The organism is Xanthobacter sp. NM-25, from assembly GCF_022138605.1.
GTDB lineage: Bacteria > Pseudomonadota > Alphaproteobacteria > Rhizobiales > Xanthobacteraceae > Xanthobacter.
This window is the reverse complement of sequence record NZ_JACBFS010000009.1, coordinates 56,600-114,270: the sequence shown is the minus strand read 5'-3', so window position 1 is coordinate 114,270 and position 57,671 is coordinate 56,600. Positions and strand designations below refer to the sequence as shown.

45 protein-coding genes and 1 tRNA gene (2 of these 46 running past the window's edge) are annotated in these 57,671 nt (G+C 68.8%); 22 read left to right on the top strand and 24 right to left on the bottom strand.

The window, feature by feature from the left end; all coding sequences use genetic code 11:
* Together MEU52_RS20660 and MEU52_RS20655 are read right to left on the bottom strand one after the other, a co-directional pair.
* On the bottom strand, positions 1 to 2,738 hold the 5' portion of the coding sequence (locus tag MEU52_RS20660) for an efflux RND transporter permease subunit (protein ID WP_238123680.1). It extends 352 nt beyond the left edge of the window; the window shows 2,738 of its 3,090 coding nt (coding positions 1-2,738); the start codon lies at positions 2,736 to 2,738; its stop codon lies beyond the left edge, outside the window.
* The gene (locus tag MEU52_RS20655) at positions 2,735 to 3,859 is read right to left on the bottom strand and encodes an efflux RND transporter periplasmic adaptor subunit (RefSeq protein ID WP_238123679.1); all 1,125 of its coding nucleotides are present in this window, start codon (positions 3,857 to 3,859) and stop codon (positions 2,735 to 2,737) included. The genes MEU52_RS20660 and MEU52_RS20655 overlap by 4 nt, the downstream gene beginning before the upstream one ends.
* 438 nt (positions 3,860 to 4,297) lie before the next feature.
* Here MEU52_RS20655 and MEU52_RS20650 point away from each other — a divergent pair, with 438 nt between their 5' ends.
* A complete protein-coding gene (locus MEU52_RS20650; RefSeq protein ID WP_238123678.1) occupies positions 4,298 to 6,595 on the top strand; it encodes a tetratricopeptide repeat protein in 2,298 nt (765 codons plus the stop codon).
* Between the two features lie 53 nt (positions 6,596 to 6,648).
* On the opposite strand, the gene MEU52_RS20645 is transcribed toward MEU52_RS20650, so the two are convergent.
* Entirely contained in the window at positions 6,649 to 8,121 is a 1,473-nt protein-coding gene (locus tag MEU52_RS20645) for a DUF1254 domain-containing protein (RefSeq protein ID WP_238123677.1), read from the bottom strand.
* Positions 8,122 to 8,370: 249 nt separating this feature from the next.
* Here MEU52_RS20645 and MEU52_RS20640 point away from each other — a divergent pair, with 249 nt between their 5' ends.
* From MEU52_RS20640 to MEU52_RS20605, 8 genes are all read left to right on the top strand, one after another.
* On the top strand, positions 8,371 to 9,474 hold the full coding sequence (locus MEU52_RS20640; RefSeq protein WP_238123676.1) for an AraC family transcriptional regulator: 1,104 nt from the start codon (positions 8,371 to 8,373) through the stop codon (positions 9,472 to 9,474).
* A 283-nt stretch (positions 9,475 to 9,757) separates the two neighbouring features.
* Positions 9,758 to 11,179, top strand: coding sequence for an FAD-binding oxidoreductase (locus MEU52_RS20635; protein ID WP_238123675.1), 1,422 nt, complete (start codon positions 9,758 to 9,760; stop codon positions 11,177 to 11,179).
* A 53-nt stretch (positions 11,180 to 11,232) separates the two neighbouring features.
* Complete coding sequence (locus tag MEU52_RS20630) at positions 11,233 to 12,318, top strand: ABC transporter substrate-binding protein (RefSeq protein ID WP_238123674.1); 1,086 nt, start codon at positions 11,233 to 11,235, stop codon at positions 12,316 to 12,318.
* 30 nt (positions 12,319 to 12,348) lie between these two features.
* Entirely contained in the window at positions 12,349 to 13,440 is a 1,092-nt protein-coding gene (locus tag MEU52_RS20625) for an ABC transporter ATP-binding protein (protein WP_238123673.1), read from the top strand.
* A 3-nt stretch (positions 13,441 to 13,443) separates the two neighbouring features.
* Complete coding sequence (locus MEU52_RS20620) at positions 13,444 to 15,237, top strand: ABC transporter permease subunit (protein WP_238123672.1); 1,794 nt, start codon at positions 13,444 to 13,446, stop codon at positions 15,235 to 15,237.
* Between the two features lie 28 nt (positions 15,238 to 15,265).
* Entirely contained in the window at positions 15,266 to 16,171 is a 906-nt protein-coding gene (gene dapA / locus MEU52_RS20615) for a 4-hydroxy-tetrahydrodipicolinate synthase (RefSeq protein WP_238123671.1), read from the top strand.
* A gap of 55 nt (positions 16,172 to 16,226) precedes the next feature.
* A complete protein-coding gene (locus tag MEU52_RS20610) occupies positions 16,227 to 17,066 on the top strand; it encodes an IclR family transcriptional regulator (RefSeq protein WP_238123670.1) in 840 nt (279 codons plus the stop codon).
* 181 nt (positions 17,067 to 17,247) lie between these two features.
* On the top strand, positions 17,248 to 18,111 hold the full coding sequence (locus MEU52_RS20605) for an aldo/keto reductase family protein (protein WP_238123669.1): 864 nt from the start codon (positions 17,248 to 17,250) through the stop codon (positions 18,109 to 18,111).
* Between the two features lie 12 nt (positions 18,112 to 18,123).
* On the opposite strand, the gene MEU52_RS20600 is transcribed toward MEU52_RS20605, so the two are convergent.
* Positions 18,124 to 19,473 (bottom strand): sugar porter family MFS transporter, encoded by a 1,350-nt coding sequence (locus MEU52_RS20600; RefSeq protein WP_238123668.1) that lies wholly within the window; start codon positions 19,471 to 19,473, stop codon positions 18,124 to 18,126.
* A gap of 168 nt (positions 19,474 to 19,641) precedes the next feature.
* On the opposite strand from MEU52_RS20600, the gene MEU52_RS20595 reads away from it, so the two are divergent.
* From MEU52_RS20595 to MEU52_RS20580, 4 genes are read left to right on the top strand one after another with little or no spacing between them, the layout of a single operon-like run.
* Positions 19,642 to 20,958: a DegT/DnrJ/EryC1/StrS family aminotransferase gene (locus MEU52_RS20595; protein ID WP_238123699.1), complete on the top strand. Its 1,317-nt coding sequence runs from the start codon at positions 19,642 to 19,644 to the stop codon at positions 20,956 to 20,958.
* Positions 20,959 to 21,010: 52 nt separating this feature from the next.
* Positions 21,011 to 22,378 (top strand): sugar porter family MFS transporter, encoded by a 1,368-nt coding sequence (locus MEU52_RS20590; RefSeq protein WP_238123667.1) that lies wholly within the window; start codon positions 21,011 to 21,013, stop codon positions 22,376 to 22,378.
* Positions 22,379 to 22,389: 11 nt separating this feature from the next.
* Complete coding sequence (locus tag MEU52_RS20585; RefSeq protein ID WP_238123666.1) at positions 22,390 to 22,734, top strand: hypothetical protein; 345 nt, start codon at positions 22,390 to 22,392, stop codon at positions 22,732 to 22,734.
* Positions 22,727 to 24,349 carry a GMC oxidoreductase gene (locus MEU52_RS20580; protein ID WP_238123665.1) on the top strand — a complete coding sequence of 541 codons (1,623 nt, stop codon included), beginning with the start codon at positions 22,727 to 22,729 and terminating at the stop codon, positions 24,347 to 24,349. The genes MEU52_RS20585 and MEU52_RS20580 overlap by 8 nt, the downstream gene beginning before the upstream one ends.
* 183 nt (positions 24,350 to 24,532) lie before the next feature.
* Here the strand turns inward: MEU52_RS20580 and MEU52_RS21880 are convergent, their stop codons facing one another.
* Entirely contained in the window at positions 24,533 to 25,180 is a 648-nt protein-coding gene (locus MEU52_RS21880) for a TetR family transcriptional regulator (RefSeq protein ID WP_273546398.1), read from the bottom strand.
* Positions 25,181 to 25,492: 312 nt separating this feature from the next.
* Between MEU52_RS21880 and MEU52_RS20570 the strand changes: the two genes are divergently transcribed.
* The 4 genes from MEU52_RS20570 to MEU52_RS20560 all read left to right on the top strand — a co-directional run bounded on the left by MEU52_RS20570 (position 25,493) and on the right by MEU52_RS20560 (position 31,262).
* Positions 25,493 to 26,539: an efflux RND transporter periplasmic adaptor subunit gene (locus MEU52_RS20570; protein WP_337927672.1), complete on the top strand. Its 1,047-nt coding sequence runs from the start codon at positions 25,493 to 25,495 to the stop codon at positions 26,537 to 26,539.
* A gap of 5 nt (positions 26,540 to 26,544) precedes the next feature.
* The gene (locus tag MEU52_RS20565; RefSeq protein ID WP_238123663.1) at positions 26,545 to 29,700 is read left to right on the top strand and encodes an efflux RND transporter permease subunit; all 3,156 of its coding nucleotides are present in this window, start codon (positions 26,545 to 26,547) and stop codon (positions 29,698 to 29,700) included.
* Positions 29,701 to 29,918: 218 nt separating this feature from the next.
* Positions 29,919 to 30,044, top strand: a complete 126-nt coding sequence (locus MEU52_RS21875) for a hypothetical protein (RefSeq protein ID WP_273546397.1) — start codon at positions 29,919 to 29,921, stop codon at positions 30,042 to 30,044.
* Between the two features lie 81 nt (positions 30,045 to 30,125).
* Entirely contained in the window at positions 30,126 to 31,262 is a 1,137-nt protein-coding gene (locus MEU52_RS20560; protein WP_238123662.1) for an alpha/beta hydrolase, read from the top strand.
* Between the two features lie 117 nt (positions 31,263 to 31,379).
* On the opposite strand, the gene MEU52_RS20555 is transcribed toward MEU52_RS20560, so the two are convergent.
* From MEU52_RS20555 to MEU52_RS20540, 4 genes are all read right to left on the bottom strand, one after another.
* Positions 31,380 to 33,092, bottom strand: coding sequence for a thiamine pyrophosphate-binding protein (locus tag MEU52_RS20555; RefSeq protein WP_238123661.1), 1,713 nt, complete (start codon positions 33,090 to 33,092; stop codon positions 31,380 to 31,382).
* Positions 33,093 to 33,192: 100 nt separating this feature from the next.
* Positions 33,193 to 34,755, bottom strand: a complete 1,563-nt coding sequence (locus MEU52_RS20550; RefSeq protein WP_238123660.1) for a class I adenylate-forming enzyme family protein — start codon at positions 34,753 to 34,755, stop codon at positions 33,193 to 33,195.
* 35 nt (positions 34,756 to 34,790) lie between these two features.
* Entirely contained in the window at positions 34,791 to 36,650 is a 1,860-nt protein-coding gene (locus MEU52_RS20545; protein WP_273546402.1) for a TRAP transporter large permease, read from the bottom strand.
* Between the two features lie 25 nt (positions 36,651 to 36,675).
* A complete protein-coding gene (locus MEU52_RS20540) occupies positions 36,676 to 37,704 on the bottom strand; it encodes a TRAP transporter substrate-binding protein (RefSeq protein WP_238123658.1) in 1,029 nt (342 codons plus the stop codon).
* A 143-nt stretch (positions 37,705 to 37,847) separates the two neighbouring features.
* Between MEU52_RS20540 and MEU52_RS20535 the strand changes: the two genes are divergently transcribed.
* The gene (locus MEU52_RS20535) at positions 37,848 to 38,576 is read left to right on the top strand and encodes a GntR family transcriptional regulator (protein ID WP_238123657.1); all 729 of its coding nucleotides are present in this window, start codon (positions 37,848 to 37,850) and stop codon (positions 38,574 to 38,576) included.
* A 388-nt stretch (positions 38,577 to 38,964) separates the two neighbouring features.
* Here MEU52_RS20535 and MEU52_RS20530 read toward each other — a convergent pair.
* The 7 genes from MEU52_RS20530 to MEU52_RS20500 all read right to left on the bottom strand — a co-directional run bounded on the left by MEU52_RS20530 (position 38,965) and on the right by MEU52_RS20500 (position 43,986).
* A tRNA-Glu gene (locus MEU52_RS20530) sits at positions 38,965 to 39,040 on the bottom strand.
* An 83-nt stretch (positions 39,041 to 39,123) separates the two neighbouring features.
* Positions 39,124 to 39,810: a YggS family pyridoxal phosphate-dependent enzyme gene (locus MEU52_RS20525; protein ID WP_238123656.1), complete on the bottom strand. Its 687-nt coding sequence runs from the start codon at positions 39,808 to 39,810 to the stop codon at positions 39,124 to 39,126.
* Entirely contained in the window at positions 39,807 to 40,673 is an 867-nt protein-coding gene (locus MEU52_RS20520) for a C40 family peptidase (protein WP_238123655.1), read from the bottom strand. Before MEU52_RS20520 ends, MEU52_RS20525 begins: the two co-directional genes overlap by 4 nt.
* A gap of 4 nt (positions 40,674 to 40,677) precedes the next feature.
* The gene (locus tag MEU52_RS20515) at positions 40,678 to 42,048 is read right to left on the bottom strand and encodes a leucyl aminopeptidase family protein (RefSeq protein WP_443267907.1); all 1,371 of its coding nucleotides are present in this window, start codon (positions 42,046 to 42,048) and stop codon (positions 40,678 to 40,680) included.
* An 88-nt stretch (positions 42,049 to 42,136) separates the two neighbouring features.
* The gene (locus MEU52_RS20510; protein ID WP_238123653.1) at positions 42,137 to 42,640 is read right to left on the bottom strand and encodes an A24 family peptidase; all 504 of its coding nucleotides are present in this window, start codon (positions 42,638 to 42,640) and stop codon (positions 42,137 to 42,139) included.
* A gap of 29 nt (positions 42,641 to 42,669) precedes the next feature.
* A complete protein-coding gene (locus tag MEU52_RS20505) occupies positions 42,670 to 42,834 on the bottom strand; it encodes a Flp family type IVb pilin (protein ID WP_238123652.1) in 165 nt (54 codons plus the stop codon).
* A 225-nt stretch (positions 42,835 to 43,059) separates the two neighbouring features.
* Complete coding sequence (locus tag MEU52_RS20500; RefSeq protein WP_238123651.1) at positions 43,060 to 43,986, bottom strand: LysR family transcriptional regulator; 927 nt, start codon at positions 43,984 to 43,986, stop codon at positions 43,060 to 43,062.
* Between the two features lie 135 nt (positions 43,987 to 44,121).
* On the opposite strand from MEU52_RS20500, the gene MEU52_RS20495 reads away from it, so the two are divergent.
* Both MEU52_RS20495 and MEU52_RS20490 read left to right on the top strand, forming a co-directional pair.
* On the top strand, positions 44,122 to 45,306 hold the full coding sequence (locus MEU52_RS20495) for an MFS transporter (RefSeq protein ID WP_238123650.1): 1,185 nt from the start codon (positions 44,122 to 44,124) through the stop codon (positions 45,304 to 45,306).
* 109 nt (positions 45,307 to 45,415) lie between these two features.
* Positions 45,416 to 46,201, top strand: a complete 786-nt coding sequence (locus tag MEU52_RS20490) for an SDR family NAD(P)-dependent oxidoreductase (RefSeq protein WP_238123649.1) — start codon at positions 45,416 to 45,418, stop codon at positions 46,199 to 46,201.
* A gap of 65 nt (positions 46,202 to 46,266) precedes the next feature.
* Here the strand turns inward: MEU52_RS20490 and MEU52_RS20485 are convergent, their stop codons facing one another.
* The 8 genes from MEU52_RS20485 to MEU52_RS20450 all read right to left on the bottom strand — a co-directional run bounded on the left by MEU52_RS20485 (position 46,267) and on the right by MEU52_RS20450 (position 54,516).
* Positions 46,267 to 47,766 (bottom strand): phosphomannomutase/phosphoglucomutase, encoded by a 1,500-nt coding sequence (locus MEU52_RS20485; RefSeq protein WP_238123648.1) that lies wholly within the window; start codon positions 47,764 to 47,766, stop codon positions 46,267 to 46,269.
* A gap of 244 nt (positions 47,767 to 48,010) precedes the next feature.
* A complete protein-coding gene (gene pheT, locus MEU52_RS20480) occupies positions 48,011 to 50,425 on the bottom strand; it encodes a phenylalanine--tRNA ligase subunit beta (protein ID WP_238123647.1) in 2,415 nt (804 codons plus the stop codon).
* Positions 50,422 to 50,970, bottom strand: coding sequence for an endonuclease domain-containing protein (locus MEU52_RS20475; RefSeq protein ID WP_238123646.1), 549 nt, complete (start codon positions 50,968 to 50,970; stop codon positions 50,422 to 50,424). The genes pheT and MEU52_RS20475 overlap by 4 nt, the downstream gene beginning before the upstream one ends.
* Before the next feature lie 144 nt (positions 50,971 to 51,114).
* The gene (pheS, locus tag MEU52_RS20470) at positions 51,115 to 52,224 is read right to left on the bottom strand and encodes a phenylalanine--tRNA ligase subunit alpha (protein WP_443267866.1); all 1,110 of its coding nucleotides are present in this window, start codon (positions 52,222 to 52,224) and stop codon (positions 51,115 to 51,117) included.
* 244 nt (positions 52,225 to 52,468) lie between these two features.
* The gene (rplT, locus tag MEU52_RS20465; RefSeq protein ID WP_238123645.1) at positions 52,469 to 52,831 is read right to left on the bottom strand and encodes a 50S ribosomal protein L20; all 363 of its coding nucleotides are present in this window, start codon (positions 52,829 to 52,831) and stop codon (positions 52,469 to 52,471) included.
* 29 nt (positions 52,832 to 52,860) lie between these two features.
* The gene (gene rpmI, locus MEU52_RS20460) at positions 52,861 to 53,061 is read right to left on the bottom strand and encodes a 50S ribosomal protein L35 (RefSeq protein ID WP_237346208.1); all 201 of its coding nucleotides are present in this window, start codon (positions 53,059 to 53,061) and stop codon (positions 52,861 to 52,863) included.
* 172 nt (positions 53,062 to 53,233) lie between these two features.
* A complete protein-coding gene (locus MEU52_RS20455) occupies positions 53,234 to 53,437 on the bottom strand; it encodes a hypothetical protein (protein ID WP_238123644.1) in 204 nt (67 codons plus the stop codon).
* Positions 53,438 to 53,496: 59 nt separating this feature from the next.
* On the bottom strand, positions 53,497 to 54,516 hold the full coding sequence (locus tag MEU52_RS20450) for a TRAP transporter substrate-binding protein (protein ID WP_238123643.1): 1,020 nt from the start codon (positions 54,514 to 54,516) through the stop codon (positions 53,497 to 53,499).
* Between the two features lie 264 nt (positions 54,517 to 54,780).
* On the opposite strand from MEU52_RS20450, the gene glpD reads away from it, so the two are divergent.
* On the top strand, positions 54,781 to 56,295 hold the full coding sequence (gene glpD / locus MEU52_RS20445; protein WP_238123642.1) for a glycerol-3-phosphate dehydrogenase: 1,515 nt from the start codon (positions 54,781 to 54,783) through the stop codon (positions 56,293 to 56,295).
* A 34-nt stretch (positions 56,296 to 56,329) separates the two neighbouring features.
* Positions 56,330 to 57,671 carry the 5' portion of a glycerol kinase GlpK gene (glpK, locus tag MEU52_RS20440; protein ID WP_238123641.1) on the top strand. Its footprint extends 176 nt past the window's final position, so the window shows 1,342 of its 1,518 coding nt (coding positions 1-1,342); it begins with the start codon at positions 56,330 to 56,332; the stop codon falls past the right edge of the window.

Genomic DNA, 57,671 nt, shown 5'->3' with positions numbered 1-57,671 from the left:
GCCACGAAGCCCAGCGGCCGGCCGGAGGCGAGCAGCGCCGCCACCACGCCAATGAGGCCCAGCGGCGCCACCGACAGCACGATGATGAGCCGCTGGAAGCTCTTCAGCTCGAACATGAGCACCGTGAACATCAACAGCAGCATCACCGGCACCACCGCCACCACCGAGGCGAGGGAGGCGGCGCTTTCCTCCACCGTGCCGCCCACCGCGATGTCGTAGCCGGCGGGCAGGGTCTTGCGCAGCGCCTCGATCTTGGGCTGCAGCGCTTCCACCACGCTCTCCGGCAGCACGCCGCGCGTCACGTCGGCCTGCACGGTGAGCGTGGGCACCCGGTCGCGCCGCCAGATGGCGGGATAGTCCTGGCCATATTCGAAGGTGGCGATCTGGCTCAGCGGCACGGTACGGCCGCTGGGCAGAGGCACCTGCAGGGTGGCGAGGCTGTCGAGGGAGACACGCTCCTCGTCAGTGGCGCGGGCCACCACATTGACGAGATAGATGTCGTCCCGTACCTGGGTCACCGGCGCGCCGCTGAGCACCGTGTTGAGCACCCCGGCGAGCTGGGCGGTGGAGAGGCCGAGCAGCCGCGCCTCGTCCTGGTTCACGACGATGCGCACCTGGCGGGCGGGCTCGATCCAATTGTAGTTGATCTGCTCCGCCTTGGGGTTGGAGGCCACCACCGCCGCCAGATCGAAGGCGATGGCGCGGACCTTCTCAATGTTCGGCCCGGACACCCGATACTGCACTGGCCAGCCCACCGGTGGGCCGAGCTCCAGCGGCGCGATGCGCGAGACGAGCTGCGGGAAGTCTTCCGCCAGCACCTTCTCCAGCTTCGCGCGCAGCCGGTCGCGCCCGGCCACATCCTTCGCCACGATCACCGTCTGGGCGAAGAAGTCGTTGGGCAGCTGCACGTCGAGGGGCAGATAGAAGCGGATGGCGCCACGGCCCACATAGGTGCTCCAGCGGTCCACGTCGGGATCGCCCTGCAGCACCTTGTCGAACGCTTCCGCCACCGCCTCGCTGGCGTAGATGGAGGCGTTTTGCGGCGAGGCGAGGTCCACCAGCAGCTCGGGCCGGTCGGACGACGGGAAGAACTGGCGCGGGATCAGCGGCAGCGCCAGCACCGACAGCACGAACAGGCCGAGGGTCACGGCGATGGTGGCCCAGCGCATCTTGAGGCAGCCGATGAGCAAACGGCGGTAGAGCCCCATCACTCCCTTCGGCGGCGCATCGGGATCGGGCACCTGGTTCCTGGGCGGCGCCTTCAGGATCAGCGTCTGCAGCAGCGGCGCGAATAGCACCGCCACGATCCACGACACCAGCAGGGCGATGGCCACCACCGCGAACAAAGTGAAGGTGTATTCGCCGGCCGAGGAGGCGGCGAAGCCCACCGGCACGAAGCCGGCCACCGTCACCAGGGTGCCGGCCAGCATGGCCGCCGCATAGGCCTTGAAGGCGTAGGAGGCGGCGGTGACCTTGTCATCCCCGGCGGCGAGCCGCGTCAGCGTCGCGTCGGTGGTGGTCATGGCGTCGTCCACCATGAGCGCCAAGGCGATGATGAGGGCGCCCAGCGAAATGCGCTGCATGTCGATGTTGGTGATCTGCATCAGCGCGAACACGATGGCGAGGGTGAGCGGGATGGCCAGCGCCACGATGGCGCCCGCCCGCACGCCCAGAGCGATGAACGACACCACCAGGATGATGGCCACCGCCTGCCACAGGCTTTCCATGAACTCGGCGATGGCGTTGTTCACCGTCACCGCCTGGTCGGCCACCAGATGCGCTTCGATGCCCACCGGCAGGTTGGCGACGATGCGGTTCATGGCGGCATCGATATTCTTGCCCATGGCCAGGATGTCGCCGCCGTCCCGCATGGCGATGGCGAGGCCGATGGCCGGCTGGCCGTTGACGCGGAACATGGGCTGGGGCGGATCGGCAAAGCCGCGGCGGATGGTGGCGATGTCCGCGAGGCGGATGAGCCGGCCGTTCACCACGAAATTGACGTTGGCGATGTCCTGTTCCGAGGAGAAGGCGCCGGAGACCCGCACCGCCAGGTTCTCCGAACCGGTGCGGATCTCGCCCGAGGGCTGCACGATGTTTTGCCGCTGCAGGGCCGCCAGCACCGCCGCCCGGTCGATGCCGAGGCTGGCGAGCTCGCGCATGGAGAACTCGATGAAGATGCGCTCGTCCTGGGCGCCGAGGATCTCGATCTTCGAGACGTCCGGCACATGCAGCAGCTCGGAGCGGGCGTCTTCCACATAGTCGCGCAGCTCGCGCTGGGTGAAGCCGTCCGAGGTGAAGCCGTAGATGATGCCGAAGGTGTCGCCGAACTCGTCATTGAAGAACGGTCCGACGATGCCCTGGGGCAGGGTGTGGCGGATGTCACCCACGCTCTTGCGCACGTGATACCAGATGTCCGGCACCTCGGCGCCGGTGGCCGAGCCTTTCAATTGCACGAAGATGGTGGTGGTGCCGGGGCGGGTGTAGCTCTGCAGATGGTCGAGCTTCGGCACTTCCTGCAGCTTGCGCTCCAGCCGCTCGGTGACCTGCTTGAAGGTCTCTTCGAGGGTCGCGCCCGGCCAGTTGGCCTGCACCACCATGGTCTTGATGACGAAGGTCGGGTCTTCCGCCCGGCCCAGGTTCTTGAACGCCATCACCCCGGCCACCACGGAGATGGCCATGAGGTAGATGATGATGGAGCGGTGCTTGAGCGCCCAGGCGGAGAGGTTGAAGCCGTTCACGACTGAGGCTCCAGCAGGCGCACCTGCTGCCCCGGATGCAGGGCCTGGACGCCCGCCGTCACCACGATCTCATCGGCCTTCAGGCCGTCGCCCACCGCCACGGCGGCGGGGCTGAAGCGCAGCACTTCCACATTGCGCAGCGCCACCGTCTTGGTCTTGGAATCCACCACCCACACCGCCGGCTTGTCGTTGAGGCGGGTGAGGGCGCTCGCCGGAATCTCGATGACCGGGGCATTGTCCACCGCCACCCGGCCGATCACCGTGGTGCCGAGGCGCAGCGCCTCCGGCGGGTTGATGAGGCCCACCCGGACCCGGAAGGTGCGGGTGACCGGATCGGCCTGGGGCGCCACCTCGCGCACCCGGCCCTGCGCGGTCACGGCGGGATCGCCGGCCAGGGTCACCTCCACCAGCGGATCGCTCGGCAAGGTGGAGAGCAGAGCCGCGGGCACCTCGAACACGGCGTCGCGGCCATCGCGGCGCGCCACCTCGACGATGGGCTGGCCGGGCTGCACCACCTCGCCGGGCTCGGCCCGGCGCTGGGTGACGACGCCGGCGGAATCCGCCTTCAGCTCGGTGAAGCCGAGCCGGTCTTCGGCCATGCGCACCCGGGCTTCCGCGTCGTCGAGCTGGGCGCGGGCATTGAGGAACGCCTGCTCGGCCTGCTCATACTGGGCGCGCGGGGTGAAGCCGCGGGCCAGCAGCTGGCGCTGGCGCTCATACTGGTTGCGCGTCTGGGTGACGTTGGCGGTGGCCGCCGAGACCGCCGCCTGGGCCGAGCGCAGAGCGTTCTGCTCATCCTGCGGATCGAGCCGCGCCAGCACCTGGCCGGGCTGAACCTGGTCGCCGACATTCACCAGCCGCTCGATGACGCGTCCACCGATGCGGAAGCCATAGGAGGCCTCGTTCTGCGCCTCCACCTGGCCGGTGAGGGAGACGGTGTCGCCGGCGGGCCGGGCCGCCGCGATCACGGTGCGCACCGGGCGCGGCTCGGGGGCTTGCGCCTCCTGCTTCTCGCCGCAGGCCGCCAGCAGCAGCGGCGCGCCCAGGAGCAGGATCGGGAGGGCGAGCCGGCGCCTGCGGGAGGCCGGCGTGGTCTTCAGCAGAAGCGACTCGACGGCCACGGTGGCACCCCTTTTCAGACAAAACATCAGTTTCCTATAGCCGAGGTGCTGCGGTGCCACTAGCGCCGGCCACCGCCGACTTTGGTCCCCTATGAAACCGCGCGGACGGAGGCGATGGGCCGCCGCGGGGGAGGGCTGCATACCGCCAGCGCTTGAGTTTCCACCGCATGGCCTTTCGGTGGAGGTATCAAGGTCGCGCACACTTCCTGGTTGGTGGGGCAGGGCGGCTCGGCCGCAGGCCATCACATTCGTGTGGAGTGTTGCTGCATGGGCGCACCTTTCGCCGGCAAAGCCGCGGCGGTGATGTCTCAAGACAGGACAGAGGGGCGGGGATCGGCTATCGCATCGAGGGTCCGGTGGTGTGAGTTGTGCCGGTCCGGGTTGTGCCACTCGGCCGATCCAGGTTCGGGCGGGCCGTCGGCGGCACGGGAGTGGAATTTGAGCGATCTGCGGAGCATGGCCGTCGCGCTGGCGGTCGGTCTGGTGTCGGCCCTCGCCATCGCCGGCATCGGCGCCCGGCGGGTGGATGCCGAGCCGACCCCGCCGCTGGTGGGCAGTGAGGCCTGCGCCGATTGCCATGGGGCGCAGACCGAGGCGTGGCGCAACTCCCAGCATGCGGTGGCCATGCAGCACGCCACCGCGAAGACGGTGCTCGGCGACTTCAATGGGGTCGATGTCGACTATTTCGGCACCCGCTCGCGCTTCTTCCGAGACGGCGACAAGTTCATGGTGACCACCCAGGGGCCGGATGGCGCCGACACCACCTATGAGGTGAAGTACACCTTTGGTGTCCATCCGCTGCAGCAATATCTGGTGGAGTTCGCCGACGGCCGGGTGCAGGCCCTGCCGTTCGCCTGGGACAGCCGGCCGAAGGCGGCGGGTGGCCAGCGCTGGTTCCATCTCTATCCCAAGGAGCCGATCCGCGCCGGCGATCCCCTGCACTGGACCCGGCCGAGCCAGAACTGGAACTTCATGTGCGCGGAGTGCCACTCCACCGGGGTGCGCAAGAATTACGACGCTGCCACCGATCGCTTCAATACCACCTTCTCGGAGATCTCGGTCGGCTGCGAGTCCTGTCACGGCGCCGGGGGCGGGCATGTCGCCTGGGCCCGCGGCGGGGCGGATCCCGCCCAGCCGCGCATGGGTTTCGCCAGTCTCCCCGCGCGCCGCCCCACGCCCGACTGGACCCCTGATCCCGCCACCGGCAGCCCGGCCCATGGCACCAGCCGGCCCAGTGGCGACGAGGTGGAGACCTGCGCCCGCTGCCATGGCCGCCGCGGCATCCTCTCCGAGGACTGGGCCCCGGGCCATCCGCTCACCGACACCCATCTGCCGGCGCTGCTCTCGGGGGATCTGTTCGAGGATGACGGGCAGATGCGCGACGAGGTCTTCAACGACCACAGCTTCAAGCAGAGCCTGATGTATGCCAAGGGCGTGGTGTGCAGCGATTGCCACGATCCCCACAGCGGCGCGCTCAAGGCGGAGGGGGCGGCCGTGTGCGGGCAGTGCCACGCGCCGGAGCGTTTCGCCAGCCAGAGTCATACCGGCCACGTGCCGGGGCCGCAGGCGCCGGACTGCATCTCCTGCCACATGCCGGCGCGCACCTATATGGTGGTGGACCAGCGCCACGATCATTCGTTCCGCGTGCCGCGGCCCGACCAGTCGGTGGCGTTCGGCACGCCCAACGCCTGCACGGACTGCCACAGGGACAAGCCGGCGCAATGGGCGGCCGATGCGGTGGCCCGCTGGCACGGGCCCGACCGCAGGGGCTTCCAGACCTGGACCGAGGCGTTCCACCGGGCCCGCGCCGGCGAGCCGGCGGCGCGGGCGCTGCTGCTCCAGCTCGCCGACGATCCCGCCACGCCGGGCATCGTGCGGGCGACCGCCCTGTCGGAGGCGCAGCAGTTTCCCGCCCAGGCCACCGCGGCCGCCGTGGAGAAGGGGCTGGGCGATGCCGATCCCATGGTGCGGGTGGTGGCGCTGCGCGGCCTGGCCGGCCAGCCGGCGGCCCGGCGCCTGGACCTGGCCGGTCCGCTGCTGGCGGACCCGGTGGCGGCGGTGCGCATGGAGGCGGCGGTGGTGCTGGCCGATCAGGCGGTGGCCGATCTGCCGCCGGAGCTGCGCGGCCGGCTCGCCACCGCGCTGGCGGAATATGAGGCGGCCCAGCGGCTCAACGCCGATCGGCCGGACGCCCGGGCCAACCTGGCGCGGGTGCTGGCGGCGCGGGGTGATGTGGCGGCCGCCGAGGCGGAGCTGCAGGCGGGGCTGCGCCTTGCCCCCGATGCCACCGGGCTTACGGTCAACCTGGCCGATCTCTACCGGGCCCAGGGGCGCGAGGGGGAGGTGGAGCGCACCTTGCGCGCGGCGCTCGTCGCCAGCCCGCGCTCGGGGGCCCTGCATCATGCGCTCGGTCTCTCTCTGGTGCGGCAGAAGCGCTACGAGGCGGCACTGAGCGAACTGCGGCAGGCCATGGAGCTGGCGCCGGAGGATCCGCGCTTCGCTTACGTCTATGCCGTGGCCCTCACGTCCACCGGCCAGGGTGAGGAAGCGCGGGCGGTGATCGATCAGGCCTTGCGCCGCCACCCCTATGATGGGGGCCTGCTGACGCTGGCGCTGCAGGGGGCGATCCGCGGCGGCCAGGTGGCGCAGGTGGCGGACCTCGCCACCCGCCTGTCGCAGGTGCAGCCGGACGATGCCAATCTCGCCCGGCTGGTGGAGCGTCTCAAGGGGCGCTGACCGCGTCCGCCGGCGGCGGTTCGCGGCCAGCGGGCCGTGCCGCGAACCGCGCGTCAGGCCTTCACCACCGGCGGCGGCGCCCAGGTGCCGTCGAGTACGGAGGGCGGGGTGCGGTTGGGCCAGTAGAGGCGCATGGTCAGGGCGAAGGGCGCGGCCGGCGCCGGCAGCCAGTTCTGCTCCTTGTCCTTGCCCGGGGATTCGTGCTGGACATAGAGCGTCAGCGAGCCGTCGTCGTTGTAGACGAAGTCATTGCGGGTGCTGACCGTGAGCTTGTTCAGCGCATTGGGGTAGAACCACAGCCCGTTGTCGATCTGATACATGGTGATCGACCAGAACGCCTTGGGATTGACGGGCGGCATCTCGCCCTTCTTGAAGGTCACGGTGTAGCGGTTCCGGCCGTCGAGCTTGGCGCCGGTGCCATCCACATAGGTGGTGGGATAGACCGAGACCTGCGGCTGCTGGGCCGGCCAGCCGTTGGAGGCCCAGGCGGCGCGGGTCAGATAATCGGTGCCGTAGATGGCGCCGGTGCTGGTGACCCGCCAGCCGTTCACATCCTTGCCGAGGGTGGCCCAGGTCTCGTTCAGCTTGTCGGTGACGCGCTGCGGCACGTCCTGGAGCGCCGCGCGGATGGCGGGATCGAGGGCTGACAGCTTGAAGCGCTGGCCGGGCACGATGCCGATCCGGGCCATCTTGTCGAGCATCGGTGCATCGGCGGCGGGCGGCACGGCCACGGTGCCCATCAGCCGCGTCAGCCAGTCGAAATAACCCTCGACGCCGAGGGCCAGGATGACCTTCTGCGGCGCCTCGTCCATCTTGATGCCCACATCCGCCACGGGCGGGGCGACGAAGCTGAAGTCCTTGCCGTAGGACGACAGGGGCACGACCTTGTACTGGTCCTGCAGCGTGTGGACGATGGCCAGGTCCTCGGGGGTGTCGAGGGCGTAGGTGCGACCCAGCACGCCCAGGTAACGGGTGGGATAGGCGATGTGGGTCATGCCCTTGGGCACCTCGCCGCTCCAGCCGGGGCCGGTGAACAGATAGGTGGCGGCGGCGGTGCCGGTGGTGTTGGTGCCCACCGAGTGCTTCACCACCATCCACAGGTCGACCAGCTCGAAGTTGAAGAAGCGATCCTTGATCTCCGGATGGCTGAAGACCATCGGCTCCTTCAGGTCGAGCCACGCCATGGAATACAGCGTGTCCGCATTGGTGGCCGAGACGCCGCGATAGGTGGCCGGCGGGTAGCCTCGCACATTGAAGAACGAGCCCAGCGGCGCGCTCATCAGGCCGGGCTTGGCCACATTGCTCATCTGCAGCCGGGTGATGTCGGTGGTGACCAGGGAATAGCCATAGATATAGGCATCGATGGCGATCTGCCGGGCCTCTTCGGCGCTGAGGCCGGCCTCGGCCCGGCCGGTGGCGGGCGCGACGGCCACGGCGGTGGCCAGGGCGGTGGCCAGGGCGCCGACGGCGGTGGTGGCCAGAAAGGCGCGGCGCGACAGCGTGCGGCTGGTCAAACGTGTGTTCATCTGGAACATCCCCGAGACAGTGGGTTGTGTCGGCCGCATCGGGCTGTGCGGTCGGCGTGGAAGGGCGCGCCGGCGCGGCGCGCGGTCCGCTCCGGTGCAGGGCGCGCTGTGCGCTGCTCCCAGCCCGGCGACCCCCGTCCGGGTGGGGCGCGCTCGGGAAAGCGTGGTCAGTCCCACATCCCGCCCTTATCGTATCCGACAAGGGGCGCTCTCCGCGGATTCGCCACCACTCGCACCGGAGCGGCTCAGGTGACAGAGCAAAGAAGGCAGGCGCCGACCACCCATTTTGCGCCAGTGCCGCGCAGGCTCCCGGCCCGTGCGGCACTGGGCGACACCCCGCTGCTGACGGTGACCGCGCTGGCCGGAGTTCCCGGCTTCGTGCGCGAGAGCTTCGGCGAGCGGGTGCTGCAGCGGGCGGTTCAGGCGGCCATGCTCGATATCGAGGCGGTGGAGGACCAGGATTGCTTCATCCCTCACATCACCGTGACCACCTTCGTGGATGCCGTGGCGCGTTTTTCCGGGGACGATGCCTTCTCGCTGACGCTGGCGCCGCACCTGACCATGGCCAGCAAGGGCTGCTGGGCCACCTACATGCTGGCGGCGCCCACCCTCGGCGCGGCGATTGCGCGGGGCATCGACACCATCGGCTTCCACAGCCGGGGCGATGTGATGTCGCTGGCGGTCCATGAGGGCACCGCGCGGCTCGCTTATGCCAGCGCGGCCCGAGGTTTCGATGGCTATAGCCATGTGGCGGTGGGCACCGCCGGCATTCTGCTCAGCCTGTGCCGGGCTTTTCTGCCGGCCGCCTGGCGGCCGGGGCGGATCGCCTTCGATCTGCCGCGACCGCCGCGGCCGGAGCTGTTCGAGGCGACGTTCGGGTGCCCGGTGGTGTTCGATGCGCCGGCGCTCGCCGTCACCTTTCCTGCAGATCTCTTGCGGCGGCGGGCGCGCCACGGCGGCGCCCTGCCGCCGATCACCGTGGCCGATATCGCCCGGGCGCGGGTGGAGTGCCGCACGTTGAACCGCCTGCGTGACGTGCTGGAGCAGCAGATCTGGACACAGGTGCTCAGCGGCCGGGTGTCCATCGAGAGCGCGGCGCATGCGGTGGATACCAGCGTGCGGACCCTCCAGCGCGAGCTCAATCGCGAGGGCACCAGCTTCCGGGAGCTCGCCAACGCTATGCGCATCAAGCGGGCGGCGGAACTGCTGCGCGACACCGATCTTTCCGTTACCGCGATCTCCACGGTGCTGGGCTATGCGGCGCCGGCCCATTTCGCCCGCGCCTTCCGCCAGGGGCGTGGCATCAGCCCCCATGAGTTCCGCGTGCACGCCGCGTCCAACGTCGCCGCGTAAGCCGGTACGTGCGGATCGCGCGTGGAGCAGGCGCGCCAAGGGGATCTTTGACGCCCGGGCGTGACAACCACCGGCCCCTTTTGCCCTCTCAACTCCGTTGTCCCCCGTGGTCGGGGCGCGGCCAAGGCGCGCCGGCCGCGGAGCCGGCCCCTGGCTTTTCGGCCGAATACGGCCGGGGCGGGGCCGCAGAGGTCTTGATACCTGCGGGCCGCTTTGTTTAAGATACAATTGATGTAATTGTTATGCGATTAAAATTCGCATTCGTCGCACAAGGCACCGCCCGATGACGATCCTTTCCGCGCTCCGGCAGGTCCTGGCCGAAACGGCCATTCTCACCGCGCCGGCCGATGTCGCCCCCCATCTCACCGACTGGCGCGGGCGATATAGCGGCGCGGCTGAGTGCGTGGTGCTGCCGGCCACCACCCAGGAAGTGGCTGCGGTGGTGAAGATCTGCGCCACCCGTGGGGTTCCGGTGCTGCCGCAGGGTGGCAACACCAGCTTGTGTGGCGGTGCCGTGCCGGGCGGCGCGGCGCGCCCGGTGATCATCAATCTCTCCCGCATGCGCCGCATCCGCGCCCTCGATGCCGCCAACAACACCATGGTGGTGGAAGCCGGCTGCGTGCTGGCGACGGTGCAGGAGGCGGCGGCCGCCGCCGGCCGGCTCTATCCCATCAGCCTCGGCGCCGAGGGCTCGTGCCAGATCGGCGGCACCATCGCCACCAATGCCGGCGGCACCGGCGTGCTGCGCTATGGCAACACGCGGGAGAACATCCTGGGCCTCGAGGTGGTGCTGCCCGACGGCAGCATCTGGGATGGCCTCTACACCCTGCGCAAGAACAACACCGGTTATGATCTCAAGCACCTGTTCATCGGCGCCGAAGGCACCTTGGGGATCGTCACCGGCGCGGTGCTGAAGCTGCATCCCCTGCCCACCGCCCATGCGGTGGCGTGGCTGGCGCTGGAGACGCCGGAGCAGGCGCTGGAGCTGCTCGGCCTGTTCCAGGCCGCGTGCAGCTCGCGGCTCTCGGCGTTCGAGCTGATGAACGCGCTGCAGCTGCAATTGGTGCTCGATCACGTGCCCGGGCGGCGCAATCCGCTTGCCGCCGGCGCCCCCTGGCACCTTCTGGTGGAATTGTCCGACACCGGCGACGAAGGCGAGCTGACCGCGACGTTGGAAAGGGTGCTGGAGCAGGCGCTGCGGGCGGGCCTCGTCACCGATGCGGTTCTGGCCTCCAGCGAGGCGCAGCGCGCCGCCATGTGGCTGGTGCGGCACAGCGTTTCGGAAGCCAACAAGAAGGCGGGCGTGGGCCTCACCACCGATTGCGCGGTGCCGGTTTCCGCCGTGCCCGCCTTCCTCAGGAGCGCCACCGAAGCCATGCGCGCGGTGGTGCCGGATCTGCCTGCCATCGTGGTGGCCCACATGGGCGACGGCAATGTGCACTTCATCCCCTTCTTCACCCATGCCGCCTGGGCGGCGCTGGAGAACCGGGAGGAGATCGCGGCCCGGGTGCGGGCGGCGGTGACCGATGCCGGCAGCGCCCTCGGCGGCACCTTCAGCGCCGAGCACGGCATCGGCCAGACCCTGGTGCCCGAGATGGCGCGCCGCAAGCCGGCGGTGGAACTCGCCCTGATGCGCACCCTCAAGGCGGCGCTTGACCCCGCCGGCCTGTTCAACCCCGGCAAGCTGCTGCCGCCGGCGCCCTGACATCCCGCCCCTTTCAAGACCCTCCAGAGCCTGAAAAACATAAGGGAACTGCCATGACCCACGCGTCGAAGACCAACGGAGTTTCGCGTCGCACCGTGCTGCTGGGGGCCGCCGCCGCTGGCGCCCTCGCCATGCCCGCCGTGTGGAGCCCCGCCCGGGCCCAGAACAAGCGCATCGTGGTGCGCGACGACGGTGGCATCTACACCAAGGCCTATGGTGCCATCTATTACCGCCCCTTCACCGAGGCCACCGGCATCGAGGTGGTGGCGGTGCAGGCCAATGCCGAGCCCACCGCCCAGATCAAGAGCATGGTGGAAACCGGCAACTACACCTGGGACATGGCCAAGATCAGCTCGCCGGCCATCCTCATCCTCACCGCCGGCGCGCGGGTCTATCTCGAAAAGCACGGCCTCGAGAACGAGGCGGTGATCAAGTCGATCCCGGCCCAGTACATGTCGCCTTATGGGGTCGGCACCAACGTCTATTCCACCGTGCTCGCCTATCGCACCGATGCCTTCAAGGGCCGCAAGGCGCCGGAGAGCTGGGCGGACCTGTGGGACGTGAAGGGCATTCCCGGCCGCCGCGCCATGCGCAAGCATGCGTTCGACACCATCGAGCAGTCGCTGATGGCGGCCGGCGTGCCCACCGACAAGGTCTATCCGTGTGACCTCGACAAGGCCTTCGCCTCCCTCGACAAGATCAAGCCGGACGTGGCCGTGTGGTGGACCAGCGGCGCGCAGGTGGAGCACATGCTGACCTCCGGCGAGGTGGACATGCTGCCCACCTGGGTGTCCCGTGCCCAGGCCGCGCAGGCCGCCGGCGCGCCGGTGGGGATCATCTGGAACCAGGGCATCTGGGGGGCCGACAGCTGGTCGATCCTGGCCGGCTCGCCCAATGCGGACGCCTGCCGCCAGTTCATCACCTTCGCGTCCGACCCCAAGCGCCAGGCAGCGCTGACCGAGTATTTCCCCGCCGGCGTCACCCAGCCGGAGGCCTTCAACTACATCAAGCCGGAGATGGCGAAGAACTGCCCCACCTATCCGGACAACATCAAGACCGGCCTGAAGATCGACGCCAAATACTGGTTCGACAACCAGGCCGCGGTCATCGAGCGCTTCAACGCCTGGCTCCTGAAGTAAGCCGTTCCTTCCAGACGACAGGAGCCCGCCATGGCCGCATCGAGCCTGAAGATCTCGCAGCTCACCAAGACCTACGGTGATTTCGTCGCCCTTGCCCCGACGGACCTCGATGTGGCGGACGGTGAGTTCCTCACCCTGCTCGGCCCCTCGGGGTCGGGCAAGACCACTTTGCTCAGCCTGATCGCCGGGCTGGCGGACGCCGATGCCGGCGCCATCCTGATGGAGGGCGCCGACATCACCTACAGCCCGCCCTATGAGCGGGACATCGGCATGGTCTTCCAGAACTATGCCCTGTTCCCCCACATGAGCGTCATCGACAACATCGCCTTCCCCCTGAAAATGCGGAAGGTCGGCACCGCCGAGGCGCACCGCCGTGCCCAGGAGGCGCTGGAGATGGTGCGGCTGCCGCAGGTGGCCGCCCGCTTTCCGCGTGAGCTGTCCGGCGGCCAGCAGCAGCGCATCGCGCTCGCCCGCGCCCTGGTGTTCCGCCCCTCCATCGTGCTCATGGACGAGCCCCTGGGCGCCCTCGACAAGAAGCTGCGCGACCATATGCAGCTTGAGATCAAGCGGATCCATCGCGAGCTCGGCACCACCATCATCTATGTGACCCACGACCAGGAAGAGGCGATGACCATGTCGGATCGCATCTGCCTGATGAATGCCGGGTCCATCGAGCAATTGGGCACGCCGGACGATCTCTATTTCCGTCCGCGCACCCTGTTCGTGGCTGATTTCCTCGGGGAATCGAACCTGCTGCCGGCCACCGTGCGCGCCGTCGCTGGCGAGACGCTGGACGTGGCCATGGGGGGCGTGGTGGCGCCGGTGGGCGGCAATGGCGCGGCCTTCACGCCGGGCCAGGAGGTGAAGGTGCTGGTGCGCCCGCAGAACCTCACCGTCGATGCCGCCCGGCCCGACGATGGGCGGGTCACCGGCCGGCTCGCCGAGATCATGGTGAGCGGCAGTCTCACCAAGCTCTATCTGGACCCGGTGACGCCGGGCCTGCCGCCGCTGGTGGCGGCGTTCCCCACCCATCGCCGCAGCCCCCACCATGCCATCGGCGACCTCCTGGCGGTGGAATGGCACAGCGCCGACGCCGTCGCCATTCCCTGCGCGGGAGCCTGAGCCATGGCCTCTTCGCATGTGGTGGCACAGGGCGTGAACCACGCGGCGCGGCGCGCCCATGCCCGCCGCAGGGTGCTCACCAAGCTCGCCATGGGCGTGCCGCTGGTGGCGCTGCTGGCGGTGTTCCTGATCCTGCCGGTGGGCCAGCTTCTGGCCCTCAGCGTGGTCGGCGAGAGCGGCTTCAGCCTGAAGCAGTATCAGCAGTTGTTCGCCTCGTCGGTCTATTTCGACGTGTTGCTGATCACCTTGAAGATCTCGCTGCTCACCGCGGTCTTCTCCACCGTGCTCGGCTATCCGGTGGCCTATCTCATCTCCACGCGCGGCGGGCGGGCCAAGGAGCGGCTCCTGTTCTGGGTGCTGCTGGCGTTCTGGACCAGCTTCCTGGTGCGGGCGTTCGCCTGGGTGGTGCTGCTGGGGCGCCACGGGGTGGTGAACAAGCTGCTGCTGGGACTCGGCCTCATCGAGCGGCCGGCGGACCTGCTCTACAATCTCGGCAGCGTGCTGGTGGGCATGGTGCACGCGCTGCTGCCGCTGGCGGTGCTCACCATGTTGTCGGTGATGGAGAATATCGACCGCAACCTGCCGCGGGCCGCCTCCACCCTGGGCGCCCGGCCGGGCAGCGCGTTCTGGAAGGTCTATTTCCCGCTGTCGCTGCCGGGTGTGGCGGCGGGCGCCATCATGGTGTTCGTCACCTCCATCGGCTTCTTCATCGTGCCGGCGCTGTTGGGCGGGCGGCGCGAGACCATGATCACCCAACTGATCATCGACCAGATCCAGCAGACCCTGAACTGGGGCTTCGCCGGGGCCATCTCGGTGCTGCTGCTGGTGGTGGTGCTGGCGGTGTTCGTGGTCTACGACCGCCTGCTCGGCCTCTCCACCATGACCGGATCATCGTCGGCGCGGGCCGCCGGCGCCGGCTCAAGCTTCGCCCATCGCATCGGCGACGCCATCCTCACGGTGCTCGGTGTCATCACCGACGCGCTGCTGGCGCTGCTGCCCCGACGCCGCCGGCGGCGGGCGCCCGGCGAGAGTTCCCGAGGGCTGTCGGTGGTGGTGTGGACCATCCTCATCGTCATGACCGTGCCGGCGGTGCTGATGATCCCGCTGTCGTTCGGCAGCGGCGGGCTCAACTGGCCGCCCACCGGCTTCACCCTGCAGTGGTACCAGGACGTCTTCAACTCGCCGATCTGGATGCAGGCGCTCACCCGCTCGCTGATCGTTGGCGTCGGCACCGGCCTCCTGTCCATGCTCATCGGTACGCCGGCGGCCTTCCTTCTGGTGCGCGGCAACCTGCCGGGCAAGGGGCTGCTGCTGGGCCTGGTGCTGTCGCCCATCGTGGTGCCGCGCATCATCATCGCCGTGGGCCTGTTCTACTTCTTCGCCAACATCGGCCTGGTGGGCAGCGCCCTCGGTCTGGTGCTGGGCCACACGGTGGTGGCGGTGCCCTATGTGGTGATGACCATGATGGCGGTGCTGCGCACCTACGACACCCGCCTCGACCTCGCCGCCCAGAGCCTGGGGGCCGGGCGCTTTGCCACCCTGCGGCACGTCACCCTGCCAATCCTCGGCGCGGGCATGATGTCGTCCTTCCTGTTCGCCTTCGCGACCTCGTTTGACGAGCTCACCATCGCTTTGTTCGCCTCCGGCGGCCTCAACGCCACTTTGCCCAAGCAGTTCTGGGACGAGGTGACGCTGCAGGTGTCCCCGGTGATCGCGGCGGTGTCCACCTGCCTGTTCCTGTTCGTCGGAGCGCTGATCTTCGTGGCCGACCGGCTGCGTCGTCCCGCCGCCCGCTGAATCCGTTTCCCCACAGAGGTTTTGTTCAATGCTGACCGCAGACCGCCTTCGAGGCATCTTCCCCGCCCTGCCCACGCCGGTGCGCGATGACGACAGCGTGGACGAGGTGGCCGTCGGCGCCCTGTTCTCCTGGCTGCTGCAGCAGGGGGTCGATGGCGTGGTGCCGCTCGGGGGCACGGGCGAATATGGGGCGCTGGCCCGGCGCGAGCGGCAGCGCATGGCGGCGCTGTCGGTCACCGCCATGGCCGGCAAGGGCCCGGTGATCGCCGGCGTGCTCGACACCGGCTTTCATGATGCGCTTCAGGCCGGCAAAGAGTTCGCCGCCGAGGGCGTCGATGCCCTGCTGGTGCTGACGCCCTATTACACCAACCCCACCCAGGCCGGTTTGCGCGACTATTTCCTGCGCTATGCCGATGCCTCGCCGGTGCCGGTGCTGCTCTACGAGATCCCCTACCGCACCCGCATCGCCATCGCGCCGGAGGTGATCCACACGTTGTCGCGCCATCCCAACATCATCGGCATGAAGGCGTGCAATCTCGACATGTACCACTTCCTGCAGGTGGTGGCCGGGGTGGACGAGAGCTTCACCGTGCTGAGCGGCGAGGACAGCCTCTTCCCCCTGCATGTGGCGGCGGGCGCCAAGGGCGGCATCGTGGTGACGGCGAACCTGCTGCCGCGCGCCTGGCGGCAGATCCTGGAGGCGGCTGAGGCCGGCCGCACCGCCGAGGCGCTGGCGCTCCACCGCCAGCTGATCCCCCTCATGAACATGGCGTTCCAGGAGACCAACCCCGGCCCCATGAAGTCGGTCATGGACCTGATCGGTGTCAACGCGCCCCACATGCTGGCGCCGCTGGTGGAGCCGGCCCCGGCCCTGCAGAGCGCGCTGCGGGCCGAGCTGCAGCGCCTGTTGGCCGTCACCGAGCGCGCGGCCTGACGGCAAAGGGGAGGCACGGCTTGCAATGACCGCCGATCGCAGACAGATAGGGGCCATGACGCGAACCGGGTCTTCCCTCACTTCCCAGGCCGAGCCGGAGAAGGCGGCCGCCAAGGCGGAGCGCTCGACCCTGTTCGTCGGGTCGGTGGAAAAGGCGTTCCAGGTGCTGCACGCCTTCGACGGGCCGCACCGCTTCATGACGCTGGTGGACATCGCCCGCGCCTCCGGCCTCGACCGCAGCGCCACCCAGCGCCTGGTGCACACCCTGGAGGCGCTGGGCTATCTGCAGCGGGTGCCGCAGACCCGCAACTATCGCCTCACCTCCAAGGTGCTGCAGTTCTCCTACAGCTACATCCGCGCCAACGAACTGATCGACAAGGCTTCGCCCTATCTGCTCGAGATCAGCCGCAACGTGGGTGAGACGGCCAATTTGCAGGAATTGGACGGCCACGAGATCGTGTTTGTCGCCCGCTTTCCCGGCCGGCATCTGGTGAATGTGGACATCGTGGTGGGCAGCCGCCTGCCGGCCCTGTTCACCGCCTCGGGCACCGCCATCCTCTCGCGCCATTCCGACGAGGAGCTGGAGGAGGCGCTGCGCCGCACGCCCCTGGAGCCCATCACCCCCTTCACGGTCACCGATCCGCAGGCCCTGCGCGCGCGGGTGCGCCAGGCGCGGGAGACCGGCTACGCCATCGTCATGAACGAGACAGTGATGGGCGACATTTCGGTGGCCGCCGCCATTACCGACGAGCACGGCCGCGCCGTGGCCGCCATCAACATCTCCGTGCCCACCACCCGCTGGACGGTGGAGCGGGCGCAGGCCGAACTGGTGCAGCACGTGCAGGTGGCGGCCACCTCCATCTCCAAGTCGAAGTTCGCCGGCTACGGCGGTTGACCCGCGGGACACCGCAGGCCAGCCTCGGTGGGGGAATCGTCCCGCCGTTGGCACGCCCGTTGCGTGCAGCCGCGGCTCGAGCGCGGCGCGCGCGGGTCCGGACCGGCGGGCCAGGGCAGGCGAGACGTCGGGGCAGCGGGCTGACGGCTGCGGCACGGGGCCGGCAAGGGGGGCTGGGGTGATGGCGGACAGCGATGACGATGCGCCGCAAGGCATCCTCTCCAGCGCGGGAGTGCGGATGCCGCGCCTGCTCTACGGCACCGCCTGGAAGAAGGAGCGGACCGCCGATCTGGTGGCGCAGGCCCTGCGGGCGGGTTTTCGCGGCATCGACACCGCCTGTCAGCCCAAGCATTATGACGAGCCGGGCGTGGGCGCGGGGGTGGCGGCGGTGCTGGCCGAAGGGCTGTCGCGCCAGGACCTCTACCTGCAGACCAAATTCACCCCCGTCGGCGGTCAGGAGCCGGCCAATCTGCCCTACGATCCGGCGGGTCCGCTGGACGAGCAGGTGCGGCAGTCCTTTCGCGCATCGCTGCGCAACCTGCGCACGGACTATCTCGACGCCCTGATCCTCCACTCGCCCTATCCGGACGACGAGCACACCTTCGCCGTCTGGCGGGCCATGGAGAGCGCCTGCGAGGGTGGAGTGGTGCGCCAGCTCGGGCTCAGCAATTGCTATGAGCCGGAGCGCTTCAAGCGGATCTATGAGCACGCCCGCATCAAGCCGGCGCTGCTGCAGAACCGGTTCTATGCCAAGACCGGCTATGATCGGGAGATCCGCGCCTTCTGCCGGCGCGAAGGGGTGCTCTACGAGAGCTTCTGGACCCTCACCGCCAATCCGGAGCTGCTGGCGCGGCCGGAGCTCGGGGCGATCGCGGGGCGGCATGGGGCGACCCCCGCGCAGGCCTTTTTCCGCTACCTCACCCAGCAGGATGTGGTGTGCCTGACGGGCACCACATCTGCCGCGCACATGGCGGAAGATCTGGCGATCTTCGATTTCCATCTGAGCGCGGCGGAATGCGAGGTGATTGCCGGCTTCCTGGTCTGACGCCGCGCGGCGTCAGCCGTGGGCGCCGAGCCGGCGCAGCGGCCGGCCGGCCAGAACATCCGCCTCGATCTGCTCCAGCCCCACCCGCCGCGTTTCCGGCACGAAGGCGAGGGAGATGGCCAGCGACAGCAGGCAGACGCCGAGGAAGATACCGATGGTGCCGGGAAGGCCGATGCCCTGCACCAGCGACAGGAAGGTGCCCGCCACGATGCCGTTGAACAGCCAGCTGGTGGCCGAGGCGACGGCGATGCCGCGCTCGCGGATGGCGGTGGGGAACAGCTCGGCCATCAGCACATAGGGCAGGGGGCCGAGGGACAGGGCGAAGGCGACGATATAGGCGCCAAGTCCCAGGAGCGCCAGCCACGGCCAGTCCTGGCTGGCGGCGAGGATCACCGTGGCGAGGCTGGCCGCCATGGCCGCCGAGCCGGCGATGAGCAGCGGGCGCCGGCCCAGCCGGTCCACCAGGGCCATGGCGAGCACCGTCGCCAGCACGTTCACCAGGCCGAGCCCGAACGTCGCCGCCAGGGCGGCGGTGCCGGCCGCAAAGCCCAGCTCGGTGAAGATGTGCGGCGCATAATAAAGAATACCGTCGATGCCGGAGAAGTTCTGCAGGATGAACAGCACGCTGCAGAGCAGCAGAACGGCCGCGGTGCTGCCGGCGCGCAGTGCCGCCCGCCAGTCCCCCGCCGGCTTATCGCCGGCCGGTTCGCCCGCCTGCGGGCCCATCTCATCGAGAATGCCGAGCTGGCGGGCGGCGGTGGCGGCGGCTGCGGTGCGGCCCTGCGCCTTCAGCCAGCGGGGGCTTTCCGGCAGCAGCAGCACCGACAGGGCGCTGAACGCGGCGATGACGATGCCACCACCCAGCATCACCTGCCAGGAAGCCCGATCGTGGAGCGCCAGCGGCACCGCATAGCCCACCAGGATGCCGATGGTAATGGCCAGCTGGAACAGGGAGACCACGGCGCCGCGATGTCGGGCCGGCGTCGCCTCGGCCGCATACATGGGAACCACCATGGAGGACAGGCCGACCCCGAGGCCGATGAGCATGCGTGCCGCCACCAGCATGGCGGGCCCAGGCGCCGCCTGTTGGCCGAGGGGGATGAGCGCATAGCCGGCAATGGCGAGGCCCGCGGCGATCAGGCACGACGGCTTGCGGCCGATCCGTGCCGAGAGCGGCGCCGCCAAAGCCGCGCCGATGAAGCAGCCGAGCAGCAGGGCCGTCACCACCATTTCCGTTGCGCGCGTCGAGAGCGCGAACGCCGCCGCAATGTCCCCGACGACTCCGGCAATGGAGGCGGTGCTGAAGCCGAACAGGACTCCGAACCACAAGACAAGGATGGCGGTATAAAGGAACGGCCTCATGAAGATTTCACCCGGAAACCCCTACCTGGAATGGGTCTTGAGCTCAGACACTCAACTCAGGACAAAAAGTCTTGTAAGATGTCCTCAAGCTGAAGCATAACATTAAAATAATTCCAGAGCAGAGACGCCTCGGCTCCTGGCGAGGAAAAGGGGGACACGCTCGTGACCATGCCCACCGCCGCGCAGGAGCACGCCAACCGCCTCGCCATCGAGGGTGGACAGCCCGTCCGCACCGCGCCGCTGCCCTGGGAACTGCCCGGCGCCCACTGGATCGGCGCGGAGGAGCTGGAGCTGGTCTCGCGCGTGGTTCAGGCCCGCAGCCCGTTCCGTTTCTACGGCCCCGATCTCCAGCACATGGTGGATACGCTGGAGAACGAATGGTGCGCCGCCTTTGGCCACAAGCATGCCCTGGGCGTATCCTCCGGCACGGCGGCCTTGAGCATCGCCATGTCGGCGCTGGAGATCGGCCCCGGCGACGAGGTTCTGGTTCCCGGCTATCTGTGGGTCAGCTGTGTCAGCGCCGTGGTGCGCGCCGGCGCCATTCCGCGCCTGGTGGACATCGACGACTGCTTCACCCTCGATCCCGAAGACCTGGCCCGCAAGATCGGCCCCCAGACCCGCGCCGCCTTGATGGTGCATATGAGCGGCGCGCCCGGGCGGGTGGCCGAGGTGGCGGCGATCTGCAAGACCCGCGGCATCGGCCTCATCGAGGACTGTGCCCAGGCCGCGGGCGCCAGCCAGAACGGCAAGGCCGTGGGCACTTTCGGCGACATCGGCATCTTCTCGTTCCAGCTGAACAAGAACATGACCTCCGGCGACGGCGGCATGGTGGTGACCGAGCGCGACGACCTGTTCCGCCGCATCGTCGCTCTGCACGACCTCGGCTATCCGCGCAACGCCCAGGGCCGCCTCGACACCTCCGACGAGAGCTGCCAGCTGTGGGGCGTGGGCGCGCGCATGTCCGAGCTGTCCGGCGCCATGTGTCTTGCCCAGATGCGCAAGCTCGGCCAGATCACCGGCGCCATGCGCGACGCCAAATGGCGCATCCGCAGCGCCCTCGCCGACGTGCCGGGCCTCGGCTTCCGCACCATCGTCGATCCCAAGGGGGATACCGGCCCGTTCCTGCTGATGCTGCTGAAGGACGAGGCCACCGCCCGCCGCTTCGTGGACGCCCTGCGGGCCGAGGGCATCGCCGGCCCGCCGGGCTCCCTCGCCTGCCTCACCCTGCGGGAATGGGGCATGCACTGGTACTGCAACATTCCGAGCCTGGTGAACAAGCGCTCCAACAGCCGCGACGGTGCGCCCTGGACGCTGCCGTCCAACGCCTTCGGCGCTGATTATCATTATGGGCCCGGGGCGCTCGCCCATTGTGACGATCTACATGCCCGCGGCGCACTCCTGACCATCGCGTCCACCCTCACCGACACCGACGTGTCCGACATCGTGACCGCGATCCGCAAGGTGGCCCGCGTCGTCCTCGACTGACGCCGGCCCATGCGCGCTCCGGCGCGCCAACGACCCACCGTGGAGGGCGCCCGTGATCTATCTCATCGCCACCATCGCCGGCATCGCCGGCGCCCTGTTCGGCTTCGACGAGGGGGTCATCGCCGGCGCCCTCGGCCCGCTGCGGCAGGATCTCGGCATCGATCCGCTGGCCGAAGGCATGATGACCTCGGCGGTGCCGTTCGGCGCCTTCGTGGGGGCCATCCTGGGCGGGCGTTTCGCGGCCGCCGCGGGCCGCCGCAAGCTGCTGCTGGTGGCGGGCGCGCTGTTCATCATCGGCGCGCTGCTGAGCGCCACCGCCGGTGGTCTTTGGACGCTGACCGGGGCGCGGCTCATCATCGGCTTCGGGGTGGGCATCGCCGCCATGATGGCGCCGCTCTACATTTCCGAGAGCGCGCCCACCGAGCAGCGGGGCCAACTGGTCTCCATCTACCAGCTGGCCGTCACCCTCGGCATTCTCGGCGCCTATCTGGTGGGCTATGTGTTCGACGACAACTGGCGCCTGATGTTCGCGGTGGGCGCGGTGCCCGCCGTGCTGCTGTTCGCCGGCATCTTCATGGGCACCGACACGCCGCGCTGGCTCGTCTCGCGCGGGCGCAACGTCGAGGCCCGCCAGGTGCTGGCGCGCATGCGCGGCCAGCCGGAGACGGATCGCAAGGTGGCGGCGGAGTTCGAGGCCATCCGCGCCGGCGCCGAGGCCGATGCGCAGCGCCACGGCCGCTTCGCCGATCTCTTCAAGCCCGATGTCCGCCCCGCCCTCATCGTCGCCATGGGGCTGTTCCTGCTGCAGCAGCTCTCCGGCATCAATGCGGTGATCTATTACGCCCCTACCGTGTTCGAGCATGCCGGCTTCAGCTCGGCCACCAACACCATCCTCGCCACCGCCGGCATCGGCTTCGTGAACGTGGCGATGACGGTGGTGGGCATGCTGCTGATCGACCGCATCGGCCGCCGGCTGCTGCTGCTGATCGGTTTTGCCGGCACCGCGGTGGCGCTGGGCATCATCGCCATCGGCGCGGCCACCAACATGCCCGGCATGGACGGCATCACCTTCGCCGCTTTGGTGCTCTACATCTCCGCCTTCGCCATCGCCCTCGGCCCCATGCCCTGGGTGATGATGGCCGAGGTGTTTCCGCTGAACGTGCGCGCCCTGGGCATGAGCCTCGCCTCGCTGGTGAACTGGGGCTTCAACTTCCTGGTGGTCTTCTCCTTCCCCATCCTGGTCGCCGAGTTCGGTCTCGGCGGCGTGTTCGGCCTTTACGCCCTCGTCTGCGTGGCCGGCATTGCCTTCACCCTGTGGCTGGTGCCGGAGACCAATGGCGTGTCCCTGGAAGAGATCGAGCGCCACCTGAAGAGCGGCCGCCCGCTGCGCCAGCTCGGCCGCGGCGTGGCCCACGCCTGAGGAGGATCAGCATGGTTGCGGAACATCCCGAAACGGCGGGCCTTGCCCCGGCGGATCCGCCGGCCCTTGATTTCCACGGGCTGGTGGTGGCGCTGCTGCCGCTTGATCCCTACCACCCGGCACTCGAGCCGCTCATCGATGATCTCGCCCGCATCGCCGCGCTGAATCTGCAGCTCAACGCCGCCTTCCACCGTATCGCCGCCCGTTCCGGCTTTGCCGCCGGCGGCGAGGTGCGCCGTGAGCACCTGGCGGAGGACGCCACCGCCGTCTTCGCCTTTCTCGAATACATGCATTTCGCCTCGCCCTCGTTCCTGAAAAGCGTGGGTGAATGGCCGTTGGGAGGCGTGCGTGGCTGAAGCGACCCCTTGTGATGTCGTCGTCGTCGGCACCGGGGCGGGCGGCGGCATTCTCGCCTACGAGCTCGCCAAGGCGGGCCTGAACGTCATTTCCCTGGAACAGGGCGGCGTGCTCGCCGACGATCATTTCAAGACCGTCGATCCGCCCAACACGGCGCTGGATTTCGGCATTCGCGCCAACACCGTCTGGCCGGCGGAACCGCACGACAGCCTGTTCGTCCATCCGCTCTACGAGAAGGGCGGGGACGGTTCCACCGGCTGGCCGGAAGGCGGCTTTCACCATTATCAGGTGCTCGCCGTCAACGGTCTGCAGAACCTGTGGAACGGCGTCAGCGTGCGCTTTTCGGCCAAGGATTTCGCCCATTGGCCATTCCCCTACGAGACCCTCGCGCCCCATTACGATGCGGTGGAGCGGCGCATCGTGGTGTGCGGCACCACGGAGAACATCGAGGAACTGCCTGACGGCATCTTCGTGGAGCCCAAGCCCCTGCGGCCGCCGGATCACATGATCATCGCCGCGGTGGACGGGCTGGGCGAGACCTATTCCCGGGCCATTCCCAACCGCAAGGCCATCGACACCCGGCCCGACAGCCCGAAGGCCTGCGTCTCCACCGGCATCTGCACCTCCGGCTGCCCCACCGGCGCGGTCTATAAGTTCACCTCGCGGCTGCTCCCGGAAATCCGCGACCTGCCCAATTACACGCTCGTCACCGGCGCCAAGGTGGTGCGCATCACCCGCGCCGGCGGCGCGCGGCAGGCCTCGGGCGTGGACTATATCGACATGGCCACGGGCGAAGCCCGCAGCCTGGCCGCCAAGGTGGTGGTGCTGGCGGCCGGGGCGGTGGAGAGCCCGCGCATCCTGTTCAATTCCGCCGACGAGATGGCGCCCGAGGGCATGGGCAACGCCACCGGCCAATTGGGGCTCAGGCTGCAGGACAATCCCAAAGCGGTGGTCTCCACCTCCCTGTGGCAGCTGTGGGGCAAGGCGCGTGACTATGACATCGGCTATGGGGATCTCCTGATCCTCATGTCGCGGGGCACGCTGCCCGATGGGGAGGAGTTTCCCTTCATCGGCCACGCCATCCACGGCATTCCCGATGTGCCGCACTATCTGGCGGGCATGAAGCGCTTCCCGGTGTTCATGAAGGAGCGCCTCGCCCGCTTCATGTTCCATTCCTATGTCACGCTGGGCCTGTTCTGCGCCGGCGATCCGACGCCCGCCAACCGGGTGCGGCCGGGCACCACGCGGGACCGCTTCGGCGTCCCGCACGTGGCGGTGGACTTCTCCCATTCCGACCGCACCGAAGCCATGATGGATGCCATGGATGCCTGGGGCCGCAAGGTGCTGCGGCACGCCGGCGCCACCTCCATGCACGCCTCGCGGGACAATACCGGCACCGGCATCCATTATGCCGGCACCACCGCCGCATCGGATGATCCCGCCACCGGCGTGGTGAATGGGGACATGCGCCTGCACGACATGGACAATGTCTATGTGTGCGACGGCGGCGTGGTGCCGTTCCTGCCGGACAAGCACCTCACCCTCACCATCATGGCGCTGGCCCACCGCCTCGCCGGGCATCTGGCCGAGCAGGCCCGCACCGCCACCGTCTGAGCGCGGGCTCGCGGGGAGGGGGTGTCGGCGCGCCCCGTCGCTGCAGAGCCGGCCTTTGTCGCCGGTGGATCTGGCTCCTTCGCCTTTCGATCAACACCTCGCGCCCCGATGGGGGCTGCCGCGTGTCCGCGGCCGAAGGAGCGCGCCATCGGCGGGTTGCGCCGGATTGCTGCCGGGCCGGTGTCAGCCCTCGACCGGCACCGCGATGTCTGCTGTGTCGCCGGGGGTTTTCATCCACATGTCCAGCATGGTCCGGATGAGCTGCAGACCGTCCGGCACGAGGCGGACGCTGTCCTTGCCGAGCGCCCATTCCAGCACCATGCCGCTGATGGTGACGCCCAGGGCGGCGGCGGCGGTCTGTGGCGTCCAGGGGGGGCGCAGCCCGACATCGCGCTCGACCACCTGAAAGATCCGCTCCAGGGCCGATCTCATCTCCTCGCGGAACGTGGTGCCGCCGTTGTCATCCTGGTCCGACAGGCCGAGATCGAGACGCATCAGCACCCGGATCAGCCCCTTGCGGCGCGGATCCCCCTCCAGAGCCGAGAACATTTCGCATAAGGCCTTATCGAAGTGAGACAGCAGGGCCGGGCCATTTTCGTGCCCCACAAGGTCGGCCAGCTCGCAAAACGGGGCTTGGGCCTCTTCCCGCAGGGCCAGAAGCAGCCCCTGCTTGTTCTTGAAGTGCCAATGCACGGCGCCGCGTGTCACCCCCGCCGCCACCGCGATCTCCTCGAGACGCACGTTGTCGTAGCCCGCATCAAGGAAGAGAGCTTCGGCGGCTTTGAGAATCTGGCGCCCGGTTTCCGCCGCCTGCTCCTTGGTTCGCCTCATGACCGCGTCCCGTCTCCTTGCCCGGCGCGCCGCCCCCGGTTGGCGCGCCGGCGGCCTCGGTGACTGCCGTCGCGCCGCAGGCTCTGCAACCGATCGTGCGTGCGGCAGCAATACTGCCTCCGCCGGTCAAGCGCCACCGTAGCGCCGGGCCGGTCTCTCAGCGCCTGTTTACAAACAAACATAATGTATGTATATGCGGCACGGAGAAAGGTTCAAGCCATGCGCTCCTCGTTCCTCGCCGTCCTTCTCGGCAGTTGCCTGCTCTTCCCCGTCCCGGCTCTTGCGCAAATGCCGGGCGGGGGGCCGCCGGCCGTGGGAGTTGCCAACGTGGCGCCGGAGGACGTGCGGCCGACCACCGAGTTCAACGGCCGCATCGAGGCCATCCAGCGGCTGAACGCCGTGGCCCGTGTCACCGCCTTCCTGGAGGAGCGCCAGTTCACTGAAGGCACGGACGTCAAGAAGGGGGATCTCCTGTTCCGGCTGGAGCGGGCCCCGTTCGCCGCGGAGGTGGCCGCCAAGCAGGCCGCCGTGGCGCAGGCCCAGGCCCAGCTCGACAACGCGAACCTCACCTTCGAGCGTGCCGACAAGCTGCAGAAGTCGGGCAGCGGCTCCCAAAGCACCCTCGACAATGCGGTGGCCAGCCAGCGCACGGCGCAGGCTCAGCTGCAATCCGCCAAGGCCGCCCTGCAGGTGGCCCAGATCAATCTCGACTACACCGAGATCCGCACCCCCATCGACGGGCGCATCGGCCGCACGGCGGTAACGGTGGGCAACGTGGTGTCGCCCTCATCGGGCGCGCTGGTGAGCGTGGTGAGCCAGGACCCCATGTACGTCACCTTTCCCGTGCCCACCCGCAAGCTCATCGAGCTGCAACAGGCGCATGCCGCGGAAGGCGGCGCTGAAGGGGGATTGCGCATCCGCCTGCGGCTGCCGGACGGTCGACTTTATGGCGAAGTGGGCCAGCTCGACTTCATCGACCCGAACGTCGCCGCCAACACCGATTCCATCACCGTGCGCGGCAAGATCGCCAATCCGCTCGACGCCAACGGGCAGCGCGAGCTCTACAATGACGAGTTCGTCCGCGTGGTTCTGGAGGCGGTGAAGGCTCAGCAGGTACTGGCGGTGCCGCGCGCGGCCGTGATGACCGACCAGCAGGGCGACTTCGTCTATGTGGTGGGCGCCGACAAGATCGCGCAGGTGCGCCGCGTGAAGCTCGGCCAGTCCACCGCGGGCAAGGCCCGCGTCATCGAAGGCCTGTCGGGCGGCGAAACGATCGTCGTGGAAGGGGTGCAGCGGGTGCGGCCGAACACGCCCGTCGATCCGCAGCCCGCCATGGCGCAGACCGCCACAGTGGAGTGACGGCGATGATCTCCGATATCTTCATCGACCGCCCCCGCCTTGCCGTCGTCATCGCCATCGTCATCTCCATCGCCGGCGCGCTGGCCCTGATGCGCATCCCGGTGGCCCAGCTGCCGGATATCGTGCCGCCGCAGGTCTCGGTCACGGCCACCTATCCGGGCGCCTCGGCGGAGGTGCTGGAGGCCACCGTCGCCCAGCCCATCGAATCCAAGGTGATCGGCGTCGACAAGGCGCTCTACATGAAGAGCACCTCGGGCAACGACGGCAGCTATACCCTCACCGTCTCCTTCGCCCTCGGCACCGACCCGGACATCAACACCGTCAACGTCAACAACCGGGTGCAGACCGCCCTGTCCCAATTGCCCGCCGACGTGCAGGCGCTGGGCGTGACAGTGCAGAAGAAGTCCTCTTCCATCCTCCAGTTCATCACCCTCAGCAGTCCGGATCAGCGTTACGATCCACTGTTCATGACCAATTATGCGGTCATCAACGTGCTCGACGAGCTCGCCCGCACGCCGGGCGTGGGCTCCGCCTCCCTGTTCGGGCAGATGAACTATTCCATGCGCATCTGGTTCGATGTGGAGCGGCTCGCCAGCCTCGGCATGGTGCCGTCCGACGTCATCGCCGCCATTTCCGCACAGAACGTGCAGGCCCCCGTGGGCCGCATCGGCGCGCGCCCGGTGCCGGACAACCAGCAGTTCCAGCTCAACGTGCAGACCCAGGGGCGCCTCACCACGCCGGAGGAATTCGGCAACATCGTGCTGCGCGCGAACCGCGACGGCTCGGTTCTGAAGGTGAAGGACGTGGCGCGCGTCGAGCTCGGCGCGCAGAATGAGGATTCGGTCAACCGCCTCAATGGCAAGCCCTCGGTCGCCATGGGCATCTATCTCGCCCCCGGCGCCAACGCGCTCACCACGTCTTCGGCGGTGACCGCCAAGCTCAAGACCCTTCAGTCCCGCATGCCCGAGGGCCTCAAGGCCCAGATCATGTATGACTCCACCGACTTCGTGTACGACACCATCGACGCGGTGATCCACACGCTGATCGAAGCCTTCCTGCTGGTGGCGGCCGTGGTGTTCCTGTTCCTGGGCAACTGGCGCGCCACCCTCATCCCGATCATCGCCGTGCCCGTCTCCATCATCGGCACCTTCGCGGTCCTGCTGGCCCTCGGCTATTCAGCCAACACGGTGTCGCTGCTCGCCTTGGTGCTCGCCATCGGCATCGTGGTGGATGATGCCATCGTGGTGGTGGAGAACGTCGAGCGCGTGATGGAGGAGGAGCCTGAGCTCTCCCCCGCCGCGGCGAGCAAGAAGGCCATGGCGCAGGTGACGGCACCCATCATCGCCATCACTTTGGTGCTGCTCTCGGTGTTCGTGCCCATCGGCTTCATCCCCGGCATCTCCGGTGAATTGTTCCGCCAGTTCGCGGTGACCATCTCCGCGGCCATGCTGATCTCGGCGCTCAACGCGCTGACCCTCTCGCCGGCCCTGTGCGCCGTGTTCCTGCGCCACGGCGGGGAGAAGCGGGGCATCATGGGCTTCATTTCCCGCCGCATCGACAATCTGCGCGACGGCTATGCCTTCCTGGTGCGCAAGACCCTGCGGCTGTCCATCCTCTCGCTGGCCATCGTCGCCGTGTGCGCCTTCGGGGTGATGAGCCTCGCGAAGATCACGCCCTCCGGCTTCCTGCCCGAGGAGGACCAGGGCGCCTTCTTCATCAACGTGCAGCTGCCGGATGGCGCCTCGGTGGCGCGCACCAGCGACACTGTGCGCCAGGTGGAAAAGCTGGTGGGCGCGCTGCCCCAGGTGGAGAACGTGACCTCGGTCATCGGCTATTCGCTGCTGGACAGCTTCTCCGCTAGCAACAACGCCTTCATGATCGTCCAGTTGAAGCCGTTCGAGGAACGCAAGGCGGCTCTCGACAAGGTTCAAGTCATCATCGGCCAGGTGTTCGGCGGGGTGCAGCAGATCCGCTCGGCCATGATCCTGCCGTTCAACCTGCCGCCGGTCATCGGCCTGTCCACCTCCGGGGGCTTCGAGGCCATGGTGGAATCCCTGGAGGGGGCCGACCCGGCCACCATGGGCTCCATCTCCAACGCCATCGTGGGCGCCGCCAACCAGGATCCCGCGCTGAGCCGCGTGTTCACCACCTATGCGGCCAACGCGCCCTCGCTCTATCTCGACATCGACCGGGAGAAGGCCCAGGCGCTGGGGGTGGGCATCAACGATGTGTTCACCGCCCTGCAGGCGACACTGGGCGGCTCCTATGTGAACAATTTCAACCTGTTTGGCCGTACCTGGCAGGTCCAGGTGCAGGGTGATGTGGATAATCGGCGCGATATTCCCGCCTTGTGGGACATCTATGTGCGCGCCAAGGACGGCGCCATGGTGCCCCTTCAGTCCATCGCCGAGCTGCAGACCATCGTCGGGCCGGCGGTCATCACCCGCTACAACAACTACCGCGCGGTGACCATCAACGGGTCGCCGGCGCCGGGGGTGGCCTCGGGCACCGCCATGGCGGCGTTCCAGCAGGTCGCAGCCAAGGTGCTGCCGGCCGGCTATGCGCTGGAATGGACCGGCACCTCCTACCAGGAGCAGCAGGCCGGCGGGCAGACCGGCATCATCCTCGCCCTGGCGCTGCTGTTCGCCTATCTGTTCCTGGTGGCGCTCTACGAAAGCTGGGTGATCCCGGTGCCGGTGCTGCTGTCCGTGATCGTCGCCGTGCTTGGTGCGTTTGCCGGCATGGTCGCATTCGGCATCACCCTCGACCTCTATGGGCAGATCGGCCTCGTGGTGCTCATCGCGCTCGCCGCCAAGAACGGCATCCTGATCGTCGAGTTCGCCAAGGAACAGCGCGAGCACGGGGTGGAGCTGAAGGAGGCGGCGGCCAACGCGGCCAAGCTGCGGTTCCGGGCGGTGATGATGACGTCCATCGCCTTCATCCTCGGCCTCGTGCCGCTGGTGTGGGCCAACGGCGCCTCCATGATGGCCCGCCAGAACGTTTCGACGCCGGTGTTCATGGGCATGCTCGCGGCGAGCTCCGTCGGCATCCTCGTCATCCCCATGCTCTACGTCACTTTCCAAAGCACGCGCGAGCGCATCAAGGCCCTGTTCAGCCGCTCGGCGGCTTCCGGGAATGCCTCCTCGGCCCATCACGGCTGACGGAGCACGAGACGATGTCCGACCAACCGCCCCCGGCCGGACATCCACCGGAACGCGCGCCTCAACTGGCGCGCGTTCCGGGCCTTTCCAGGCGCCTGCGGGCCGCCCTTGCCGTGACCGGCTTCGGGTTCTCGATGCGGAACAAGGTGCCCTGAAGGGTCGCCTCCCCGTTCATCCGGCGCAGCCGCATCCATCGACAGCTCCGTGATCCATACGCGATGCCGGCGGACATCCGCTCCACAGTCAAGGCGCTGGAACCGACGGAAGGCCAGGGCAATCCGGGCGCCGAGGCGGAGCGTGCGCACCGGGAACCGATGCCGGGCGTGTTCGAAGCGGCCGCGTGAGGCTAAGCTTCTCTGGAACCTCCGCTCGCTGCGTGGTGCGGCGATGGGGGAACGGCGCCTGTCAGGACGCTGTGGGGATTGATGGTGAGAACAGAGCCCTCCACCACTATTTTACGGCTCGTCGCATGCCTGCTCGCGGTGTTGCTGGCGGGTTGTGCCGCGCGGCCGGGGCCGGATGTCCTGCAGGTGACCGGCGTGCCGGCGGCCGGCGGAATGGTGGTCACCCTCTATGTGGCCACCACCCGTGCCCGCGGCGGCGCGACCGGTGAGACCTTCACGACCGAGCGCGCCATGACCATGAATTATGAGCGCGTCACCCTCTCGATCCCGCCGACCCACAAGCCGGGACAGATCGAGTGGCCGGCGGGCCCCCCCAATCCGGCGTCCGATTTCGTCACCGTGGAGCGCGCGCCCCTCGACAAGGCCAGCTTCACCCGGGAGGTGGGCGCCAGGCGACACGGCCGCCCGCCCGAAATCGGTGTGTTCGTGCACGGCTACAACACCAGCTTTCAGGAGGCGCTGTTCCGCTTTGCCCAGATGGTGGCGGACGCCGGCTTCGAGGGGGCCCCGGTGCTGTTCGCCTGGCCTTCCGAAGGCACCGAGGCCGGCTACCTGGCCGACAAGGATGCGGCCACCTTCTCGCGCGATCAGCTCGCCGATCTTCTCACCCAGCTGACGCGCATTCCCCATAGCCGGAAGGTTGCCGTGGTGGGCCACAGCATGGGCGGATGGCTGACGGCGGAGGCCTTGCGCCAGCTGCGGCTGGAGGGACGCAACGATGTCGTGAACCAGCTGCAGGTGGTGCTGGCCGCCCCCGACATCGACGTGGATGTGTTCCGCGCCCAGATGGCCGTCATCGGGCCGCTCTCACCCCCCATGGTGGTCATGGTGTCACCGGATGACGTGGCCTTGTCGCTGTCCGAGCACCTGTCTGCGGACCGGCGCCGCATCGGCCGGCTCGACGTGCGCGATCCACGGGTGGCGGAGGCCAGCGCAAAGGCGCGGATCCAGATCGTGGACATTTCCAGCATCGGCTCGGCGGACCTCTTCCGGCATGACCGGTTTGTCGCCCTTGCGGCCATGTATCCCGCCATCTCCTCGGCGCAGAAAAATGGTGGGCACGATCTGTCGCAAGCCGGCGTATTCGTGCTTGATGCCGTGGATGCCACCGTGTCGAGCCCCTTCGTCCTCGCCCGGCGGGCGGTCTCCGGACCCTAGCGGCGGTGGGCGGCCGTGCTCACCGCGATATCGAGCCCATTCGGCGTTCCGCGCAGCCTCCACCGCGGGGGGCGAGGCCCTCTCCGTCATGTCGAGGCCGCGGCAGACCGGCCGACATCATCCCTGCCGCCAGGCCCGCTCGGCCGCGTCCCAGGCGGCGAGCGGCTGGAGGTCGGGCACCCAGGCCAGGCCCGACTTGCCGTCGGAGGACACCGCGTCGGAGGTGACGACCACATCCAGCAGGGCCGGCCGGTTGGCCAGTGCGCGGACGAGGGCGGGAGCAAGATCCTCCTCGCGCTCCACCCGCTCCGCATGCATCCCGAAGGCCCGCGCCATCATGGCATGGTCGGAATGCTGGAGGCGCGTGCCCACCACCTTGCCGTGGGTCTCCTGCTGGTCGTGGACCTCGATCTGCCACGCCCCGTTGTTGGCGACGACGATGAGCACCGGCGCCTTGTGGCGCACCGCCGTGTCGATCTCGATGGCATTGAAGCCGAAGGCGCCGTCGCCGGTGGCGACCAGCACCGGCTTGTCGGGATATTCGAGGCTGGCCGCGATGCCGTAGGGCACACCCACGCCGATGCAGCCGAATGGGCCGGGGTCGAGCATCGCATCGGCGCTGAGGCCGACGCGCCCAAAGGCCAGGAAATCGCCCCCGTCATTGATCACTACGGCATCGCGGCCGATCGCCTTCTGCAACGCCGCCAGCACGCGATTGGGATGCAGCCGTCCGTCGGCACCCGCCGGAGCGCTCGCCATGGACTGACGCAGCTTTGCCGCGCGCGCCTGGTGTCCCTCGCGCAGCTTGCCCGCCCAGTGCGGATCGATGGCGGGCGCGCGATTGCCGGCGGCCGCGATCATGGCGTCGAGGGTCGCCGCCACGTCCGCGACGATCTCCACCGCGCCGCGCCGGTTATCGCGCACCTCGGCCGCGGCATCGCTGATGCGCACGAATTGCGCGGCGCCGAACACGGCCGGTGAGCCGAAGCCCAGCTGGAAGTCGAGCTTGCGCCCGACCGTCAGCACCACGTCCGCATCCCCCATGGCTGCGCCGCGCATGGCGCTGACGGCGGCCGGGTGCTCATCCGGGATCACGCCGCGGCTCTCGCCGGTGTCGAGATAGACCGCGCCGAGCCGATCCAGGAATGTGGCGAGCTCAGGACCGGCCCGCCGGGCGCCGCGGCCGGAGATGACGAGGACGCGCTTTGCGCGCCACAGGAGATCGACCGCTGCGGCGACACGGTCGGGATCGGGGCGCGTGCGCGCGCGCGGCTTGGCGGCCATGTGCTCCGCCATCCTGAGGGGCTCCGGCACCGGGGCGCGCAGGGTGTCCACCGGGAAGTCGATGAAGGCGGGGCCCGGCAGGTCGCTCTCCCCGAGGGCGCAGGCGATCGCTTCGTCCAGCTCGGCAAGGGCCAGGGAGGGCTCGCGTATGGTGCGGGCATAACGGGTGATGGGGCGCAGGAGCTGGCTCTGGTCCATGTCCTGAAGACCGCCGCGGTTCTCCTGCGGGCGGGGCGAGGCACCGGACAGGATCAGGACCGGCGCCCGCGAGACGTTGGCGTTGGCAATGCCGGTGATGGCATTCGTCACGCCCGGCCCCGCCGTCACGAGGGCGACGCCGAGGTCGCCCGTCAGTTCCGCGTGCGCCTGGGCCATATGCACCGCCGCGCGCTCGTCGCGGACATCGATGATGGCGATGCCCTCGGCGTCCAGCCGCATCCACAGCGGCATGATGTGCCCGCCGCACAGGGCGAACACGCGCTTGACCCCGCGCTGCTTGAGGACCTTGGCCACCATCGCGGCGACGCTGTCGGCAGAGACCTTCATGGATGTTCTCCTGGCACCCGCGCAGGCGCGCGGCGCTGTTTTGCATGCCGCGGCGATCAGAGCCGGCGGTGCGATGGGCTGGGACGCAACGGACCGCGGGTCACACCGTCTCGCGGGCGAACCGGGACTTCAGCTCGCGGTAGAGCACCTTGCCGGTGGCGTTGCGCGGGATGTCCTCGTGGCGGACGAAATCGAAGGAGCGTGGCCGCTTGTAGCCGGCCAGAGTGTCCTTCGCCCATTCCGCGAGCATCGCTTCGGAGAGGGGGGCGCCGTCCTTGGCGACGATCACCGCGTGGACGCGCTCGCCCCATTTGCCATCCGGCACGCCGATGACCGCCACGTCCCGCACCAGGGGATGGCCCGCGAGCACCTGCTCCACCTCGGAGGGGTAGACGTTCTCGCCGCCGGAGATGATCATGTTGCTCTTGCGGTCGACGAGATGGATGTATCCATCCCCATCCCGCCGCGCCATGTCGCCCACCGAGCAATAGTCGCCGCGGAAGGCCTCGCGGGTCTTTTCCGGCAGCCGCCAATAGCCATCGAAGGTGTAGGGCGTGCGCGAGAAAAGCTCGCCGACGCTGCCGTCCGGCACCTCGTTGCCGTCCTCGCCCAGGAGGCGGATCGGCGCCGAGCCGATGCACTCGCGCCCCACCGAGCCGAGCTTGGAGAACTGCTCGCGGGGATGCAGGAAGGTGACCCATCCGGTCTCGGTGGCGCCATAGAGCTCGAACAGGCCGGAATTGGGGAACATCTCCATCACCGCGCGCTTGGTGTCTGGCCGTGCGGGGGCGGAGGAGACCATGAGCTTCGTCACCGAACCGAGATCGTAACGCGCCCGCTCGGAACCGGAGAGGCCCAGCATCAGGACGTAATGGGTGGGCACCAGCGAGGTGAAGCTCGCCCCGCTTTCCGCCAGCGTGCGCACGCAGTGCTCGGGATCGAAGTTCGCCCGCGAATAGATGTTGATGGTGCCGCCGCAATAGGCGAAGGCGCCGAAGAAGTAGAGCGAGTTGGCATGGCACATGGGCATCACCAGCAGGGCGGCATCCTGGCGGTGGATGCCGAGCTCGATCTCGGTCGTGAGCGCGAGCAGGGCGCTGCCGCGGTGGCTGCGGATGGCCCCCTTCGGGTTGCCGGTGGTGCCGGACGTGTACATGAGCGTCCAGGGGTCGTGTTCCAGCACCACCTGCGCCGGCTCGCCGGCCGAGGCGGCGGCGAGAAGCCGTTCATAGTCGCGGAAGCCCGTGGGCGCCGGGCGCGGGCCGAAATGGATGATGCGGTCATCGCCGATGGGCAAGTCGGCGCGCACCTCTTCCACCACGCCCGCCAGCGCATCCTGGACGATGAGCGCGGCGATTTCGGCGTTCTCGGCGATGAAGCGCACTTCCCGCCCGGTGAGGCGGAAGTTGATGGGCACTGCCACCAGGCCGGCCTTGGCGGTGGCGGCATAGATCTCCGCCCACTCGACGCAGTTGTAGGCGAGCACCCCGACCCGGTCCCCCTTGGCGAGGCCGAGCCCGAGCAGGGCGTTGGCAAGGCGGCAGGCCCGCGCGTTCCACAGCGCGAAGCTCATCTCCCGCTCCAGGTCGCGGGCGCCGATCCGCTCTGGGGAGAGGCGCGCGTGGGCGGCGAGCATCTGCCCGAGGTTGAGGACGTCAGTCATGATGCGATCTCCGAACGCGGCAAGCAGCCGCTCGATCAACGGATGAAGCCGGTCGAGATCCACGGCACCGCGGCGACGATGAGGGTGCCGATGAAGAGTGCCGCGATGTACCCGATCATGGGCCGCATGCCCTCGTCCGGCCGGATGCGGCTGATGGCGGAGGCCGCGTAGTAGCCGACGCCGAAGGGTGGCGCGAACAGGCCGATGCCCATGGCGAGGATCACCACCATGGCGTAGTGCACCTCATTCACCCCCACCTCCCGCGCGATGGGAAACAACAGCGGGCCGAACAGCACGATGGCCGGGATGCCTTCCAGCAGGCTGCCGAGCACGATGAAGGCGATGAGGGACACCAGCATGAAAGCCACGGCGCCGCCCGGCAGGTGGGTCATCATGTGGGCCAGCGCGGCTGAAAAGCCGGATTGTGTCAGCGCCCAGGCCATGCCCGTCGCCGCGCCGATGATGAGCAGGATCGCGCCGGACAAGGCCGCCGTATCCACCAGCATGGGATAGAGCCGCCGCCAGTCGAACCGGCGATAGATGAGGAGCCCGGCCAGAACCGCATAGGCGATGCCGATGGTGGACACCTCCGTGGCCGTGGCGACGCCTTCGATCACCGCCGCGCGGATGATGAACGGCAGCGCGATGGCCGGAAGCGCCACCACGAGAGCCGTCATGATCTCGCGCAGGCTCGCGCGGCGCACGCCGGAGAGGTCGTCCTTGCGGCTGCGCAGCCAGACCACGACGCACAGCAGCGCGCCCACCACCACCGCCGGCATGAGGCCGCCGGCGAACAGCGCGGCGATGGAAACGCCGGTGACGGAGCCGATGGTGATCAGCACCAGGGAGGGGGGAATGGTCTCGGTCTGCGCACCGGTGGCGGCGAGCAGGGCCAGCAGCTCGCCACGATCCGCCCCGCGCTTCTCCATCTCGGGCAGCAGCACGGGGGCGATGGCTGCCATGTCCGCCGCTTTCGAGCCGGAGATGCCGGAGACGAGATACATCGCCCCGACGAGCACATATTGCAGGCCGCCGCGCACATGGCCGAGGAGGCTGGCGAGGAACGCCAGCATGGCGCGCGCCATGCCGGTCATCTCGATGAGCACGCCGAGGAAGACAAACAGCGGCACCGAGAGCAGGACGAAGTGGCTCATGCCCTCGTCCATGCGTCCGATGACCACGGAATGCGGCAAGCGGGTGGTGAGCGCGATGTAGCCGAAGGTCGCCGTGGCGAAGGCGAAGGCGATGGGGATGCCCGAAAGAACCATCGCCGCCACCAGCCCGACGAAGAAGATGAACAGGTTGAGGTTGCCGAGCCCTGCGAAGACCGGGCGCAGCGCGGTGAAGGCCGCTGCCACCACCACCACGAGCGCCACCGCGGCAAGGGTCACCCGCCAGTCCGTCCGCTCGACGAGGCGCAGCACCGCCAGAACCAGCATGAGGGCGAACCCCACGGGCAGCGCCGCCACCCGCCAGCCGACGGAGATGTCGAGGGCGGGGGTCGAGACGATGATCTCGTCCACCGCGAACTCGTAGGCTGCGCCGAGGGCGAGCGAGAGGAAAAGAAGCGGCACCGCGATGGCCAGCACGTCGAAGAAGCCACGGAACGGCGGGCGCAGACCGCCCACGAACGCGCTCATCCTCATGTGCTCGCCGCGTTCGAATGCGACGACGGCCCCGAGCATGGCGAGCCATAGAAACAGGATGCTGGCCAGCTCGTCCGACCAGATCAGTGGCGTGTGGAACACGTAGCGCGCCAGGACGCCGGCGAAAAGAACGAGGATTTCGGCCAAGACGAGAGCCGCAACCGCGGCCCCCGTGATGTGGCGGATGGCGGCGCCGATGCGCGCCGGAATTCCGGTCGTCGCGACGACCGGTGCGGGGGCGATGCCCATCTCCAGTTGCACGTTGGCCTCCCGCTCAGCCGACGGGGCCAGCGAACTTCTGAAGCAGATTCCAGGCCTCATCGCCGAATTTCGCGCGCGCCTCCTTGTAGAACGACGTCTTTGCGAGCGCCTGCTGGAAGACTTCGGCATTGGTGGTGTTGAAGACGAGACCCTTGGCCTCGAGATCGGCCTGCAGGGTCTGGCTGGCCTTCACGCTATCCGCTCGCTGCTGGATGGCGGCGGCGTTGAAGTGCTTGGCCATCACCTGCTTCATGTCATCTGGAACACTCTTCCAGATCCTGCCGCTGGCGAGCAGCCAGAAGCCGTCCCACGCATGATTGGTGAGCGAGCAGTATTTCTGCACCTCGAAGAACTTGGCGGTGTAGATCAGGGCCAGCGGGTTTTCCTGGCCATCGGCGATCTTCGTTTGCAGCGCGGAATAGGCTTCGGCGAGGGGGATCGACACCGGCGCCGCGCCGAAGGCCGAGAACATGGAGACCCACAGCGGCACCAGCGGCACGCGGATCTTAAAGCCGGCGAGATCGCCCGGCTCTCGGATCGGCCGGGTGGAGCTGGTGATCTGGCGGAAGCCGTTGTCCCATACCTTGTCGAAGCCGATGAGGTTGGCCTTCACCAGGTTGGAGCGGATGAGGTCCCCCACCGCCCCGTCCATGGCGGCCCACACCTTGTCATAGCTGGTGAAGGCAAAGCCCACGCCTGTCAGGGCGGTGATCGGCAGGATGGTGGAGAGCACCGTGCCGGGCATGGTCGCGAGTTCGAGGGCGCCGGACCGCAGCTGGCTCATCATGTCCGGATCGCTGCCCAACTGGTTGTTGGGAAACAGCGAGATCTCGAGCGCCCCATTGGTTTCCGCGGTGATGGCGGCGATGGCCTCGCGCAGGCGCACGTTCACGGAATGGCTGTCCGGCAGGTCGTTGCCGAACTTGAGCTTCAGCGGCTCGGGCTTGGCGAACACGGCGGGGGCCGCGAGCGAGACGCCGCCCATGGCCGCGCCGCAGGCGGCGGTGAAGTGAAGGAACGAGCGTCGATTGAAGGTGGTCATTTGGCGTTTCTCCCGAGGGGCAGGCGTGCCGGACTTTGCGTCCGGTCTGAATTCGAATTCAGAATACGAATTCATAAATCAAATGCAAGCCCTATCCAGGCGGGGTCGGCAGGGGGTATATTGGCGGCTCAGAGAGAGGATCCATGCGCGCGCTTGCCAGCCAGCCCAGCCTTGTCGATCAGGTGGTCGAGGCCATCACCGCGGAGATCGTTCGGGGGGATCTCCCGTCCAATTCGCGCCTGATCCAGGACGAGTTGGCGCGGGCCTATGGAGTGTCGCGCCAGCCGGTGCAGCAGGCGCTGCTGCTGCTGCGCAGCCGCGGGCTGGTGCGGGATGCGGAGGGCCGGGGTCTGATCGTCGCGCCGCTGGACGTGGACTTCATCCGCAACCTCTATCAAATCCGCGCGGTCGTCGAAGGCCTCGCCGCCAGCCTCGCCGCGCGCAACGGCAGCGCACGGGCGCGGGCGGAAGGCGCCCGTTACATCGAGATGGGACTGGAGGCGGTGAAGAGCGGCTCGCTCGACCAGCAGATCGAGGCCGACATTGCCTTCCACGCCTTTCTCGGTGAGATCTCCGGCAATCCCCTCCTCAACGAGACGACGGCGCCGCACTGGCCGGCGCTCCGCCGGGTGATGGGCGAAGTCCTGCGAGAGGACGTCGGCATGCCCAGCAACATCTGGGACGAGCACTCCGCGATCATGGCCGCGGTGGTCGCCGGCGACGGGGAGAAGGCGGAGCGGCTGGGCAGAGAGCACATCCAGCGGGCCGCGGACGTGTTCGTCGCGCGCCTGAAGGCCCAGCAGACATTGCAGAGCCGCGCCTCGCACAGCCGACGTATCCGCCTCAACCCACGGGCCGTGGTGGTCGACTAAACAGTTCCTCCAGCCGAAGGCGCCCCGCTCGCTGCAGGGGCGCGTGCTTGAAGCGCCTTTGGAACCCTGGACGCCGTCTCCCTCAATCGGAGGCAGGGCGGCTCCGATGGGCAAAGCGAACGCCGCCGAGGATCTCAAGCGCGACGCGGTCTTTCAGATCTCCGACCAGGGCCATCCGGTGACGCAGATGGCTGGAGGGTCGGGCAGCAATCCCGGGTTGTATTAATGGGACGAAGCGGTACGGCAAGCCTGCGGCTCTGGGCGCGCGTCTATCCCGAGGATGCGGGTTCAGACATGACAGCGTATCTCTGAAGCCGCCAAGGCACAGGCCCCGACCGCCAAAAACACAAAAGCCCCGCGAAGGGCGGGGCTAAGGTCTCGAAAAGAATGGCGCTCCCAAGGGGACTCGAACCCCTGTTTTCGCCGTGAGAGGGCGACGTCCTAGACCGCTAGACGATGGGAGCGTTGCGGGAAGGCGCTTCTCATAGCGGTGATCCGGGGGGAGCGCAAGCGCCTTGTGGGGAAAAGCGAAGTTCTCAACAGGGCATCAGCCCGCGGTCGCGGGCAGGGGCGGGCGGTGGCCGAAGATGGCGCTGCCCACGCGCACATGGGTGGCCCCCTGGCGGATGGCGGCGGCGAAATCGCCGCTCATGCCCATGGACAGGCCGGTGAGGCCGTTGCGGGCGGCGATCTCCGCCAGCAACGCGAAATGCGGGTCGGGCACCGCCTCCACGGGGGGGATGCACATCAGTCCGGTCAGCGTCAGTCCATGCACGGTCCGGCAGTCCTCGATGAAGGCGTCGGCATCCTCCGGCAGTACGCCGGCCTTCTGCGGCTCGCTGCCGGTGTTCACCTGCACGAACAATTCGAGGCTCTTGCCCGTGTGCTTGAGCTCGGCGGCGATGGCGGCGGCGATCTTCGGGCGATCCACGGTGTGGATGGCATCGCACAGGGCCACCGCCTCGCGCACCTTGTTGGATTGCAGGGGGCCGATGAGATGCACCCGGGTATCGGGGAAATCGGCGCGCAACTGCGGCCATTTGTGCTGGGTTTCCTGAACCCGGTTCTCGCCGAACACCCGCTGGCCGGCTTCCAGCACCGGGCGCACGGCGTCGGCGTCGAAGGTCTTGGAGACCGCCACCAGGGTCACGCTCTCGGGCGTGCGGCCCGCCTCGCGGCAGGCCTTGGCGATGGCGGCACGCACCTCGGACAGATGATGGGGGCTGTCGCTCACGCGCGGATCTCCTTGGGGTCGAGGCGGCGCAGGGTGCGCAGCGGCGCGCTCGCGGCGATGCGCTCCAGCGCCGGGCGTAGCGGCTCGCGCGCCACCATCATGTGAAAGGCGTTGGCATGCAGCAGCAGCTCCGGCGTTTCCACCAGCGCCACATGGCCCGGCCAGAACAGCAGGTCGCCACGCTGCAGCGGCGTGTCGAGGGCGAGCGCCGTGCCCAGCGCGCGCTCCTGCATGTCGCTGTCGCGCGGGGCGGCGATGCCACAGGCGGCCAGCGCCGTCTGCACCAGGCCGGAACAGTCGAGCCCGAGGGCCGAGCGGCCGCCCCACAGATAGGGCACGCCCAGAAAGCGCGTGGCTACGTCCACCATATCGCCCTCCACCTGATCCAGGGGGGCGAGGTGGCGGGCGAACAGGGCGCCGTCGGTGGTCAGCGCGAACGCGCCGCGCATCTCGCGCACATGCACCGGGCTGCCGAAGCACAGGGCGGCGCGTGGCGGCAGCTTGATGTCGGGGCCGGGGAACAGGAAGGTGCGGGGCGCCGCCACCTTGTGCGTGGGGGCGCCGGCCAGCGGCCGCAGGGCGTCGCTGGGCATGTAACCCACATAGCCGTCGGCGGCGAGCTGGACGAAGGCCCAGCCCTCGCCATCGTCCGCATAGACGGTGACGCGCTCGCCGAACAGCGCCTCGGTGTCGAGGGGTGCGTCGCCGGCGGGGCGGCGGCGCACCGGCGCCACCGGCTCCGCCACCTGGCGCACTTCGCCTTCCACATAGCGCGGGGCCTCGACGACGCCTTTGAGAGAGGCGGCGGCAAGGTCGGAGCGGGCGGGGGTGAGGCGCGGGTCGAGACCGCTCGGAAGGCTCATGATGTCAGCCGTAGCGGGCCGCCAGCAGGGCGTCGAGGGCGCGGATGGTCTGCGCCTCACCGCCCTCCGGCCGGCCGGGGCGGGCGGCGGGGTTCCAGGCGAACAGGTCGAGATGCAGCCAGGTCTTGGCGGCGCTCACGAACTTGTCGAGGAACAACGCCGCGGTGATGGCCCCGGCGAAGGCGCCGGAAGAGACGTTGTTGGTGTCGGCGATCTTCGAATCGAGCATCGCAGCGTAAGGCCGCCACAACGGCAGGCGCCACAGGGGATCGGCCTCGCGTGCCGCGGTGGCGGCGAGCTCGGCGGCGAAGGCGTCGTCGTCGGTGAAGGCGGCGGGGAGCTGGGGGCCGAGGGCGACGCGGGCGGCGCCGGTGAGGGTGGCGAAGTCGATCAGCACGTCGGGCGCGTCCTCGTCCGCCAGTGCGAGGGCATCGGCCAGCACCAGCCGGCCTTCGGCGTCCGTGTTGCCGATCTCCACGGAAAGGCCCTTGCGGCTGGTGATGATGTCACCGGGGCGGAAGGCCGCGCCGGAAACGGAATTCTCCACGGCGGGAATGAGCACCTTCAGCCGCACCTTGGCGCCGCGGGCGAGCAGCAGATGGGCAAGGCCCAGCGCATTGGCGGCGCCGCCCATGTCCTTCTTCATCAGCAGCATGGCCGAGGAGGGCTTGAGATCGAGCCCGCCGGTGTCGAAGCACACGCCCTTGCCGACCAGGGTCACCTTGGGGGCGTCCGGATCGCCGGCGGTGATCTCCAGCAGGCGCGGGGCGCGGTCGGCGGCGCGGCCCACCGCATGGATGAGCGGGAAGTTCTCCTCCAGCAGCGCGTCACCGACGATGCTGCGGAAGCGCGCGCCGTGGCGGGCGGCGAGCGTGCGGGCGGCGTCTTCCAGCTCGGCCGGGCCGAGGTCGTTGGCGGGGGTGTTCACCAGGTCGCGCGTGAGGGTGATGGCTTCTGCCGCGCGGGCCAGCGCCGCCGCGTCCACCCCCTCCGGCACCACCAGGCGCACGTCGCGGGCGGGGGCGCTGCGATAGCGGGAGAACCGGTAGGTGCCGAGGGCGAAGGCGAGGGCCGCGAGGCGCCGGTCGCCGGCTTCGCCCTCCAGCCGCCAGGTGCCGGGTGGCAGCAGGGTGGCGAGGGCACCGAGGGCGAAGGGGGCGGCCTTCTCGGGCGGGGCGACGCCGAACAGGGCGCCGGCGAGGCCGCCGTCGGCGGCGGGCACCAGCAGCAGCTTGCCGGCCTCGCCCTTGAAGCCGGCGGCGGCGGCGAAGGCGCGCGCGGCTTCAGGCAAAGCAGAGGCGGTGATGTCGGCGGCGCGGACGCACCACACGGGCAGGCTGGGCGTGGAAACGGGGGCGAAGCAATCCGGCATGATGAACTCCTCACCGTGGGGGTAGCACGGCGCGGGGTGGAGGGCGAAGCCTCAACGCGCGCAAAGCTGCCGCGCGTGGGGCTGCAGGCCCTCAGCTGGCGAGCATGACGCTGGAATAGGGGTGCAGCAGCAGCCCGGCGCCGGCCAGGGCGACCCCATAGGGAATGGTTTCCCCGGTCCGGGCGACGAGGGCCCGCGCCCGCGGCAGCAGCCGGCCGTGGGTCTTCAGGGTGACCGCCAGGGTCAGCAGGGCGCCGATGAGGCTGCAGATGATGACGAAGGCCGGCACCTGGGCGGGATCCAGCCACAGGGCGAGCGCCCCGGCGAGCTTGGCATCGCCGGCGCCGATGAGATCGTGGGAAAACAGCACGAAGCCGGCGGCGGTCACCGCCCCGGCCGCCATCAGCCGCAGGGAAACGTCGGTCAAGGGGGTGAGCACCGCCACCAGAGCGAAGCCGGCGATGAGCGCAAGCACCAGGAGGTTGGGAATGATGCGCCGGGCGAGATCGGTGCCGATGGCGAGGCACAGCAGCGCCGGATAAAGGCCGGTGCGCAGGACTTCGAGCAGCAGAGCGAAGGTGTGTACCCGATCCATGACGGCTCCCAAGGGCGGCTCCTGAAACCTCAGTTGCTGGCGGCCGCGGCGGTCGCCTTCAGGCGGGCGAAGGTGGTGGCGATCTGCGCCAGCACGGTGACGATGGCAATGGAGAGCCCGGCGGCGATGAGGCCATACTCCAGGGCGGTGGAGCCGTGCTCCTCGCGAATGAAGCGGGACAACATGAGCTTCATCTGACGCTTTCCCATAGGGGCGTTACCAGGGCGATACGCAGCCCCGTCGTTCCACACGGGCCATCACGGCAGTGAGTCTGACAGTGAGTCCCATGGCGATGCCGATGGCGCCGCGGATCGAAGGCTAGAGGGGGCCCGTTGCGCGGAGGTAAAGATGGGCTACCGAAATACCGCCCCTGTGGACGGCCTGGGGAGACGGTTAATGCTCTGTCTCCGCATGGGCGCTCATAGTCGGGTGTGCGCCACCAGGAAATCCACGAAGGCGCGGATGCGGGCGGACAGGGGGCCGGCGCCGCCCACATAGACCGCGTGGACATCCACCGCGTCACCGGGGTTGAGGTCTTCCAGCACCGGCACCAGGCGGCCGGCGGCCATATCGGCGCGGACCTGGAATTCCGCCAGTCGGGCAAGGCCGAGGCCGGCGAGGGCGAGGGTGTGCATGGCCGCGCCGTCGCTGACCTGGGCATTGCCGCGCGGCGGCACCGAAACGATGCCGCCGCGCCCATCCAGGAACGGCCAGCCTTCCAGAATGCGGGTGAAGGTGAAGCCGAGCATGTTGTGATGGGCGAGGTCCTCCGGCGTGCGCGGGGTGCCGGCACGGGCGAGATAGGCGGGGGCCCCCACCACCACGGCGCCGCTCTTGGCGATCTTGCGGGCGACCAGCTGCGAATCGCGCATGGGGCCGACGCGAATGGCGACGTCGGCCCGTTCCTCCAGCAAGTCGACCACCCGGTCGGTGACGGTCACCTCGATGCTCATCTGCGGGTGGGCATCGAGAAAGCGCGGCACCAGCGGCAGCAGATGGGTCATGGCGAAATTGACCGAGGCGTTCACCCGCAGCCGGCCGCGCGGGGCGGCGCCGGCGGCGGCCTCCTGCTCGGCGGTGGCGACCTCGTCGAGGATGCGGGCGGCACGCTCGTAAAAGGCCACGCCCTCCGGCGTCAGCTGCAGCTTGCGGGTGGTGCGCACCAGAAGCCGCACCCCCAGCCGGCGCTCCAGCCGCGCCACCAATTTGCTCACCGCCGAGGGGGTAAGGCCGCAGGCCCGGGCGGCAGCGGAAAAGCCGCCGCGCTCCACCACCCGGCTGAACACCTCCATCTCGGCGAAGCGGTTGACGTCGCGGGCGGTGTTCTGGGCGGTGTAGGGGGCCATGGCGCCTCGGCTTATTTGTGATGGCAATTCATGAATGCTTTGACCCGAGGCACGCTAGTTCATGAGCGCGTGCGGGTCCATGTTGCGCTGCATCCGCCCGGCATGACGCCGGGCTCCTCTTGGAGCGCACCGCATATGCCTGTCGCACTCTATGCGCTCGCTGCCGGCGCATTCGGCATCGGCGTCACCGAATTCGTCATCATGGGCCTGTTGCTGGAGGTGAGCGCCGATCTCGGCGTGTCCATCTCGGCGGCGGGCCTGCTCATCTCCGGCTATGCCCTCGGCGTGGTGGTGGGGGCACCGCTGCTTACCGCGCTCACCGCCCGCTGGCCGCGCAAGACGGTGCTGCTCGGCCTCATGGCCGTGTTCACCCTCGGCAATCTCGCCTGCGCCTTGGCGCCCAGCTATGGCTGGCTGATGGCGGCGCGGGTGCTCACCGCCTTCGCCCATGCCACCTTCTTCGGCGTCGGCTCGGTGGTGGCCACCGATCTGGTGCCCGCCAACAAGAAGGCGTCGGCCATCGCCCTCATGTTCACCGGGCTGACCGTCGCCAACATCCTGGGGGTGCCGTTCGGCACCTGGCTCGGCCAGCTGGCGGGCTGGCGCTCCACCTTCCTGGCGGTCACCGGCGTGGGCGTCGCGGCCTTCGCCATCATCGCCGTGCTGGTGCCGAAGGACCATGGCGCCGGCACCGTCACCCGCCTCAGCGAGGATCTGATGGTGCTGCGCCGGCCGGCGCTGCTCTATGGCCTTGCCACCACGGTTTTGAGCTGGGTGGGGGTGTTCGCCGCCTTCACCTATATCGCCCCCATGCTCACCCGCATCACCGGCTTTCCCGAAGGCGCGGTCTCGCCCATCCTGCTGGTGTTCGGCGCGGGGCTGGTGGTGGGCAATCTGCTGGGCGGGCGCCTCGCCGACCGTTGGCTGGTGCCCACGGTCTATGGCTCCCTCGTGCTGCTGGCGGTGGTGCTGATGGCGCTGGCGCCGGCGCTGGCCAGCCGCTGGACCGCGGTGGCGGCGGTGGGTCTGCTCGGCGCGGTGGGCTTCGCCACGGTGGCGCCGCTGCAGATGTGGGTGCTCGGCAAGGCCAAGGGGGCGGGGCAGAGCCTCGCGTCCTCCTTCAACATCGCCGCCTTTAACCTCGGCAACGCCATCGGCGCGGCGCTGGGGGGCTGGGTGATCGACGCCGGCCCCGGCTTGTGGGCGGTGCCGCTGGTGGCGGGGTTGGTGCCGCTGGGCGCGGTGGCCACCGCCTATCTGTCCGAGCGGCGGGAGGTCCGTGGCGGTCCGGTTGCGGCCTGCGCGTCGGAGCAGGCCTGAGCGAGACGCGATCGTCTCGCATGCCGCGCACCGCAGCCTTGGGGCTCGCGGTGCGCATCCCTCGCGGGCCGGGCGTGACGTCCGGCCCCGCGCTGAAAGGAGTGATTTCATGAAGATCGATCTGACGGGCAAGCGTGCCATCGTCACCGGCTCCACCCTTGGCATCGGCTTCGCCATCGCCAAGGGGCTGGCGGCGGCGGGCGCCGAGGTGGTGGTGAACGGCCGCAAGGCCGAGGCGGTGGCCGCCGCGGTGGAGGCGCTCAAGGGGGATGGCGCGGTGCGCGGTGTCGTGGCTGATCTGGGAACCGCCGAGGGGTGCGCGACGCTGGTGAAGGCGGTGCCGCAGGCGGACATTCTGGTCAACAATGTCGGCATCTACACGCCCGACGATTTCTTCGAGGCGGGCGATGAGGTGTGGCAGCGCTACTTCGATATCAACGTCATGTCCGGCGTGCGGCTCGCGCGCGCTTATCTGCCGGGCATGGCGGCCAAGGGCTGGGGGCGGGTGGTGTTCCTCTCCTCGGAATCGGGCGTGGCCATTCCGGCCGACATGATCCCCTATGGCTTCTCCAAGACCGCGGCCATCTCGATCGCCCACGGGCTGGCCAAGCGCATGGCCGGCACCGGCGTGACGGTGAATTCCGTGCTGCCTGGCCCCACCTTCACCGAAGGGGTGGCGGACATGGTGCGGGCGGAGGCGGAGAAGCAGGGCGTCGCGCTCAAGGATGCGGTGGATGCCTTCACGCGCGCGGCGCGACCAACCTCCATCATCCAGCGCGCGGCGACGCCGGAAGAGGTGGCGAACATGGTCGTCTACGTCTGTTCCAAGCTCGCCTCTGCCACCACCGGTGCGGCCCTGCGGGTGGACGGCGGCGTGGTGGATGGCCTCGTCTGACCCAACCTGAAACGAAACGGGGACCGGCATGCCGGTCCCCGTCGTCTGTTCTGTCGTGGTGAGGCTCAGATCTTCTGGTTGTATTCGCCCACTTCCGGATGGGTGCGCAGCACGCCGTCGACTTCCGCGAACATGTCGCGCATGCGGGCTTCGGAGACGGGGCTTTCCACCACCACCACCAGCTCGGGCTTGTTGGAGGAGGCGCGCACGAGGCCCCAGGAGCCATCCTCGCAGGTGACGCGCACGCCGTTGACGGTGACGAGATCGCGGATCTTCTGGCCGGTCACCAGGGCGCCCTTGGCCTCCAGATCCTGATAGTGCTTCACCACCGCATCGACGATGCCGTACTTGGCCTCGTCCGCGCAATGGGGCGACATGGTGGGCGAGGACCAGGTCTTGGGCAGGCTCTCGCGCAGCTCGGCAAGGCTCTTGCCGGGGGCGCGGTCCAGCATGTCCAGCACGGCGATGGCGGAGACGAGGCCGTCATCATAGCCGCGGCCCACCGGCTTATTGAAGAAATAGTGGCCGCTCTTCTCGAAGCCCACCAGGGCGCCGCTCTCGTTCACCCGGCGCTTCATATAGGAATGGCCGGTCTTCCAGTAATCCGCCTTCACGCCGAGCTTGATCAGCTCGGGATCGGTGGCGAACAGGCCCGTGGACTTCACATCCACCACGAAGGTGGCGCCGGGGTGGAGCTTGGCAAGGTCGCGGGCGAGCAGCACGCCCATCTTGTCGGCAAAGATCTCCTCGCCCGTATTGTCCACCACGCCGCAGCGGTCGCCGTCGCCGTCGAAGCCCAGCGCCAGGTCCGCCTTGTGCTCCAGCACGGCGTCGCGCATGGCGTGGAGCATCTCCAGGTCTTCGGGATTGGGATTGTATTTGGGGAAGGAGTGGTCGAGCTCGCAATCGAGCGGGATCACCTCGGCCCCCAGCGCCTCGATGATGCGCGGGGCGAAGGCACCGGCGGTGCCGTTGCCGCAGGCCACCACCACCTTCAGCTTGCGGGAGAGCTTGGGCCGCTCGGTGAGGTCCTTGATATAGACCTCCGGGAAATTCTCGACGAAATGATAGGCGCCGCCGCCGCGGGCATCGAACTTGGCCGAGAGCACGATCTCCTTCAGCCGGGTCATCTCGTCGGGGCCGAAGGTGAGCGGGCGGTTCACGCCCATCTTCACGCCGGTCCAGCCATTGTCGTTGTGGGAGGCGGTCACCATGGCCACCGCCGGCACATCGAGGGCGAACTGGGCGAAATAGGCCATGGGCGACATGGCAAGGCCGATGTCGTGCACCTTGATGCCCGCCGACATCAGCCCGGTGACCAGCGCCAGCTTGATGGAGGAGGAATAGGAGCGGAAGTCGTGGCCGGTGACGATCTCGGGCCGGACGCCCATCTCGTGCATCAGCGTGCCCAGGCCCATGCCCAGGGCCTGGATGCCCATCAGGTTGATTTCCTTCTGGAACAGCCAGCGGGCGTCATATTCCCGGAACCCCGTCGGCTTCACCATGGGCTCGGATTCATAGGCGTAGGTGTTGGGCGTCAGGACGGGCTTGGGAACAGGAAACATCGACGCTTCTCCACGCGGCAGGGCAAGGTGGCCCTGCGCCGTCTGGTTGTACGGTCGGGTCTGGGGCGGCGAGATAGCACGAAAATTGTGACGGAAAGAACCGCAAATCACGGCAGGGACGGGATCAATGCCCGTGCGGCAGGGCTTGCGGCCGACATGGTAAATGCCGGCCCGGCGGCCTGCTGTACCCCGGTCCCGCCTCCTTCCGTGAGGCGCCCGGCGCGCGGGGCGCCGGGCGTTCAACTCAGGCGCGCAGGGTGGCGCCGGTCTTCTTGGTCACTTCGGCGACGATCTTGGCCGCCACCTCTTCGATTTCCTTGTCGGTCAAGGTGCGCTCGCGCGGCTGCAGGGTGACTTCCACCGCCACCGACTTCTTGTCGGGGTCGATGCCCTTGCCCTCATAGACGTCGAACACGCCCACAGCGGTGACCAGCTTCTTGTCCACCCCCTGGGCGGCCTTGAGGATGTCCGCCGCCGGCACCTGGCGCCCCACCAGGAAGGCGAAGTCGCGCTGCACCGGATGGAAGGCGGACAGGTCGATCTGCGGCTTCACCTTGGTGGGCTTGGCCTTGGGCTCGGGGATCTTGTCGAGCACGATCTCGAAGCCCACCAGCGGCCCGTCCACGTCGAGCGCTTCCAGCACGGCGGGATGAAGCTCGCCGAAATGGGCCATGGCATTGGAGCCGAGCCGCAGGGTGCCCGAGCGGCCGGGGTGATACCAGGACGGCGCATCGGCGGTGACCTGCAGGTTCGCCACCGGGGCGTTGCAGGCGGCGAGCGCCGCCACGGCATCGGCCTTGGCATCGAACACGTCGACGCTGCCGGCGGCGCCCGACCAGTGGCGGCCAGAGCCGAACGGCTTGGCGGTGCCGTGGCGCACGCCGGCGGCGATCTGGTGCTGGTCCTGCGGCCTGTCGCCGGCGAAGGTCTGGCCCACCTCGAACAAAGCGGCATCCGGGAAACCCCGGTCGGCATTGGCCTTGGCGGCGCGGATAAGGCCGGGCAGCAGGCTCGGCCGCATGTCCGAAAGCTCGGCGGCGATGGGGTTGGAGAGCGCCAGCGCCGGGGCGCCGCCGCCGAACAGCTCGGCCTCCCGATGGGAGACGAACGACCAGGTCACCGCCTCCACCAGGCCGCGGGCGGCCAGCGCCCGGCGCGCCTTGCGGCTGCGCCGCTGCAGGGCGGTGAGGATCGGCTTCCGCGCATCATCGCTGCGCGGCAGCTCGGTGGAGGGCACGCGCTCCAGGCCGAGGATGCGCACCACCTCTTCCACCAGATCCGCCTTGCCCTCGATGTCGCCGCGCCAGGAGGGCGGCACCACGTCCAGCACCGGCGCGGTGCCGGAGACGGTGAAGCCGAGGGCGGTCAGCACTTCGCGCATCTCGGTTTCCGAGGCTTCGAGCCCGGTGAGCCGCTTCACCTCGGTGAGGGGGAAGGCGATGGTGCGGGTGGTGTCGGGAACGGCGCCGGCCAGCACCACCTCCGACGGCTCGCCGCCGCAGATGTCGAGGATGAGGTGGGTGGCGAGATCGAGGCCCGGCAGGGTGAAGGCGGGGTCGATGCCGCGCTCGAACCGGAAGCGCGCATCGGAATTCAGCCCCAGCTTGCGGCCGGTCTGGGCGATGTTGATGGGCTCCCACAGGGCCGATTCGATCACCACGTCGGTGGTGGCCTCGTCGCAGCCCGATTCCTCGCCGCCCATGACGCCGGCGAGGCTCTCCACGCCCTTCTCGTCGGCAATGACGCACATGGTCTCGTCGAGGGTGTAGGTCTTGCCGTCCAGCGCCAGCAGGGTCTCGCCGGGCCGGGCCCGCCGCACCACCAGATCGCCCGACACCTTCTTGGCGTCGAACACGTGGAGCGGGCGATTGCGGTCGAACGTCATGAAATTGGTGACGTCCACCAGCGCGTTGATGGGGCGCAGGCCGATGGCGCGCAGCTTGTCCTGCATCCACTGGGGCGAGGGGCCGTTCTTCACGCCGCGGATCACCCTGAGGGCAAAGGCCGGGCAGAGCGCGGGCGTGTCGCCGAAGTCGAGCCGGGCGGTGACGGGCGAGGGGAAGGCCCCGTCCACCGGCTTGATGCGCGGGTTCATCAATTCGCCGAGGCCGGCGGCAGCGAGATCGCGGGCGACACCGGACACGCCCAGGCAATCGGCCCGGTTGGGGGTGACGGCGATTTCCACCACCGGATCGTCAAGGCCGATCACCTCGGCGAACTTGGCGCCGGCGGGGGCATCGGCGGGCAGCTCCATGATGCCGTCATGCTCTTCGGACAGACCCAGCTCGCGGGCCGAGCACAGCATGCCGCGGCTTTCCACGTCGCGGATCTTGCCCACCTTGAGCACGGTGCCGCTGGCCGGAATGGTGACGCCCGGCGCCGCGAACACGGTCTTGAGCCCGGCGCGCGCATTGGGCGCCCCGCACACCACCTGGATCGGCTCACCCGCGCCGATGGAGACCGAGCACACCTGCAGCTTGTCCGCATTGGGATGCTTGGCGGCGGTGAGAATCTCGCCCACCACGAAGGCGGACAGATCCTTGGCCTTGTCCTCCACCCCCTCGACCTCCAGGCCGATGAGGGACAGCCGCTCGACGATCTCCTCGAACGAAGCGGTGGGTTCCAGATGCTCCTGGAGCCAGGAATAGGTGAATTTCATCGGATATCGTCCTTATCCTGATCCGCCAGAGGCGCGTCCGGGGCGTTTTCGCCCTCCCGACCCTCCCCCGCAAGCGGGAGAGAGCCTTTCCCGCTGGTCTCCGCGCTACTCCCTCTCCCGCTTGCGGGGGAGGGCTGGGGAGGGGGCAGCAGGTCCGGAGGGGGCAGCAGGTCTGGGTGCGTCGCGGCGTTGATCGTTTCGAGCACTCCGCTCAGATTTTGCAGCACATCGAGATTGGAGAAGCGCAGCACCGTGAAGCCGCGCTCCGTGAAGAACAGATCGCGCCGCGCGTCCCGGGACTGGCCGGCGTCTTCGTAATGCTGGCCGCCATCCACCTCGATCACGAGCTTGGCCGGCAGGCAGGCAAAATCGGCGACGTAGGGACCGAGGGGATGCTGGCGGCGGAAGCTCAGGCCCTCGAGCCGGTGGCCGCGCAGGGCGGCCCAGAGCTTCCGCTCCGCATCGGTCTGGTTCCCGCGCAGGGTCTTTGCCCGGGTGCGCTGGCCTCGGGAGACATGCCATCTGGGAGGTTCGGCATCGTCCATCGGGCTGCGCTCCGGATCGAACCCTGCGTTCCCCCTCCCAACCCTCCCCCGCAAGCGGGAGAGGGCTTTTCCCTCAGCCTCTAGGTCACGCCCTTTCCCGCTTGCGGGGGAGGGCTGGAGAGGGGACAAGGCGATCGCCATCACTCACGCGCTCAGGCCACCGGCGAGGGTGGGGAAATCGAGCGGGCGGAAGCCGTAGTGGGAGAGCCAGCGGACGTCGGCCTCGAAGAAGGCGCGTAGGTCGCTCATGCCGTATTTCAGCATGGCGATGCGGTCGATGCCCATGCCCCAGGCAAAGCCCTGGTACACGTCGGGATCGAGGCCGCAGTTGCGGAGCACGTTCGGGTGCACCATGCCGCAGCCGAGGATTTCCAGCCAGTCGTTGCCCTCGCCGAAGCGGATCTCGCCCGGGCGGGAGCGGTCGCACTGGATGTCCACTTCCATGGAGGGCTCGGTGAAGGGAAAGAAGGACGGGCGGAAGCGCATCTTCACCCCGTCCACCTCGAAGAAGGCCTTGCAGAATTCTTCCAGGATCCACTTCAGGTGGCCGAGGTGGGAGCCCTTGTCGATCACCAGCCCCTCCACCTGATGGAACATGGGGGTGTGGGTCTGGTCGCTGTCGCAGCGATAGGTGCGCCCGGGGCAGATGACGCGGATGGGCGGCGCCTTCGACATCATGGTGCGCACCTGCACCGGCGAGGTGTGGGTGCGCAGCACCTTGCGGGTGCCGCTCTCGTCCGGCGGCAGGAAGAAGGTGTCGTGCATCTCGCGGGCCGGATGGCCGGGCGGGAAGTTCAGCGCCGTGAAATTGTGGAAATCGTCCTCGATGTCGGGGCCTTCCGCCACCGAGAAGCCCATGTCGGCAAAGATGGCCACCAGTTCCTCGGTGACCTGGGCGATGGGATGCACCCGGCCCACCTCCGCCGGCGCCTCGCGCACGGGCAGCGTCACGTCCACCCGCTCGGTGGCGAGGCGTGCCTCGAGGGCGGCGGCCTTCAGCGTCTCCTTGCGGGCGGCCAGCAGGCCCTGCACCCGGTCGCGCAGGCCGTTGATGGCGGGGCCCATCACCTTGCGCTCATCGGGGCTCATGCCGCCGAGGGACTTCAGCAGCTCCGAGACGGTGCCCTTCTTGCCCAGCGCGGTGATGCGGACCTGCTCCAGGGCGGCTTCATCATCGGCGCCGAGGATGGCGCTGGCGATGTCGCGCTCCAGCGCGTCGAGGGCGGGGTGATCGGTCAGGACGAATTCGGACATGGAAGGTCCTCGAAATGAAAATCGTCAAAGCGCGGGTCCCGCGGCGCTTCCGGGATCCACCGTCGCGGCGGCGCGGGGCAGCGAAGGCCGGGCGGATTCGGATGTCGCGCCGCTTATAGAGGCGAACCGCGCCCCGGGAAACGGCTTGCGCGGGATGGCAGCGGCCCGGTCGCCCGCGATCCATGCACAAAAGCCCCGCACGGTGATCCGTCGGGGCTTTCGCAGGTCTCGGAAGGCGAAAGGATCAGGCCAGAGCGGCCTTGGCCTGCTCCACCAGGGCCTTGAACGCGTCGGGCTCGTGGATGGCGATATCCGAGAGCACCTTGCGATCGATCTCGATCCCGGCCTTGCCGAGACCATCGATAAATCGCGAATAGGTCAGGTCGAGATCAAGCGCGCGCACGCCGGCATTGATGCGCTGGATCCACAGGGCGCGGAAGTTCCGCTTCTTCACCTTGCGATCGCGATACGCATACTGCATCGACCGCTCGACGGCGGACTTGGCAGCGCGGATGGTATTCTTGCGACGGCCGTAAAAGCCTTTGGCGGCCTTATAGACCTTCTTGTGCTTGGCGTGGGCGGTAACGCCACGTTTCACGCGGGCCATGGGTATGCTCCTTCAGATCGTGACTGGCGTCAGCCGTTGGGCAGGAAGTGCTTGCGGATGACCCGCCCGTCACTCTCGCTCAGGATGGTGGTGCCGCGCAGATTGCGGATCTGGTTGTTGGTGCGCTTGATCATGCCGTGGCGCTTGCCGGCCTGGGCGGCGATGACCTTACCCGTACCCGTGAGACGGAAGCGCTTCTTGGCTCCCGACTTGGTCTTCATCTTGGGCATTTGGCTCTCCGTGGCCGCGATCCATCACGCCTTGCGGGCGAAGGACGCTCAGCCTCTTGTTGCTGTTGAGCGGTCTGGACCGTCACGGCAGCCCTTTTTCGCCGGCCGGTCCGAAGGCGCGTTGGTTACAGGAGCGCGGCGCGAAAGGCAAGGGGTGGCCAAGGGGCGGGCCCTATTTCCCCTGCATGGGGGTAAAGCCCAGGCTGCGCGGCGGCCGATGGGCGGTGAGCCAATCGGGCCAGCCCCACAGGGCTTCCACCGCGAAACACACCACGGCGAGGGCAATCACCCCGGCGAAGATCATCACATGGGTGCGCGAGGGTGGGCGCCGCACCCAATAGGCCATGCGCATGAGCAGCCGGACGAACAGATCCATGGCCAAAAGCCTAGACGTTGCCGGGAGGCCCGGCAACGCGCGCCCCACGGCCGGCGGGCTCAGCCGAGCTTGCCGGTGTAGGTCTCGAGGATCGACCAGGCCTCGTCGCCATATTTGCCTTTCCACTCGCCATAGAAGCCGGCGGTGCCGAGCTGGGCGCGGAAGCTCTCGGGCTTGGGCGCGTTGAAGGCGAGCCCCTTGGCGGTGAGATCCTTCTGCAGCTCGGTGTTGAGCGCGGCCACGTCGGCGCGCTCCTTCATGCCGGCTTCGTTGATATGCTTGGCGACGATGGTGCGCAGGTTTTCCGGCATGGCCATGAAGGCCCGGCGGTTGGCGAGGAACCAGAAGCCGTCCCACATGTGGTTGGTGAGGGAGCAGTATTTCTGCACCTCATAGAGCTTCGCCGTGGAGATGATGGCGAGCGGGTTCTCCTGCGCATCCACCGTGCCGGTTTGCAGCGCCGTATAGACCTCCGCGAAATTGAGGCTCGCCGGGGCCGAGCCGAACGCCTTGAACATGGAGGTCCACAGGGGTGAGACCGGCACGCGGATCTTCAGGCCCTTGAGGTCGGCGGCAGTGTCTATGGGCTTGGTGGAGGTGGTGATCTGGCGGAAGCCGTTGTCCCAGATCTTGTCCATGGCGATGATGCCGGCCTTGGCGATCTGCCCGCGCACATAGTCGCCGAGCTTGCCGTCCATGGCTCTCCACACCGCCGCATAATCGGGGAACGCGAAGCCGATGCCGCTGATGGAGGCGTTGGGCACCAAGGTGGAAAGAATGAGTGGCGACAGGGTGAAGAACTCGATGCCCCCGGAGCGCAGCTGGCTCAGCATGTCGGTGTCGCCGCCGAGCTGGTTGGAGGGGAACACGCTGATGGCCACGCGGCCGTCGGTCTCCTTCCTGATGGCCTCCACCATCTCCGCCGCGCGGATGTTCATGGGGTGGGTCACGGGCAGGTTGTTGGCGTATTTGTAGGCGAATTCCGGCTCCTGCGCGCGGGCGACGAAGGGGGCGAAGACGCTTCCGGTCAATGCGGTAGCAGCGCTCGCCTGCAGCAGGGTGCGACGGGTCAGGGTCATGTTGGGGCCAGCTCCTTGCGCAGGTCCGGGATGGGCCTGCACCCTTGCGGGGTTTGACGTGTCCTCAGCGGGGTTCGACGTGGCGCGAACCTCTCGTTCCCCCCATGCTGGCCTGCCCTTCGCGGTTTCGCAAGCGGTGTCCGGTTAGGCGCCGCCGCGCAGGATTGTCATTGACGCGCGATCAAACGCCGCCATGGTTCCAGGCTTGGTGTTCGGCTGATTCTGACCGGTCGAATTCGCGCGGCCGCAGGCGGAGCAGGTGGGATGGCCGGGAGCCCGGAGATCTTCGACGTGGCCGTCATCGGCGGCGGCATCAATGGCACCGGCATCGCCCGCGATGCCCAGGGGCGCGGCCTCTCCGCGGTGCTGTTCGAGAAGGGCGATTTCGCCTCCGGCACGTCGTCCGCCTCCACCAAGCTCATCCATGGCGGCCTGCGCTATCTGGAGCATTACGAGTTCCGCCTGGTGCACGAGGCGCTGGAGGAGCGCGAGGTTCTGTGGGGCATGGCGCCCCACATCATCTGGCCGCTGCGGTTCGTGCTGCCGCACCACCGGGGCCTGCGGCCCGCTTGGCTGTTGCGTCTGGGGCTGTGGATCTACGACCATCTGGGCGGTCGCCGGCGGCTGCCGCCGACCCGCAGCGTGGACCTGCGGCGCGATCCCCTGGGCGAGCCGCTGAAGCCGCTGTTCACCCGCGGCTTTGAATATTCCGACTGCTGGGTGGAGGACGCCCGCCTGGTGGTGCTCAATGCCCTCGATGCCGCCGAGCGGGGCGCCAGCATCCGCCCGCGCACCCGCGTGCTGGGGGCTCGGCGGTCGGACGGGCTTTGGCTGATCCAGTGTGAGCACGACGGGATCATCAGCGAGGTGGCGGCCCGCAGCCTGGTGGATGCCGCCGGCCCCTGGGCCGGGGATGTGCTGGACAGCCTGGGGGTCCGTGCCAGCGCCCATGTGCGGCTGGTGCAGGGCAGCCACATCGTGGTGCCGCGCCTTTATGCCCATGATCGCTGCTACATCTTCCAGAATGCCGACGGGCGCATCATCTTCGCCATTCCCTATGAAGGGGATTTCACCCTCATCGGCACCACCGATCGGGACTATCAGGGGCGTCCCGAGGACGTGGCGGCGACGCCGGAGGACATCGCCTATCTGTGCGCCGCCGCGAGCGAATATTTCGCCGCGCCGGTGACCCCCCACGCGGTGGTGTGGAGCTATTCCGGCGTGCGGGCGCTCTATGACGACGGCGCCGGCCGGGCCCAGGACGCCACCCGCGACTATGTGCTGACCCTGGACGCGCCGGCCGGAGGGCCCCCGCTGCTCAGCGTGTTCGGCGGCAAGATCACCACCTACCGTCGCCTCGCCGAGGCGGCGCTGGCCAAGCTGCTGCCCCACTTGCCGGGCGGGCCGGCGCCGGCGCCGTGGACGGCGGGCGCCACCTTGCCGGGCGGGGACTTTCCCCGCCAGGGCTTCGACACCCTGGTGGGCGAGCTGCGGCGCACGTTTCCCGAGCTGGACCCGGCGCTGCTGCGTCGCCTCGCGCGAGCCTACGGCACCCGGGCCGGGCGCCTGCTGGACGGGGTGAAGGGCGAGGACGACCTCGGCGAGTGGTTCGGCGCCCATTTGTGCCAGCGCGAGGTGGATTACCTCATGGACGTGGAATGGGCGCACAGCGCGGATGACGTGTTGTGGCGCCGCACCAAGCTGGGGTTGCGACTCAGCCTGGAGGAGGCGGCGGCGCTCGCCACCTACATGGCGCTGCGCCGCGCGCGCAGACGATAAGCACACGGCCGCATCACGGCCGGCGGGAGGAATCATGGCCGCATTCATCCTCGCCCTCGATCAGGGCACGACCTCGTCGCGCGCGTTCCTGGTGGGGCCGGATGGCGCCATCGTCGCCGGGGCGCAGCGGGAGCTGCCGCAGCATTTTCCCGCGCCCGGGTGGGTGGAGCAGGAGCCGGAGGATATCTGGCAGAGCGTGCTCGCCTGCGCCCGCGAGGTGATGATCCGCGCCGGCGTGAGCGCCGCCGCCATCGCCGCCATCGGCATCACCAACCAGCGTGAGACCACTTTGGTGTGGGATCGCGCCACCGGCCAGCCCATCCATCGCGCCATCGTCTGGCAGGACCGGCGCACGGCCCCCGCCTGCGCCCGGCTCGCGGCCGAGGGACATGGCCCTCGGATGTCGGCCACCACCGGGCTGCTGCTCGATCCCTATTTCTCCGCCACCAAGATCGCCTGGATTCTCGATGCGGTGCCGGGCGCGCGGGAGCGGGCGGCGCGCGGCGCCCTCGCCTTCGGCACCGTCGACAGCTTCCTGCTGCATCGCCTCACCGGCGGGCGCGTCCATCGCACCGATGCCACCAATGCCAGCCGCACGGCGCTGTTCGACATCCATGCGGGGCAGTGGGATCCGGCCCTGCTCGACCTGTTCCAGGTGCCGGCGGCGCTGCTGCCCGAGGTGTGCGACAGCGCCGCCGATTTCGGCACCACCGATCCCGAATGGTTCGGCGCGCCCATTCCCATCCGCGGCATCGCCGGTGACCAGCAGGCGGCGGCGGTGGGGCAGGCCTGTTTCGCGCCGGGGGCCATCAAATCCACCTATGGCACCGGCTGCTTCGCCCTGCTCAACACCGGAACCCAGCCGGTGACCTCCCGCCACCGCCTACTCACCACCATCGCCTATCAGCTGGAGGGGCGGCGCACCTATGCGCTGGAAGGCTCCATCTTCGTCGCCGGCGCGGCCGTGCAATGGCTGCGCGACGGGCTGGGGCTGATCGACAGCGCTGCGGCCACCGGCCCCCTGGCGGCGGCCGCCGATCCCGATCAGGACGTGGTGCTGGTGCCGGCCTTCGTCGGGCTCGGCGCGCCGTATTGGCAGCCGGAGGCGCGCGGCGCGCTGTTCGGCCTGACCCGGGCCACCGGTCCGGCCGAGCTGGCCCGCGCCGTCCTGGAGAGCGTGTGCTTCCAGACCGTGGACCTCATGGAGGCCATGCATGCGGACTGGGCGGGGGCGGCCGGCGCCGACACCGTGCTGCGGGTGGACGGCGGCATGGCCGCCTCGGACTTCACCCTGCAGCGGCTCGCCGACCTGATCGCCGCGCCGGTGGACCGGCCGGTGTGCGCCGAGACCACGGCCCTCGGCGCGGCCTATCTCG

Bases quoted from the DNA above. Each gene is read 5' to 3' on its own strand.
- MEU52_RS20645 (WP_238123677.1), bottom strand. From the start codon at position 8,121: ATGAACACACGTTTGACCAGCCGCACGCTGTCGCGCCGCGCCTTTCTG.
- MEU52_RS20635 (WP_238123675.1), top strand. From the start codon at position 9,758: ATGACGATCCTTTCCGCGCTCCGGCAGGTCCTGGCCGAAACGGCCATT.
- MEU52_RS20630 (WP_238123674.1), top strand. From the start codon at position 11,233: ATGACCCACGCGTCGAAGACCAACGGAGTTTCGCGTCGCACCGTGCTG.
- MEU52_RS20625 (WP_238123673.1), top strand. From the start codon at position 12,349: ATGGCCGCATCGAGCCTGAAGATCTCGCAGCTCACCAAGACCTACGGT.
- MEU52_RS20620 (WP_238123672.1), top strand. From the start codon at position 13,444: ATGGCCTCTTCGCATGTGGTGGCACAGGGCGTGAACCACGCGGCGCGG.
- dapA (WP_238123671.1), top strand. From the start codon at position 15,266: ATGCTGACCGCAGACCGCCTTCGAGGCATCTTCCCCGCCCTGCCCACG.
- MEU52_RS20610 (WP_238123670.1), top strand. From the start codon at position 16,227: ATGACGCGAACCGGGTCTTCCCTCACTTCCCAGGCCGAGCCGGAGAAG.
- MEU52_RS20605 (WP_238123669.1), top strand. From the start codon at position 17,248: ATGGCGGACAGCGATGACGATGCGCCGCAAGGCATCCTCTCCAGCGCG.
- MEU52_RS20600 (WP_238123668.1), bottom strand. From the start codon at position 19,473: ATGAGGCCGTTCCTTTATACCGCCATCCTTGTCTTGTGGTTCGGAGTC.
- MEU52_RS20595 (WP_238123699.1), top strand. From the start codon at position 19,642: ATGCCCACCGCCGCGCAGGAGCACGCCAACCGCCTCGCCATCGAGGGT.
- MEU52_RS20585 (WP_238123666.1), top strand. From the start codon at position 22,390: ATGGTTGCGGAACATCCCGAAACGGCGGGCCTTGCCCCGGCGGATCCG.
- MEU52_RS21880 (WP_273546398.1), bottom strand. From the start codon at position 25,180: ATGAGGCGAACCAAGGAGCAGGCGGCGGAAACCGGGCGCCAGATTCTC.
- MEU52_RS20565 (WP_238123663.1), top strand. From the start codon at position 26,545: ATGATCTCCGATATCTTCATCGACCGCCCCCGCCTTGCCGTCGTCATC.
- MEU52_RS21875 (WP_273546397.1), top strand. From the start codon at position 29,919: ATGCCGGCGGACATCCGCTCCACAGTCAAGGCGCTGGAACCGACGGAA.
- MEU52_RS20560 (WP_238123662.1), top strand. From the start codon at position 30,126: ATGGTGAGAACAGAGCCCTCCACCACTATTTTACGGCTCGTCGCATGC.
- MEU52_RS20555 (WP_238123661.1), bottom strand. From the start codon at position 33,092: ATGAAGGTCTCTGCCGACAGCGTCGCCGCGATGGTGGCCAAGGTCCTC.
- MEU52_RS20550 (WP_238123660.1), bottom strand. From the start codon at position 34,755: ATGACTGACGTCCTCAACCTCGGGCAGATGCTCGCCGCCCACGCGCGC.
- MEU52_RS20545 (WP_273546402.1), bottom strand. From the start codon at position 36,650: ATGGGCATCGCCCCCGCACCGGTCGTCGCGACGACCGGAATTCCGGCG.
- MEU52_RS20540 (WP_238123658.1), bottom strand. From the start codon at position 37,704: ATGACCACCTTCAATCGACGCTCGTTCCTTCACTTCACCGCCGCCTGC.
- MEU52_RS20535 (WP_238123657.1), top strand. From the start codon at position 37,848: ATGCGCGCGCTTGCCAGCCAGCCCAGCCTTGTCGATCAGGTGGTCGAG.
- MEU52_RS20520 (WP_238123655.1), bottom strand. From the start codon at position 40,673: ATGAGCCTTCCGAGCGGTCTCGACCCGCGCCTCACCCCCGCCCGCTCC.
- MEU52_RS20510 (WP_238123653.1), bottom strand. From the start codon at position 42,640: ATGGATCGGGTACACACCTTCGCTCTGCTGCTCGAAGTCCTGCGCACC.
- MEU52_RS20505 (WP_238123652.1), bottom strand. From the start codon at position 42,834: ATGAAGCTCATGTTGTCCCGCTTCATTCGCGAGGAGCACGGCTCCACC.
- MEU52_RS20500 (WP_238123651.1), bottom strand. From the start codon at position 43,986: ATGGCCCCCTACACCGCCCAGAACACCGCCCGCGACGTCAACCGCTTC.
- MEU52_RS20495 (WP_238123650.1), top strand. From the start codon at position 44,122: ATGCCTGTCGCACTCTATGCGCTCGCTGCCGGCGCATTCGGCATCGGC.
- MEU52_RS20490 (WP_238123649.1), top strand. From the start codon at position 45,416: ATGAAGATCGATCTGACGGGCAAGCGTGCCATCGTCACCGGCTCCACC.
- MEU52_RS20485 (WP_238123648.1), bottom strand. From the start codon at position 47,766: ATGTTTCCTGTTCCCAAGCCCGTCCTGACGCCCAACACCTACGCCTAT.
- pheT (WP_238123647.1), bottom strand. From the start codon at position 50,425: ATGAAATTCACCTATTCCTGGCTCCAGGAGCATCTGGAACCCACCGCT.
- MEU52_RS20475 (WP_238123646.1), bottom strand. From the start codon at position 50,970: ATGGACGATGCCGAACCTCCCAGATGGCATGTCTCCCGAGGCCAGCGC.
- pheS (WP_443267866.1), bottom strand. From the start codon at position 52,224: ATGTCCGAATTCGTCCTGACCGATCACCCCGCCCTCGACGCGCTGGAG.
- rplT (WP_238123645.1), bottom strand. From the start codon at position 52,831: ATGGCCCGCGTGAAACGTGGCGTTACCGCCCACGCCAAGCACAAGAAG.
- rpmI (WP_237346208.1), bottom strand. From the start codon at position 53,061: ATGCCCAAGATGAAGACCAAGTCGGGAGCCAAGAAGCGCTTCCGTCTC.
- MEU52_RS20455 (WP_238123644.1), bottom strand. From the start codon at position 53,437: ATGGATCTGTTCGTCCGGCTGCTCATGCGCATGGCCTATTGGGTGCGG.
- MEU52_RS20450 (WP_238123643.1), bottom strand. From the start codon at position 54,516: ATGACCCTGACCCGTCGCACCCTGCTGCAGGCGAGCGCTGCTACCGCA.
- glpD (WP_238123642.1), top strand. From the start codon at position 54,781: ATGGCCGGGAGCCCGGAGATCTTCGACGTGGCCGTCATCGGCGGCGGC.